The organism is Halofilum ochraceum (assembly GCF_001614315.2).
Classification (GTDB): Bacteria; Pseudomonadota; Gammaproteobacteria; order XJ16; family Halofilaceae; genus Halofilum; species Halofilum ochraceum.
In genome coordinates, this window is record NZ_LVEG02000017.1 from 115,344 (window position 1) to 160,368 (window position 45,025).

General features: G+C 67.4%; 44 protein-coding genes (1 of these 44 running past the window's edge). 17 read left to right on the top strand and 27 right to left on the bottom strand.

What is annotated here, in order from left to right; translation table 11 throughout:
• From A0W70_RS13845 to A0W70_RS13860, 4 genes are all read right to left on the bottom strand, one after another.
• Window positions 1-291: the 5' portion of a DUF4124 domain-containing protein gene (locus A0W70_RS13845; protein WP_083331026.1), read on the bottom strand. It extends 258 nt beyond the left edge of the window; 291 of the gene's 549 nt are visible here — the first part of the coding sequence; the start codon lies at window positions 289-291; the stop codon falls past the left edge of the window.
• A 481-nt stretch (window positions 292-772) separates the two neighbouring features.
• The gene (gene glnA / locus A0W70_RS13850; protein WP_070989717.1) at window positions 773-2,182 is read right to left on the bottom strand and encodes a glutamate--ammonia ligase; all 1,410 of its coding nucleotides are present in this window, start codon (window positions 2,180-2,182) and stop codon (window positions 773-775) included.
• Window positions 2,183-2,324: 142 nt separating this feature from the next.
• Window positions 2,325-3,566 (bottom strand): cation diffusion facilitator family transporter, encoded by a 1,242-nt coding sequence (locus A0W70_RS13855; protein WP_175443129.1) that lies wholly within the window; start codon window positions 3,564-3,566, stop codon window positions 2,325-2,327.
• 335 nt (window positions 3,567-3,901) lie between these two features.
• Window positions 3,902-4,465 carry a hypothetical protein gene (locus A0W70_RS13860; protein ID WP_070989644.1) on the bottom strand — a complete coding sequence of 188 codons (564 nt, stop codon included), beginning with the start codon at window positions 4,463-4,465 and terminating at the stop codon, window positions 3,902-3,904.
• A gap of 405 nt (window positions 4,466-4,870) precedes the next feature.
• Here A0W70_RS13860 and A0W70_RS13865 point away from each other — a divergent pair, with 405 nt between their 5' ends.
• From A0W70_RS13865 to A0W70_RS13875, 3 genes are all read left to right on the top strand, one after another.
• Window positions 4,871-6,235, top strand: a complete 1,365-nt coding sequence (locus A0W70_RS13865) for a glutamate--cysteine ligase (RefSeq protein WP_070989646.1) — start codon at window positions 4,871-4,873, stop codon at window positions 6,233-6,235.
• A gap of 50 nt (window positions 6,236-6,285) precedes the next feature.
• Window positions 6,286-6,840 carry a CAP domain-containing protein gene (locus A0W70_RS13870; RefSeq protein WP_070989648.1) on the top strand — a complete coding sequence of 185 codons (555 nt, stop codon included), beginning with the start codon at window positions 6,286-6,288 and terminating at the stop codon, window positions 6,838-6,840.
• A 345-nt stretch (window positions 6,841-7,185) separates the two neighbouring features.
• On the top strand, window positions 7,186-8,868 hold the full coding sequence (locus tag A0W70_RS13875; RefSeq protein WP_070989650.1) for a putative bifunctional diguanylate cyclase/phosphodiesterase: 1,683 nt from the start codon (window positions 7,186-7,188) through the stop codon (window positions 8,866-8,868).
• Window positions 8,869-8,897: 29 nt separating this feature from the next.
• On the opposite strand, the gene A0W70_RS13880 is transcribed toward A0W70_RS13875, so the two are convergent.
• The 5 genes from A0W70_RS13880 to rplU form a co-directional block, all read right to left on the bottom strand.
• Complete coding sequence (locus A0W70_RS13880; protein ID WP_217495449.1) at window positions 8,898-9,329, bottom strand: VOC family protein; 432 nt, start codon at window positions 9,327-9,329, stop codon at window positions 8,898-8,900.
• Window positions 9,330-9,391: 62 nt separating this feature from the next.
• Window positions 9,392-10,516 carry a glutamate 5-kinase gene (gene proB, locus A0W70_RS13885; protein ID WP_070989651.1) on the bottom strand — a complete coding sequence of 375 codons (1,125 nt, stop codon included), beginning with the start codon at window positions 10,514-10,516 and terminating at the stop codon, window positions 9,392-9,394.
• Window positions 10,506-11,603: an Obg family GTPase CgtA gene (cgtA, locus tag A0W70_RS13890; protein ID WP_070989653.1), complete on the bottom strand. Its 1,098-nt coding sequence runs from the start codon at window positions 11,601-11,603 to the stop codon at window positions 10,506-10,508. Before cgtA ends, proB begins: the two co-directional genes overlap by 11 nt.
• Before the next feature lie 272 nt (window positions 11,604-11,875).
• Window positions 11,876-12,142, bottom strand: coding sequence for a 50S ribosomal protein L27 (gene rpmA / locus A0W70_RS13895; RefSeq protein WP_070989655.1), 267 nt, complete (start codon window positions 12,140-12,142; stop codon window positions 11,876-11,878).
• An 18-nt stretch (window positions 12,143-12,160) separates the two neighbouring features.
• Window positions 12,161-12,472 (bottom strand): 50S ribosomal protein L21, encoded by a 312-nt coding sequence (rplU, locus tag A0W70_RS13900; protein WP_070989657.1) that lies wholly within the window; start codon window positions 12,470-12,472, stop codon window positions 12,161-12,163.
• A gap of 701 nt (window positions 12,473-13,173) precedes the next feature.
• Between rplU and ispB the strand changes: the two genes are divergently transcribed.
• On the top strand, window positions 13,174-14,142 hold the full coding sequence (gene ispB / locus A0W70_RS13905) for an octaprenyl diphosphate synthase (RefSeq protein WP_070989659.1): 969 nt from the start codon (window positions 13,174-13,176) through the stop codon (window positions 14,140-14,142).
• A gap of 147 nt (window positions 14,143-14,289) precedes the next feature.
• On the opposite strand, the gene A0W70_RS13910 is transcribed toward ispB, so the two are convergent.
• A complete protein-coding gene (locus A0W70_RS13910) occupies window positions 14,290-15,189 on the bottom strand; it encodes a fructosamine kinase family protein (protein ID WP_070989721.1) in 900 nt (299 codons plus the stop codon).
• A 112-nt stretch (window positions 15,190-15,301) separates the two neighbouring features.
• Here A0W70_RS13910 and cfa point away from each other — a divergent pair, with 112 nt between their 5' ends.
• Together cfa and A0W70_RS13920 are read left to right on the top strand one after the other, a co-directional pair.
• Complete coding sequence (gene cfa, locus A0W70_RS13915) at window positions 15,302-16,420, top strand: cyclopropane fatty acyl phospholipid synthase (RefSeq protein WP_070989660.1); 1,119 nt, start codon at window positions 15,302-15,304, stop codon at window positions 16,418-16,420.
• A 58-nt stretch (window positions 16,421-16,478) separates the two neighbouring features.
• A complete protein-coding gene (locus tag A0W70_RS13920) occupies window positions 16,479-17,801 on the top strand; it encodes a FecR domain-containing protein (protein ID WP_070989662.1) in 1,323 nt (440 codons plus the stop codon).
• Between the two features lie 301 nt (window positions 17,802-18,102).
• On the opposite strand, the gene A0W70_RS13925 is transcribed toward A0W70_RS13920, so the two are convergent.
• Window positions 18,103-18,435 (bottom strand): hypothetical protein, encoded by a 333-nt coding sequence (locus tag A0W70_RS13925; protein WP_139150887.1) that lies wholly within the window; start codon window positions 18,433-18,435, stop codon window positions 18,103-18,105.
• A gap of 56 nt (window positions 18,436-18,491) precedes the next feature.
• Between A0W70_RS13925 and A0W70_RS13930 the strand changes: the two genes are divergently transcribed.
• The 4 genes from A0W70_RS13930 to A0W70_RS13945 all read left to right on the top strand — a co-directional run bounded on the left by A0W70_RS13930 (window position 18,492) and on the right by A0W70_RS13945 (window position 23,680).
• Window positions 18,492-19,172 (top strand): SDR family oxidoreductase, encoded by a 681-nt coding sequence (locus A0W70_RS13930; protein WP_070989666.1) that lies wholly within the window; start codon window positions 18,492-18,494, stop codon window positions 19,170-19,172.
• 53 nt (window positions 19,173-19,225) lie between these two features.
• A complete protein-coding gene (locus tag A0W70_RS13935) occupies window positions 19,226-19,690 on the top strand; it encodes an LEA/WHy family protein (RefSeq protein WP_070989668.1) in 465 nt (154 codons plus the stop codon).
• 212 nt (window positions 19,691-19,902) lie between these two features.
• A complete protein-coding gene (locus A0W70_RS13940) occupies window positions 19,903-21,378 on the top strand; it encodes an ATPase domain-containing protein (RefSeq protein ID WP_070989670.1) in 1,476 nt (491 codons plus the stop codon).
• Window positions 21,365-23,680: a putative bifunctional diguanylate cyclase/phosphodiesterase gene (locus tag A0W70_RS13945; RefSeq protein ID WP_070989672.1), complete on the top strand. Its 2,316-nt coding sequence runs from the start codon at window positions 21,365-21,367 to the stop codon at window positions 23,678-23,680. The genes A0W70_RS13940 and A0W70_RS13945 overlap by 14 nt, the downstream gene beginning before the upstream one ends.
• 164 nt (window positions 23,681-23,844) lie before the next feature.
• Here the strand turns inward: A0W70_RS13945 and A0W70_RS13950 are convergent, their stop codons facing one another.
• The 12 genes from A0W70_RS13950 to hemW all read right to left on the bottom strand — a co-directional run bounded on the left by A0W70_RS13950 (window position 23,845) and on the right by hemW (window position 32,504).
• Window positions 23,845-24,279 carry a gamma-glutamylcyclotransferase family protein gene (locus tag A0W70_RS13950; protein ID WP_070989673.1) on the bottom strand — a complete coding sequence of 145 codons (435 nt, stop codon included), beginning with the start codon at window positions 24,277-24,279 and terminating at the stop codon, window positions 23,845-23,847.
• On the bottom strand, window positions 24,269-24,472 hold the full coding sequence (locus A0W70_RS13955) for a hypothetical protein (protein ID WP_070989723.1): 204 nt from the start codon (window positions 24,470-24,472) through the stop codon (window positions 24,269-24,271). The genes A0W70_RS13950 and A0W70_RS13955 overlap by 11 nt, the downstream gene beginning before the upstream one ends.
• Window positions 24,473-24,559: 87 nt before the next feature.
• Window positions 24,560-25,312 (bottom strand): competence/damage-inducible protein A, encoded by a 753-nt coding sequence (locus tag A0W70_RS13960; RefSeq protein WP_070989675.1) that lies wholly within the window; start codon window positions 25,310-25,312, stop codon window positions 24,560-24,562.
• 25 nt (window positions 25,313-25,337) lie between these two features.
• Window positions 25,338-25,913 (bottom strand): acyloxyacyl hydrolase, encoded by a 576-nt coding sequence (locus A0W70_RS13965; protein WP_070989677.1) that lies wholly within the window; start codon window positions 25,911-25,913, stop codon window positions 25,338-25,340.
• Window positions 25,914-25,931: 18 nt separating this feature from the next.
• Window positions 25,932-26,516, bottom strand: coding sequence for a pseudouridine synthase (locus A0W70_RS13970; RefSeq protein WP_070989679.1), 585 nt, complete (start codon window positions 26,514-26,516; stop codon window positions 25,932-25,934).
• Window positions 26,513-27,418, bottom strand: a complete 906-nt coding sequence (locus A0W70_RS13975; RefSeq protein WP_245675890.1) for a 5'-3' exonuclease — start codon at window positions 27,416-27,418, stop codon at window positions 26,513-26,515. Before A0W70_RS13975 ends, A0W70_RS13970 begins: the two co-directional genes overlap by 4 nt.
• A gap of 329 nt (window positions 27,419-27,747) precedes the next feature.
• Window positions 27,748-29,226: a M48 family metalloprotease gene (locus A0W70_RS13980; protein ID WP_083331030.1), complete on the bottom strand. Its 1,479-nt coding sequence runs from the start codon at window positions 29,224-29,226 to the stop codon at window positions 27,748-27,750.
• The gene (locus A0W70_RS13985; RefSeq protein ID WP_075109880.1) at window positions 29,223-29,996 is read right to left on the bottom strand and encodes a thermonuclease family protein; all 774 of its coding nucleotides are present in this window, start codon (window positions 29,994-29,996) and stop codon (window positions 29,223-29,225) included. Before A0W70_RS13985 ends, A0W70_RS13980 begins: the two co-directional genes overlap by 4 nt.
• A gap of 41 nt (window positions 29,997-30,037) precedes the next feature.
• Window positions 30,038-30,238: a 50S ribosomal protein L31 gene (gene rpmE / locus A0W70_RS13990; protein WP_070989681.1), complete on the bottom strand. Its 201-nt coding sequence runs from the start codon at window positions 30,236-30,238 to the stop codon at window positions 30,038-30,040.
• 262 nt (window positions 30,239-30,500) lie between these two features.
• Complete coding sequence (locus A0W70_RS13995; RefSeq protein ID WP_070989683.1) at window positions 30,501-30,773, bottom strand: hypothetical protein; 273 nt, start codon at window positions 30,771-30,773, stop codon at window positions 30,501-30,503.
• Window positions 30,760-30,948 carry a CPXCG motif-containing cysteine-rich protein gene (locus A0W70_RS14000; RefSeq protein WP_070989684.1) on the bottom strand — a complete coding sequence of 63 codons (189 nt, stop codon included), beginning with the start codon at window positions 30,946-30,948 and terminating at the stop codon, window positions 30,760-30,762. Before A0W70_RS14000 ends, A0W70_RS13995 begins: the two co-directional genes overlap by 14 nt.
• Window positions 30,949-31,286: 338 nt before the next feature.
• Entirely contained in the window at window positions 31,287-32,504 is a 1,218-nt protein-coding gene (hemW, locus tag A0W70_RS14005; protein WP_070989686.1) for a radical SAM family heme chaperone HemW, read from the bottom strand.
• A gap of 220 nt (window positions 32,505-32,724) precedes the next feature.
• Here hemW and A0W70_RS14010 point away from each other — a divergent pair, with 220 nt between their 5' ends.
• Together A0W70_RS14010 and A0W70_RS14015 are read left to right on the top strand one after the other, a co-directional pair.
• Complete coding sequence (locus tag A0W70_RS14010; RefSeq protein WP_070989687.1) at window positions 32,725-33,798, top strand: diguanylate cyclase; 1,074 nt, start codon at window positions 32,725-32,727, stop codon at window positions 33,796-33,798.
• A gap of 51 nt (window positions 33,799-33,849) precedes the next feature.
• Window positions 33,850-34,206 carry a hypothetical protein gene (locus A0W70_RS14015; protein WP_070989690.1) on the top strand — a complete coding sequence of 119 codons (357 nt, stop codon included), beginning with the start codon at window positions 33,850-33,852 and terminating at the stop codon, window positions 34,204-34,206.
• 163 nt (window positions 34,207-34,369) lie between these two features.
• On the opposite strand, the gene A0W70_RS14020 is transcribed toward A0W70_RS14015, so the two are convergent.
• Complete coding sequence (locus A0W70_RS14020; RefSeq protein ID WP_070989692.1) at window positions 34,370-35,368, bottom strand: acrylyl-CoA reductase family protein; 999 nt, start codon at window positions 35,366-35,368, stop codon at window positions 34,370-34,372.
• Window positions 35,369-35,727: 359 nt separating this feature from the next.
• Between A0W70_RS14020 and mdh the strand changes: the two genes are divergently transcribed.
• The 4 genes from mdh to sucD all read left to right on the top strand — a co-directional run bounded on the left by mdh (window position 35,728) and on the right by sucD (window position 40,134).
• A complete protein-coding gene (gene mdh / locus A0W70_RS14025) occupies window positions 35,728-36,654 on the top strand; it encodes a malate dehydrogenase (RefSeq protein ID WP_070989731.1) in 927 nt (308 codons plus the stop codon).
• 420 nt (window positions 36,655-37,074) lie between these two features.
• On the top strand, window positions 37,075-38,013 hold the full coding sequence (locus A0W70_RS14030; RefSeq protein ID WP_070989694.1) for an HpcH/HpaI aldolase/citrate lyase family protein: 939 nt from the start codon (window positions 37,075-37,077) through the stop codon (window positions 38,011-38,013).
• A 37-nt stretch (window positions 38,014-38,050) separates the two neighbouring features.
• Window positions 38,051-39,220, top strand: a complete 1,170-nt coding sequence (locus A0W70_RS14035) for a malate--CoA ligase subunit beta (protein ID WP_070989696.1) — start codon at window positions 38,051-38,053, stop codon at window positions 39,218-39,220.
• A gap of 29 nt (window positions 39,221-39,249) precedes the next feature.
• Entirely contained in the window at window positions 39,250-40,134 is an 885-nt protein-coding gene (sucD, locus tag A0W70_RS14040; protein ID WP_070989698.1) for a succinate--CoA ligase subunit alpha, read from the top strand.
• A gap of 343 nt (window positions 40,135-40,477) precedes the next feature.
• Here sucD and pckA read toward each other — a convergent pair whose 3' ends face one another.
• The 3 genes from pckA to rph all read right to left on the bottom strand — a co-directional run bounded on the left by pckA (window position 40,478) and on the right by rph (window position 43,641).
• On the bottom strand, window positions 40,478-42,064 hold the full coding sequence (gene pckA / locus A0W70_RS14045) for a phosphoenolpyruvate carboxykinase (ATP) (protein WP_070989700.1): 1,587 nt from the start codon (window positions 42,062-42,064) through the stop codon (window positions 40,478-40,480).
• Between the two features lie 252 nt (window positions 42,065-42,316).
• Complete coding sequence (gene rdgB / locus A0W70_RS14050; RefSeq protein WP_070989703.1) at window positions 42,317-42,928, bottom strand: RdgB/HAM1 family non-canonical purine NTP pyrophosphatase; 612 nt, start codon at window positions 42,926-42,928, stop codon at window positions 42,317-42,319.
• Window positions 42,925-43,641: a ribonuclease PH gene (rph, locus tag A0W70_RS14055; protein WP_070989733.1), complete on the bottom strand. Its 717-nt coding sequence runs from the start codon at window positions 43,639-43,641 to the stop codon at window positions 42,925-42,927. The genes rdgB and rph overlap by 4 nt, the downstream gene beginning before the upstream one ends.
• A 443-nt stretch (window positions 43,642-44,084) precedes the next feature.
• Between rph and A0W70_RS14065 the strand changes: the two genes are divergently transcribed.
• Window positions 44,085-44,948 carry a YicC/YloC family endoribonuclease gene (locus tag A0W70_RS14065; RefSeq protein ID WP_070989707.1) on the top strand — a complete coding sequence of 288 codons (864 nt, stop codon included), beginning with the start codon at window positions 44,085-44,087 and terminating at the stop codon, window positions 44,946-44,948.
• The last annotated feature ends 77 nt before the right edge of the window (window positions 44,949-45,025 follow it).

Consider the following 45,025-nt stretch of genomic DNA (forward strand, 5'->3'; position numbering starts at 1 on the left):
GTTGTGGCGGATGCCCTTTTCGTTTTCCGGGTAGGCGATGGCAATCCCGGAGATGCCGTTCGACGGTGTATCCGGTTCGCCGGAAGAGGAGTTCACGGCGCCGTCGGGATCTCCCTCGACGGGCTCCACCGTGGTCAGCGGATCGAGTTCGACCGGTTCGGCGTCCTCGTCCGGCGGATCGTCGGTGAACACGACGTTGCCGTCCTCGTCGGTCGTGCGGTAAATCTCCGACGCCACGACCGGCCCCGCGGCCAGCGCCGCCGGCAACACCATCATGAGCAGACGTTTCATAATCAAAGTCTATCGCTCCCCGGCCCACCGGGCCACATCCGGTTGGCCCCCGGACCGCGCAACCCGATCGAGTGTTCTGTGATCGTGGTGGCGGATCGGGGGCGTTGCAATGGCCGCCTCCCGGTTCATGGGCAGGCGTGGTTGCCCGAAATCGGGGGGAAAATCGATTTCTCGCCAAGACGCCAAGCGCGCCAAGGAAACCAAAAATAGTGAAAATAGTTGATCGATTTGCGCCCCATCATCCCGATTTCAATTTGTCCGTTATCGGGCGCAAACCTGAGTGGCGAGCCCGCCCCGCACACCCGGCACGTGTGCGGTGCGCTCGCCATAGTCGGTCCTTTATCAATTGTGTTTCCTTGGTGCGCTTGGCGTCTTGGCGAGAGAACGATTTTCCAGACTTCCTGCACCCACCCAGCCATCATGAAAAAGCCCGGCATGCCAAGGACATGCCGGGCTTTTGTGGCTACGCGGGACGAATCCCTCAGCAGCTGTAGTACATATCGAACTCGACCGGATGCGTGGTCATGCGCAGGCGCGTGACGTCTTCCATCTTGAGTTCGATATAGCCGTCGATCGCATCGTCGGTGAACACGCCGCCGCGGGTCAGGAACTCGCGGTCGTTGTCGAGCGCATCCAGCGCCTCTTCCAGCGAGGCGGCGACGTGCGGGATCGCCTTTTCCTCTTCCGGCGGCAGGTCGTAGAGGTCCTTGTCCATCGCGTCGCCGGGATGGATGCGGTTCTCGATGCCGTCGAGGCCGGCCATCATCAGGGCCGAGAAGCACAGGTACGGGTTGGCCGTCGGGTCCGGGAAGCGGACCTCCACGCGCATCGACTTCTTCGAGGCCTCGTAGGGCACGCGGATCGCCGCCGAGCGGTTGCGGGCCGAGTAGGCCAGCAGGACCGGCGCCTCGAAGCCCGGGACCAGCCGCTTGTAGCTGTTGGTCGAGGCGTTGGTAAAGGCGTTCAGGGCCTTGGCGTGCTTGATGATGCCGCCGATGTAGTACAGCGCCGTTTCCGACAGGCCGCCGTAGCCGTCGCCCGAGAACACGTTATCGCCGTCCTTCGACAGCGACATGTGCACGTGCATGCCCGAGCCGTTGTCGCCGACCAGCGGCTTCGGCATGAAGGTGGCCGTCTTGCCGAAGGCGTGGGCGACGTTCAGCACGGTGTACTTCAGCACCTGCAGCTCGTCGGCCTTCTTGACCAGCGTGTTGAACTTCGTGCCGATCTCGCACTGGCCGGCCGTGGCGACCTCATGGTGGTGCACCTCGGGAATGAGGCCCATCTCTTCCATGGTCAGGCACATTTGTGCGCGCAGGTCGTGCAGCGAGTCGACCGGCGGCACCGGGAAGTAACCGCCCTTCACGGACGGGCGATGGCCGATGTTGCCGTCTTCGTAGATGCGCTCGGCGTTCCAGGAGGCCTCGTCGGAGGAAATCTTGTAGAACGCGCCGCCGATGTCGGCGCCCCAGCGCACGTCATCCAGCACGAAGAACTCGGGCTCCGGGCCGAAGGCGGCGGAATCGGCGATGCCGGTGGACTGCAGATAGGCCTCGGCGCGCTGGGCGATGGAACGCGGGTCGCGCTCGTAACCCTGCAGCGTCGTCGGCTCGACGATGTTGCAGCGCAGGATCAGGGTCGGCTCGTCCGTGAACGGGTCCATCACGGCCGTCGACGTGTCCGGGCGCAGGATCATGTCGGATTCGTTGATGCCCTTCCAGCCGTTGATCGACGAGCCGTCAAACATCTTGCCGGCCTCGATGCCCTCCTCGTCGAGGGCGGAGGCGGGCAGCGTCACGTGCTGTTCCTTGCCGCGGGAGTCGGTGAAGCGGAGGTCGACGAAGCGTACGCCCTCCTGCTTGATGGTGTTCATTACGTCGCTTGCGGACATCGTGTGCTCCTGTCGATCAGGTTGAATAAAGGGCCGGTCCGGGTTCTGGCCGCGATCCGGAATCAGGATCCGTTCGCGGTTGAGCAGAAACCGTGCCACTCCCTGCTTGGTCAGTTATGCCGTTTATTTTCAGATAGTTACGTTATTCCCTGCCGTCTTTGCCCTGCACCTCCCCTGTGCAGTGTGCATCGTGGCTGCACTCAATTGGTGCAACGCGTTCCAGTACGCTGATGTTGCCGACCTCGGGATCCGCTGCGGCGGCCCGTCGCAGGGTCTCGGCGGCCGCGGCCGCGTCGATGCCCGGTCCGGCCGGGCGCAGCGCGATCTCGAGATGGATGCGCCCCGCCAGATAGTGCAGTGTCAGGCCCTCGATCCGCTCCGCCGCCTCCAGTCCGTCCATGCGCGCGCGCAGCCGTTCACAGAGTTCCGTGCGCAGCGCCAGCGCGTTCGATGGCCCGCCTTCGGTGTCGTCCTCCGGGTCGACGTGCACCATCACGTCCGCCAGCTGGCTGAGCCGGTCGAGCAGACGCAGACGGACCGCCTCCGCGATCCGGTGTCCCTCGGACACGCTCATGCGCGAGCCCACGCGGATATGCAGGTCGACCAGCGCCCGGTGGCCCATCCAGCGCGAGCGGAAGGTATGGGCGTGCTTGACGCCATCGACCGCCAGCGCCGCATCGCGCAGTTCGGCGACCGTCTCGGGATCGAAACCGGTATCGACGAGCTCGCGCAGGCTGTCCCGGATCACGTCCCAGCCGACCTTCGCGATCATCACCGCGACGATCAGGGCGGCCACCGCGTCCAGCGTGACCACGCCGGCGAGCGCGCCGGCGATGCCGAAGCCGACCACGACCGAGGACAGCGCGTCGGAGCGATGATGCCACGCGTTGGCCTCGAGCAGGCGGGAACCGATCGATCGGCCGGCGTGGCGCGTGTAATGGAACAGCGCCTCTTTGCCCGCGACCGACGCCAGCGCGATCAACAGCGTGATCATCGAAGGCGGCCCCGGACGAGCGGCGGCGGTCAGCGACTCCACCGCGTTGTAGCCGATCAGGAGCGCCGTCAGGAGCAGCAACAGGCCGACCAGCACGGTCGCGGCCGTCTCGATTCGGCCATGACCGTAGGGATGGTCGTGGTCCGCGCCCTGCGCGGCATGCCGCGCGGCGAGCAGCACGACGGCGTCGGTGACCAGGTCCGAGAGCGAGTGGATGCCGTCCGCGACGAGCGCCTGCGACTGACCGGCCACCCCGGTCACGGTTTTGACCGCGGCCAGCACGAGATTGACCGCGATGCCCACCCAGGTCACCCGCCGGGTGACCTGGTAGCGTGCCTTGCGGCTCGGACGGTGGGGCGTGTCGGTAGACAGGGTTGTGGCTGTGTTCAAGTCCGGACCGGGTGCGCTGGCTGGTGGTGGATGGCCGTACGGGAACGGCCATTGCGCGACCGGGCAGTGTACGCGGTCCGCCCGTATTTCTCACCAGTGCATCAAGAACCTGAGCCAGGCAAGGGAGGGCGGTCGTTTTATCGTACGGTTCGACCCGCGTAGCCCGGATGAAGGCGAAGCCGCAGGGATGCGCCGGGAGCGCATCACCGCGTAAGCCGTCGCCAGACGGTCAGGACCACGGACGGGCCTGACCATCCGGGGCGTCTATCCCCCGGATTCCGCTGGCGCTGCATCCGGGCTACGCAGAGCCGTCACCGACGAGCGGCCCGTTATTTTTACCGCCTACGGTTCGGATCCAGCAGGGTCACATTCTCGGGGGCCGCGCGATCCCACGCCCGATGGCTGCCGGTCTGCCGCGCCAGCGCGGCGGCATCCCCGGGCTGCAGCGCGGCCTCCGGATCGTGGTCCCGCATCGCCTGCAGCAGCTCCATGAGGGAGATGAATCCCCGGGCAAGCTCGTCATACGGCCCGCTGTCGTCGGCCACGCCGCTGCGGGCCAGCGTGTGGTAGGCGCCGCGGCCCAGTCCGACGTAATAGGAGAACGGCAGCGCACGGCGGCGAACGCGCTGCGGAAACAGGCCACAGATCAGCAGGCACTCGTCGCCGGTCGCGCGCAGGCGTTCACCGCCGCTGCGTTCCCCCGATGCCTGCATCCCTTCCAGCCAGCGGATCGCAAGCGCCTCGCGTCCGAGCGTTGTGCACTTCGAGAAGCGCATCAGCATGAAGACGACGTAGGCCTCGACGGGTTCGTCGAGGCGGGTATTGCAGGCCTCGCCCGCCGTGCGGACAAGACGCTGCCACTGGGCGACACTGGTCGGTTCAACGGCGAGATCCGGCATGGCTTTCCCCCTGTGCGGAAGGCGCTCGCGCGGTACGCGGGCCTCGCTGCAGCCCGCGCGGGAGCCGGTCAACCTGCACTGGAACCCGCGACCCCCGCAGCGGTCGAACCGCCGGTGGATCGCCGGCCGATCGGGTTGCCGGCCTGCGGCACTTCCTGGAATCGGCACCTTTATTGAAGCATGAAGCGGGCCCGAATGCCGCCTGCCTGGCCGGAGAATGCGCCCGTTCGTCGGCTACGAACGGCGTCCCGCCGTATTCCCCAGGGCGGCGCTCAGCGGCACGGGATGCAGGCGCGCGCCGAATCGGCCACAATCCGCGCGACGTTCCCGCGCGAACTCGACCCGCGTGCCGCTGCTATCCAGGCGGCGCGCATTCCGCCCACAGATACAGCTGGACCGCGTCCCATGGCCGAAGCCTCGCCACTTGCCGATCAGGTCGTCACCGAACGGCGCCAACTCGTCGAGTATCTGGAAAGCGGCTGCAAACCGCCTGATCAGTGGCGCATCGGCACCGAGCACGAGAAATTCGTGTTCCGCCTCGCGGACCACCGCCCGGTCCCGTATGAAGGCCCCGACGGCATCGGCGCGTTCCTCTGCGGCCTCACGGAATACGGCTGGGAGCCCGTGCGGGAGCACGGCAATACGATCGCCCTGAAACGCGACGGGGCCGCGATTACGCTCGAGCCCGCCGGCCAGCTGGAACTCTCCGGAGCGCCACTGCACGACCTCCACCAGAGCTGCCGCGAGGTGAACGAGCATCTGCGCGAGGTGCGCGAAGTGGCCGGCGAACTCGGTGTCGGCCTGATCGGGCTCGGGTTCCAGCCGACCGCCACGCGCGAGGAAATGCCGTGGATGCCCAAGGCCCGCTACGACATCATGCATCGCTACATGCCGCAGGTGGGTACGCTTGGCCTGGACATGATGACGCGCTCCTGTGGCGTGCAGGTGAACCTCGACTTCTCCAGCGAAGCGGACATGATCCGCAAGTTCCGCGTCTCGCTCGCGCTGCAGCCGATCGCCACCGCCCTGTTCGCGAATTCCCCCTTCACGGACGGCAAGCCGAACGGCTTTCTGAGCTACCGGGCGCATGTCTGGACGGACACCGACAACGACCGGTCCGGGATCCCGGCGTTTGTCTTCGATGACGATATGGGCTTCGAGCGTTACACCGAGTACGCGCTCGATGTGCCCATGTATTTCATCGTCCGCGATGGCGAACTCATCGACTGCTCCGGCCAGTCCTTCCGCGATTTCCTCGATGGCCGGCTGCCGGCGATGCCGGGGGCCCAGCCGACGCTCGCGGACTGGGAGGACCATCTGACCACCCTGTTCCCGGAGGTCCGGATCAAGCGTTTCATGGAGCAGCGCGGCACGGACTCCGGCCCCTGGGGGCGGCTGTGCGCGCTGCCGGCGCTCTGGGTCGGGCTGCTCTACGATGAACGCGCGCTGGATGCTGCCGCCCAGTTGACGCGGGACTGGACCGCGGCCGAGATCGATCAGCTACGCCGCGATGTGGCGCGGGAGGGCCTCCGCGCCACCTTCCGCGGCCGCACGGTCCAGGCGATCGCGCAGGAGGTGCTGGCGTTCGCACGCGGCGGGCTCGAGCGCCGCGATTGCCGCGACGGCAACGGCCGCGACGAGAGCCATTTTCTCGAAGAGCCGGAGGCGATCGCCGCCAGCGGCGTGACCCCGGCCGAGCAGCTGTTGCGGGACTACGAGGGCCGCTGGGGCCGGAATATCGCACCGCTGTTCGACGAATACTGTTACTGACGGCCACCGGCATCCGTTGCGGGCGGCGACGGCGGTGGACGGGAGATGCCATGCAGATTCGCCATACCGTCGTCACGCTCGCATTGCTCCTGGCCGCCTGTGCCGGCCCGGATGGTGAGCGCCCGGTCTCCGGGGGCACCGCGGGACCGAGCACCGCGGTAGCCTGTCAGGACGACGACGACGCCTTCCGGCAGGCCATGGTCGCCGCGCTCAATGCCGCACGCAGCCGGGCCCCGGCCTGCGGTGGCGAGTCCATGGAGCCCGTTCGCGGTCTCGAGTGGTCGCCCGCGTTGGGCAAGGCCGCCCGCGCCCATGCACGCGACATGGCCGGGAATGATTTCCTCGGTCATGCCGGTTCCGACGGGCGCCGCGTTGACCGGCGCGCGAGCGATGCGGGTTACGAGTGGCGCGCCATCGGCGAGAATGTCGGGGCCGGCGCACGCAATGTCGCCCAGGCCGTCGATCACTGGCTGGGAAGCCCCGCACACTGCCGTAATATGCTGAACGGTGACTACGGGGAATTCGGGGCGGCCTGCGTCCGCGCTCCGGACTCCCGCTACGGGACGTACTGGGCGCTGATCCTGGGCGAACCGCAGCCCGAATGACCCGATCTAGTGGGCCATGCAGGTATTTCGGTAACGCTCTGCGTCGCAGTGCGTGCTCGCCGCAAGGCGCGAGGAGCGCGTGTAGCGTCACTACACAAGTGACGAGCAACGCAGCGGCGGGTGCGCACAGCGTCGCCCTTCGGGAGCGGACATGGCGCTCCATCACGGCGTTGCGCCTCACTCACGTAAGAGGCGCTACGCTCGATCGGCGCGCCTTGTGCTGAAGCGCCATGTCCGCTCAGAGCGTTACCGAAATACCCGCATGGCCCACGAGGGCCGACGATCCGGACAGGCCCGCGCGGCGGCCGGCCAGGCCCATTCGGTCATGACAGGGACGGGTGAATAATGGCGCAAGGCAGCGATTCACACGGCGGTGGCAGCGGCGTCGGCCTGGAAGCACTGGACCGCCAGATCTTCGAACGCCATGCCCTGGTCATGCTGCTGATCGACCCGGCCAGCGGCCAGCTGCTCGACGCCAACGATGCCGCCGCCGCGTTCTATGGCTACCCGCGTTCGGTCCTGCGGTCGATGAACATCGACCGGATCAACACCCTGACGAGTCATGAAATCCGGGCCGAGATGGCCCGGGCCCGTCGGCGCGACGTCGCCACCTTCCAGTTCCGCCACCGCCTCGCCAACGGCGAGGAGCGGAGCGTCGAGGTGTGCAGTGCACCGGTCGAACTCGATGGCCGCGAGGTGCTGCACTCCGTCATCCGGGATACCAGCGAGCGTGAGCGACTCGTCGCCGAGGTAACCCAGCACGCCTGGTACGATGGCCTCACCGGACTACCGAACCGGGCCCTGTTTCGTTCGCGGATCGATGAGGTGCTCGAACGCGCGCAGCGCCACGGTGGCCGGGCCGTGGTGATGCATCTCGACCTCGACCGGTTCCGCGACCTCAACGAGGTCTGGGGGCACGAGCACGGTGACGCGATTCTCTGTCAGGCGGCCGCCGCGATTGAAGTGGCGCTCCCCGGCGCCGAGGTCATCGCCCGCCTGGCCGCGGATGAGTTCGGGATCGCCGCGGTGGAATCGGCCCTCGGCCCCGATGCGTCCGATCTCGCCGAACGCGTGCGCACCGCGTTTCACACGGTCCGTTTCCGCGTCGGCGATCGAAGCGTGCGTCTATACACCAGCATCGGTGTGGCCGTGTGCCCGGATGACGACCGGGATCCGGCCACGCTCATGCGCCACGCCGAGGCGGCGCTGATCCAGGCGAAACGTGACGGGGGCGATCAGTGGGCCCTGTACAACCCGGCGCTGTCCGGGCGCGCAAGCGAACGCGTGCTGCTCGGCGGTGACCTCCGCGAGGCGATCGAATCAGGCGGCCTGAGGCTCGCCCTGCAGCCGGTTGTCGACATGCGTGATGGCTCGCGCATCGGCGCGGAGGCCCTGGTGCGCTGGCACCACCCCGAGCATGGGTGGATCGCCCCGGACCGATTTATCCCGGTGGCCGAGGCGACGGGGCAGATTGCCACGCTGGGGGACTGGGTGCTGTGCAACGCCGCCCGTTATGCCGCCGCCCACGCCGATATGCCCGGGTCGCGCATCGCGGTCAACGTATCGGCGCTGCAGCTGCGCGGCCAGGATATCGCCGGGACAGTGGCGCGCGTGCTCCGCGAAACCGGTCTGCCGGCCGCGTCACTGGAACTCGAACTGACCGAGAGCGCGATCGTCGACGAGGGCGAGCGCCTGATCGGGGACCTCGCCGCGTTGCGGGCGCTCGGAATCAGCGTGGCCATCGACGACTTCGGCACCGGCTACTCGTCGTTGCAGTATCTTAAGCGCCTGCCCGTCGATCGGCTCAAGATTGACCGCGCCTTCGTCCAGGGCCTGGATCACGACCCGGACAATCACGCGATTGTCGCCACGATCGCGGCGCTCGCGAACCAGTTCGGCCTGGCGTTGACGGCCGAGGGCGTCGAGACTGAAGACGAGGTCGCGGCGCTGCTGTCGCTAGGCTGCTACTCCGCCCAGGGGTATTACTACGCCGCGCCGGAACTCATCGACCCGCCTGCAGGCGACTGATCCCGCCGCGGATCGGACGGGGAATCCCTTCAGCCCGTAACGTCACGGTCCGGCAGGTGCGTGACCGCCTCGATGTTGTAGCCGTCCGGGTCGTAGACGAAGGCCGCGAAGTAATCCGGATGGTGGGCCGGGCGGAGTGCGGGTGCGCCGTGGTTGCGACCGCCGGCGGCCAGAGCGGCGCGGTGGAATGCACGCACCTCGGCCTGGCTGGCGGCCTGGAACGCGACATGGGCGTGGCCGCGCGACACGCCGACCGAAGAGACCCAGAACCGGGGCGGATGGCCCTCGCGGCCGTAGCCGCAGGCCTCGTGCCCGTGGTCGAGTTCGACGTCGACGACCCGGCGGATCCCGAGCGGTGCGAGGGCCGCGTCATAGAACTCGCGACTGATCGCGCAGTCGGTTACGGATACACCCAGGTGGTCGAGGATCGCGGATGGGTCCGCACCGCTATGCGTCGTCATGGTCTTTCTCCAGAGAGGGCCGCTGCCCCCTACTGAAGAATATAGACCGCATGGCTCACCAGTCAGCCGGTGATGACCATATTATCCCGGTCGATGAGTTCGGGCTCGACGACATAGCCGAGGATGGACTCGATGTCGCGGCTGCTGCGCCCCTTGAGCCGATCGATCTCCTCCGCCGCGTAGTTCACCAGCCCCCGGGCCACCTCACGACCCTCGGGATCGATACAGGCCACGACCTCGCCACGACGGAAAGCGCCCCGCACCGCCGTGACCCCCACGGCCAGCAGGGAAACGCCGGAAGCACGGAGCGCCCGGGCCGCCCCGGCGTCGACGTCGAGCGCACCGGCAAGGCGCAGATGGTTCGCCAGCCAGCGTTTACGCGCCATCAGCGGCTCCTGACTGGGTTCCAGCAGCGTGCCCAGTTCGTCGCCCGCGCGCAGGCGCGTGAGGACGTGGCGGTCGCTACCGGGCGCGATCACGGTGGCCGTACCGGAGCGGGCCGCGCGCCCCGCGGCATCGACCTTGGTCGCCATGCCGCCGCGGCCCCAGGCGGAACCGGTACCCCCGGCCATATCCGCGAAGCGGGGATCGCCGGCAGTCCCTTCACGGATGATGCGCGCCGCCGGGTCCTGGCGCGGGTCACGATCGTAGAGCCCGTCGGTATCCGTGAGGATGACCAGCGTGTCGGCCTCGACCAGGTTGGCGACGAGTGCGGCCAGGGTGTCGTTCTCGCCGAAGCGGAACTCGTCGTTGGCGACCGTGTCGTTCTCGTTGACGATGGGGATCACCCCGAGGCCGCCGAGCGTGCGCAGGGTCGAACGCGCGTTCAGGTAGCGCTGGCGATCGGCCACGTCGTCGTGAGTAAGGAGAATCTGTGCGGTACCGATGCCGTGCCCGCGGAACGCGCTCTCGAAGGCCTGCACGAGGCCCATCTGGCCGACGGCGGCGGCCGCCTGGAGTTCATGCAGGGCGTGCGGCCGCTGCCGCCAGCCAAGGCGGCTCATGCCCTCGGCGACCGCCCCCGAGGAGACCAGCACGACCTCGACGCCATCGGCGTGCAGCGCAGCGAGCTCGGCGCTCCAGCTCTTGATCGCGTCCCGATCGAGACCGCGGCCGTTGGCCGTGACCAGCGAACTGCCGATCTTGACCACCCAGCGCCGCGCTTGTTGCAGGCGTTCACGCCCCATCGCCGCGTTCCGGCCAGGCGATGGTGTCGCCGGCATCGTGGCTCTCGGTGTCCACCGGGCGTTCGCGGGCCTCCGCGCGGAGCGCCTCGAGCCGGGCCATGATGGCGCGGCACAGTTCGTCCGTGCCCTCGCCGGCGATCGCCGAGATCGTGTAGACCGGGCCCTGCCAATCGAGCGCGTCGACGACCCGCCGCACGGCCGCCTCGCGGTCGTCGCCGGCCAGCAGATCGATCTTGTTCAGCACCAGCCAGCGCTCGCGTTCGCCCAGTGCCTGCGAGTACTGCTCCAGCTCGGCGACCAGCGCCTTCGCGGCCTCCGCGGGATCGCCGCCGTCATGGGTGGTGTAGATATCGACCACATGCAGCAGCAGACCGGTCCGGTCGAGATGACGCAGGAACCGCAATCCCAGCCCGCTGCCTTCCGACGCACCCTCGATCAGTCCCGGGATGTCCGCCATGACAAAGCTGCGGTCGGGGCCGACCGAGACCACGCCGAGCTGCGGGGTGATGGTGGTGAACGGATAATCGGCGATCCGCGGGCGCGCGCCCGAAACCGCCTCGATCAGGGTCGACTTGCCGGCGTTCGGGTAGCCGAGCAGCCCGACATCGGCCAGCAGTTTCAGCTCCAGCCGCAGCTGGCGGACATCGCCCGGCGTACCGTCGGTGGTCTGCCGCGGGGCCCGGTTAGTCGAACTCTTGAAGCGGGTGTTGCCCTTGCCGTGGATGCCGCCCTTGGCCACCAGCAGGCGCTGACCGTGGGCTGTCACGTCCCCGATCAGCTCGCCGGTGTCCTCGCTGTAGACGAGCGTGCCGACCGGGACAACGATGTCGCAGTCGGTGCCGCGGGCGCCGGTGCGGTTCGTGCCGGCCCCGTTGCCGCCGCGGGTGGCGCGATGCACGCGCTGGTGGCGGAAATCGGCGAGCGTGGTGAGGCCCTCGTCGCCGATCACGTAGACGTCGCCGCCGTCGCCGCCATCACCACCGTCGGGCCCGCCTTTCGGCAGGTACTTCTCGCGCCGGAAACTCAGGCAACCGTTGCCGCCGTCGCCCGCATGGACCCGGATTGTCGCTTCATCGACGAAATGCATGGTGGTGCCGTCCCGTTCGCATGCGCGAACCGTAGTCCAGGCGATCCCCGATTTTACGGGTTCTACGGGAAATCCGTAGCTCGGGCCTCAGCCCGACAGATCAGTGGCCTGCAAGCGTCGGACTGAAGCCCGACCAGCAGAAATCCAGTGGCGTCCGCACCGCCGTTGACCAGACGTCCCACGAGGGATACTCATCCGGGACCAGTCAGGGTCGCGCACACAAAAAACCCCGCCGGCGGCGGGGTTTTCACGGCGTCGCCGGCGGCTGGACGTCAGGCGTCCGCCGGCGGCACGATCTCGACGAACTTGCGCTGCTTCGGACCCCGACGGACGAAGCGCACATGGCCGTCCGCCTTGGCGAACAGCGTGTAATCGTTGCCGGTGCCGACGTGCGCGCCCGCGTGGAACTTCGTGCCGCGCTGGCGCACGATGATGTTGCCCGCGCGCACGGCCTCACCGCCGAAGCGCTTCACGCCGAGACGCTTTGACTGGGAATCGCGTCCGTTCTTGGTACTGCCGCCTGCCTTCTTATGTGCCATGCCTGCTTCTCCGCGCGATCAGGCGCTGATGCCGGTGATCTCGAGTTCGGTGTAGTTCTGCCGATGGCCCGTACGCTTCTGGTGGTGCTTACGGCGGCGGAACTTCATGATTTCGATCTTTTTCCCGCGACCGTGCGTGACCACGCGGGCCTGCACGCTGGCGCCGTCGACCCGGGGCGTGCCGACCTTGACGTCGTCGCCGTCGGAGACCAGCAGCACTTCGCTGAGATCGACCTGCTCGCCTTCGGCCGCATCAAGACGCTCGACGCGGAGCTTGTCGCCCTGCGCCACCCGGTACTGCTTGCCGCCCGTCTGGATGACCGCGTGCATCGTGGTTACTCCTGAAAAATCGTCGAATCGCGGCGGGCGGAACGCCCACCGGCAAAGGCGCGGGATTGTATGCCCTCAGGCCCCGCCGGTCAACGGCCGGCAGGGCCAAGGGCCAAGGGCCAAGGGCCAAGGGCCAAGGGCCAAGGGCCAAGGGCCAAGGGCCAAGGGCCAAGGGCCAAGGGCCAAGGGCCAAGGGCGAAGGGCGAAGGGCGAAGGGCCAAGGGCGAAGGGCTGAGGCAACAGTGTGTAGGCCGGCCTTCCCCGGCGCCCGTAGCATTTCCGGCATGCACTGGCATCCGCCGCCGGGGAATGCCGGCATTGCGCAGTGACAGCTCCCGGGCCGATATCCACCGCCGCGGACCGCGCAAAGCCGGCCTACGTCCGGTCGCGGACCGTTGGCTCCCTCCATCCGGCCACCCCATACCCGTAGGCGCGTTTTCGCCGAAGGCGAACGCGCGCGCGATCCTCGGCACGACGACGGATCCCACGTGCTCGACACCATGGCTCCGTGGCGCACCGCGCGCATCCGAACGGCGCTCAACCGCGCCGCTCGAAGACGCGCCTACGAATTCGGGATCACGCCACCTTCGCCCTTCGCCCTTCGCCCTTCGCCCTTCGCCCTTCGCCCTTCGCCCTCTTCCAGTTGACACCCCGGGGACCCCTTCGCACAATCCGCCCACCTTCCCTGTCGGGCAGCCCCGATGCAATTCGACGCCATTCAGGCGCTCGTCGATGCGGATATGGACGCCGTCGACGGCACGATCAGTGACCGACTGCGTTCCGACGTCGTCCTGATCAACCAGCTCGGCCAGTATATCGTCAGCAATGGCGGTAAACGGCTGCGTCCGCGCCTCGTCCTGCTCGCGGCGGGCGCGGCCGGTTACGGGGGGCGTGCACACATCCCGCTGGCGGCCGTCATCGAGTTCATCCATACGGCGACGCTGCTGCACGATGATGTCGTCGATGCCTCGGATATGCGCCGCGGGCAGCGTACGGCGAACGCGCTCTGGGGCAACGAGGCCGCCGTGCTGGTCGGCGATTTCCTCTACTCGCGCTCGTTCGAGATGATGGTCGAGATCGGCAGCATGCGCGTGATGGAGATCCTCTCCCACACGACCAACACCATCGCCGAGGGCGAGGTGATGCAGCTGCTCAACATCCACGATGCCGACACCACCGAGGAACGGTATCTGGACATCATCCGTTCGAAGACCGCCAAGCTGTTCGAGGCCGCCGTGCGCCTCGGGGGCGTTCTGGCCGGGGTCGACGAGGCGACCGAGCGCGCGCTGGCCCGTTATGGCATGCACCTGGGTACGGCCTTCCAGGTCATCGACGATGTCCTGGATTACAGTGCCGAGGCCGGGGAGATGGGCAAGAACGTCGGTGACGACCTGGCCGAAGGGAAGCCCACGCTGCCGTTGATCCACGTGATTCAGCAGGGCGAGGCCGCCGACGCGGCGATCATGCGCGAGGCGATCGAGCAGGGCGGCGTCGAGCGCGTCGACGCCGTCACCGAGATCCTCGAGCGCACCGGTGCGATCGAGTATGCCCGCACCCAGGCGCGCGCCGAGGCGGACCTGGCCCTGGCCGAACTGGACGTCCTGCCGGGCGGCCCCTATCGCGACGCGCTCGCCGGGCTCGCCGACGTGGCGGTCAATCGTACCGCCTGAGCGTTCGCGGGCCATCGCAAGCAAGCTCGCTCCTGCAGGTCAATTTACGCCGCGATGGCAGGGTTCATGTAGGAGCGAGCTTGCTCGCGATCGTCAGGCCGCGGCGACATCTACCACGACGACGCCCGCGCGAGCCCCGGGGCCACGTCATGAACCATTGCCCACCTCCGCCAGCAGTCGGTCGATCATCCGCGCGCTCTGCGGGACATAGCCGCCGCCGAACAGGTGCGCATGATTGAGCACATGGTAGAGGTTGTAGAGTTCCCGTCGCACCGGGTACCCGGGCTCAAGCGGCCACGCCTCGCAATAGGCCGACCAGAACGCATCCGGTAATCCCCCGAACAGCTCCGTCATCGCGAGATCGGCCTCCCGGTCGCCGAAATACACCGCCGGATCGAACACGACCCCGCGCCCGTCCCGATCGTAGGCCTGATTCCCGCTCCAGAGATCGCCGTGCAGCAGCGACGGCGGCGGCTGGTGCCCACCGAATAATTCGTCGAGCCGCCCGGCCAGCCGCCGCCCGCGGTCCACAAGCGCCGCATGGCCGTCGGCGGCCGCCAGTTCGAGTTGATGGCCGAGGCGCCGCTCGCGCCAGAATGTCACCCAGTCCTCGTGCGGGCCATTCGGCTGCTCGGTCGTGCCGATCCAGTTGTCGTGATCGAGCCCGAACGCCTCCCCTTGGTACGCGTGCATCCGGGCGAGTTCGTGGCCGTATCCGGCGGCGTCCCCGCTGGGCTGCAGGTCGAGATATTCCGTCATCAGCCAGGCACGCCCGTGCGCGACGCCGTGGCCGAGCACCCGTGGCACCCTCGGTCCATCGGCGGCGGCCAGCTGTTTCAGACCGTACGCCTCCGCCGCGAGCATCGGGCCGTGGTCTCCGGAATTGGCTTTGAGGAACAGCGCGCGGCCATCGCCCGCCGTCACGCGGGCCGTCTCATGGATGCAGCCGCCGGCGACCGGACGCGCCTGCCGCAGCGGTCCGGCGATGCCGGCGGGCTCCAGTGCCTGCGCGATCGCGTCGAGGAATCGTTTATCCGCTTGCGTCATGGGTGCATGATCAGTGACGCACGGCTCTTTGTCAGCCGCTTGCAGGCGCGTGGGGCGATGCGAATAATTTTCGCCCTGATTGACGTATATCACCGGACCACGGGAGAGATTCATGGACTCCGGGCAACTGCGCGAACGTGCGCGCGAACTGCTGGCGAATGCGGATGTGCGCATCAACGGCGACCGCGCCAGCGATATCCGCGTACACGACGAACGGCTGTACGCGCGCGTCTTCGCCCAGGGATCGCTCGGCTTCGGTGAGGCCTACATGGACGGCTGGTGGGATAGCGACGATATCGCCGGGCTGACCTACCGGCTGTTGCGCGCGCAAGTGTACGAGGCGGTTCAGCCCTGGCGGGACCTGCCACGGGTGTTGGCGGCGCATCTGCTGAACTGGCAGACACCGCGGCGCATTCGCCGGGTCGCCGAACAGCACTACGACATCGGCAATGAACTCTACGACCGGATGCTGGGCCTTTATCCGGTCTACTCCTGCGGCTACTGGCGCGAGGCCGATCGTCTCGACGATGCCCAGTACGCGAAGATCGATCTGATCTGCCGCAAATTGGGTATCGAACCCGGGATGCGGGTGCTCGATATCGGTTGCGGCTGGGGCGCTGCCGCGCGTCATATTGCCGAACGATACGGCGCCGAGGTGGTCGGCGTGACCATTTCGAGCGAGCAGGTCGACTATGGGCGGCAGCTCTGTGACGGTCTGCCGGTGGATATCCGTCTGCAGGACTATCGGTCCGTGGACGAGCGCTTCGACCGGATTCTCTCGGTCGGCATGTTCGAGCACGTCGGTTACAAAAACTACCGGAATTTCATGCAGGTAGCCTCACGCTGCCTGGACCCGGACGGCCTCTTCCTGCTCCACACGATCGGCAACAACCAGTCCTCGGCGACCACGGATCCGTGGATCGAGAAATACATCTTCCCGAACTCGATGGTCCCTTCTGCGAAACAGATCACACAATCGGCTGAAGGGCACTTCATAATCGAGGACTGGCACAATTTCGGCACCGATTATGATCTGACGTTGCAGGCGTGGTTCGCGAATTTCGACGCGCACTGGCCCGAACTGGCCACGGATTACGGCGATCGCTTCTACCGGATGTGGAAGTTCTATCTGCTGTCCTGCGCCGGTTCGTTCCGGGCGCGTCAGAACCACCTCTGGCAGATCGTCCTGTCGCCGCGGGGCCAGGTCGGTGGCTATCTTTCGCTGCGCTGACTGAGTGCAGTGGTCGGGGGAACGCGGGGTGGTGTCGCGCCTCGCGGGGGAGAAAAAAATGGATAAATCCCAGCGCGCGGTCATCGCACCGCTTGTACTCATCCTGCTGTGTCTGTGGATGCCGGCGGCGTCCGCTGAAGAGCCCGCTTACGATCAGCTGCCGGACGACCGCGTGCTCTACATCGCGCCGGGTCAGTCGCTCTCGGCACTGGTGCAGCGTCTGTATCCACAGCGGCCCGGCCGCTGGGCCGAGATCCGTTCCTGGATCGTAAGCAACAACCCGCACGCGTTCGTCGATGGCGACCCGGCCCGCCTGCGCGCCGACGTGCGGGTGAAACTGCCTGGCGCCGCCGAACTGGCCGAGCGGGACCCGTACAGTCTGGCGCCGGCACAGGATGCCGATGCCGATGCGGACCCGGCGCTCGAGTTTCGCGATCGTTATGTATTCGTCGATCCCGCCCAGTCACTGAGAGAGCTGGTGCCCCATCTGTATCCCGGCCAGCGCGAGCGCTGGGGCGAGATCATTGACGCCATCCTGGCGCGTAACGACGACCGCCTCGCGGATATGGATGGTGACAACCGCATCGACCGCGGCACGCGCCTGCGCATACCCGAGGCCCCGGCCGCTCGGCGTGCGACCGACTCCGGTGCCGAAGCCGAGCCCGAGTCCGAAGCGGCGCCGGTGGAGCCGGCGGTCGCGAAGGTCGTCCGCCGGAGCGGGGAACTGTACGCCGTCGACGGCGCCGATCGCCGGCGCGAACTGAAAGCCGACGATCCGGTCCGTCGCGGCGATACGCTGCACACCGGTGAGGCCGGCCGCGCGGAAATCGAGTTCCGCGATGGGGAGCGCGTATTCCTGCGCCCCGGAAGCCGCATGCGGGTCCGGGACTGGCAGCTGCCCGAGACCGGGCCGGGCACGCGCGTGGTCGAACTGCTCGAAGGTGGCCTGCGCGCGATCACCGGGGCGATCGGCAATCGTGATGCGGACACCTACCGCACCGTCTCCCAACAGACGACGCTCGGGATCCGCGGTACCGAATACACCCTTCGGATCTGTGCGAGGGATGAGTGCCGGGTCGACGGCGCCGATTCGGATGCCCTGCGCGCGGGGCTCTATGTCGGCGTCGACGCGGGCCGCGTGAGTCTCCTGAACGAGTCCGGCGAGACCACGGTGGAGGCAGGCCAGCTGCGATATGTCGCCGGCCCGGCCAGCGCCCCGGTGGAGGCGGGCCCCGAAGCGACCGACATCCTCTACACCGAGGCCGAACAGGCGGAGCGTGCAGAAGAGGCGACGGCCGAGGCCGCCGCGGAAGCCGAGGACGAAGGCACCCACTGGGGGTGGGTCATCCTCGGCATCGTCCTCCTCGGTGCAGCGCTCTGATCCTGTCGTAGCCTGGATACGCTGACTTTGGTTCTCGCCAAGCCGCGGAGGGCGCCAAGGGACGCAAAGGAATCGGCGTAAAGAGAGTCGGCCGGCTCGGATCGAGTGGGATCGCCGGTCCCTGCAAGACCGTCGGGGTTTTTACACAGGCTCTTCCAGCCCGACAAATCGAGGGCTCCGAGTGTCGGGCTGGAAGCCCGACCTACAGGACTCCCGCTCGCCGCGCCTTGGCGAGAACCCTCAGGAACACGGCCAATGCAGCCCCGAACCGCAAGCCCCGCCGACGCGGGTCCGGATGCCCTCACCGGCGCCCTTTCATGCGCCGCCCCATGGGTGGCCGGAAATCCGGTGGCTTGTCGGCGATCCAGTCTACGAACCGGGCGATCGCCGGGTCTTCCCGCAGACTTTCGAGCGTGTTGTACTCGCGCTCGAGCGTTTTCTCCGTGAACACCGCGTGCACATGGTCATGGCAGGGGCGGCACAGCCAGGCGATGCGGTGGGTCACGTCGCTGCGGTCGAAATCGCGCTTGTTGCGACGGTTGGAATGCCGCGTGCGCGGCACCAGATGGTGGCGCGTCAGGCGGTCGACATGACGCCCGCAGAGTTCGCATCGGCCCGGTTCCGCTGCACCCATCACTGCACTCGGCTCCATTGCACGACGACAGTCCCGGAAGATCCACAGGAGGCGGCATGAGCGGTCACACCATCGCCATCACCGGTGCCAACCGCGGTATCGGCCTTGAACTCACACGCCTGTTCATCGCTCGCGGCGATCACGTCATCGCGCTGTGCCGGCGTGCCGGCGATGCCCTTCCCGCCTCCGGCGCCGAGATCATCGATGGCGTCGACGTGACCTCGGCCGACGATCTGAGGGCCGCCGCCGAGCGGATCGGTGATCGGCATATCGATACCCTGGTCAATGTCGCCGGCGTCCTCACGTCCGAGGATTTCGATAGCCTCGGCGATCCGGAGGCGGTCAAGCGCATCCTGCGCCAGTACGAGGTCAATGCCCTCGGTCCGCTGCTGGCGACCCATGCCTTCGCCGGGCATCTGCCGGCCGGCTCGAAGGTGGCATTGATCACCAGCCGCATGGGTTCCATCGGTGACAACGACTCGGGCGGTCAATACGGATACCGTATGTCCAAGGCCGCGCTCAACGCCGCGGGCAAATCGCTCTCGATCGACCTCGGCGCCCGGCGCATCGCGGTCGGTATCTTCCACCCCGGCTTCGTGCGCACGGAGATGACCGGCCACAACGGCCAGCTCGAACCCAGTGAATCGGCCGCGCTGCTGGCCGAGCGGATCGACGAGCTCCAGCTGGAAAATGCGGGGCGTTTCCTGCATGCGAACGGGGAGATCCTGCCGTGGTAACCGGTTCTCGTCGCGCGAGGGTGTACCGGAGTCCGGCGTAGTATACTGAAGGCATGCGAACCGCCCGTATCCTGTTGCTCGTGTTGTCGGCCACCCTGCTGGCCGGATGTGCCACGTTCCGCCCCGAGGCGCCCGAGGTACGGCTCGCCGATCTTTCGATCGAAAGCATCGGTCTGTTCGAGCAGAGCTACCGGCTCGGTCTGCGCATGCGCAATCCGAACGACCGCGCCCTCGACGTGGAGTCGCTGCGCTTCGATCTCACACTTTCCGGGCGTTCCTTCGCCGACGGCGTGGCCACCGAGGGCTTCACCTTGCCGGCCGGGGGCGAGGAGCGTGTCGAGGTGGTCGTGCGATCCGATCTCGGTTCCGTCCTCGATCTTCTGAGCGATTGGGTCGACGGCAACCGCGCGCTGCCGTATAGACTGAGCGGCGAGGCGCGCCTCGCCGATTGGGGCGGGATCACTGTTCCTTTCTCGCGCGACGGTCGGCTGGATATACCAGCCGAATCCGGCGAATAGCGAAGCGCGAACGGGGGCGTGCGGCTGGCGCTCCCGTGCGGCTTTCAGGGTTTGCCCTGAAGCCGTATCCGGCGTTAGGTTATTGTCTCAAATGCGGCGCGATGCATGGCTATCGTCGCCGAGTCGGTGAGTGCGCTGCCCGATGTCCGGGAAAGGATTGCCCCTGAAGGATGTCCGCGCGTATCCCAACCAGCCCGAACCGGGGAACCACAGTGAACGATGGCCACCGCGACGGTGCGCGTATCAGCACCGGAGTGTCGGGGCTCGACGAGATCCTCCACGGCGGTCTGATCGCCGGTCGCAATTACCTCGTGCGGGGTGGGCCGGGCACCGGCAAGACCACACTCGGATCCCATTTCCTCCGCGGCGGTGATCCCGCGCGCAACCTGTTCGTCACGCTGGGCGAGACCGAGACCCAGCTCCGCGAAAATGGCCGCCGCGCGTCACTCCCCCTCGACGCGGTTTCGGTACTCGATCTGTCGCCCACCAACGATGAGGCGGGCTCGGGCCAGCCGTACAATCTGCTGGAAAGCTGGGAGGTCGAGGGCGGGGCGATCCACGATCGGGTCATCGACTACACGCGACAGTACGCCCCCGAGCGCGTCTTCATCGATTCCCTGAGCCAGTTGCGCTACCTCACGCCGGACGCGTTTCAGTTCCGCAAGCAGGCCCTGTCACTGCTGCGCCACCTGACTGCGGCCGGCGCGACGGTGCTCTTCACCGCGGAAGTCGATGCCGGGGCCGGCGACGATGACCTGCAGTTCCTCAGTGACGGCGTGCTCGAACTGAGTCGCCTGGCCAGTGGGCGTGTGTGTGCGGTCACCAAGATGCGCGGCTCCGGGTTTGCCGAAGGCACGCATTACTACGGCCTCGGCGATGGCGGCATGAGCGTCTATCCGCGGCTCGTGCCCGGGAACCATTCGCGGGACTTCGTGCGCGAGTCGTTCGGTACCGGGATTCCGCGGATCGACAGCCTCATGCAGGGCGGGATCGAGCGCGGAACGGTGACCGTCCTCTCCGGGCCCAGCGGTGTGGGCAAGACATCGCTCGGCGCCCATTTCATGCGCCAGGCGGCGCGGTCCGGTGAGCGCTCGGTCATTTACAGCTTTGACGAGGGGCGGTCCACGTTCGAGCACCGGCTTGAACAGATCGGCATGCCGATCGCGGACATGCTGGATTCCGGTGAGCTCGTGTTCGAATACATCGAGCCGCTCAATTACAACCCGGATCGTTTCGCGCTGCGGGTACGCGATGCCGTCGAACGACTGGGCGTACAGGTCGTCATGCTGGACAGCCTGTCGGGCTACCGCCAGGCCGTGCGCGGCGACGATATCGCCGAGCGCATCCATGCGTTGTGCCGGTATCTGGCGAACATGGGTGTCACCGTCATCCTGATCAACGAGACCCAGTCCGTCGCCGGCAGCGAATTCCGCGCGACCCACGACGGGATCAGTTACCTGGCGGATTCGATCGTCCTGCTGCGTTATGTGGAACTCGAGGGCGAGCTGCGCAAGACGATCGGCGTCCTGAAAAAGCGCACCGGTGATTTCGAGAAGTCCCTTCGGGCCTTCGAGATCACGCCCGAGGGGCTGCAGGTCGGCGAGCCGATGCGCGGTCTGCAGGGCGTTCTGCGCGGCGTCGCGGAGAAAAACGGCCACAGGGAAGACGGCGGCCATGGCGGCGACTGACCGTGGCGGCGCCGCGCGCCCGAGGGTAGTCGCCAATCTGCAGTCCAGTGGCAATACCGCGCTCATCCGGGAGATTCTGAAAGAGCGGGACGCGATCGCCGGTGAACTGCGCATGGATGAGGACGGCGAGCCGGCCTTCGACCTCGCGATCCTCGATGCACCCACGCTCGCCCGCTCACGCGATGCACTGCAGCGGTGCCGCGCCGAGGCGGAACCACGCATTCTGCCCGCGCTGCTGGTTGTGGAGGGGAGCGCGGGTTCATCCCGCCGCGCGGTCCGGGAACTCGGCGCCACCGTAGACGACGTGCTGCGCATCCCGGCTACGCGCGAAGAACTCCGTGCAAGAATCGACAATCTCCTGCGCCTGAACACCCTGTCGCGCGAGTTGCACGCCGACTATACGCGCGCCGATCGCGCCCTGCAGGGTGCGAACCGGGCATTGCGCGCTCTGCACGCGGGCAACCAGGTACTGGTCCGTGCGATTGACGAACAGGAACTGCTCGACCAGATCTGCCGCGTGATCATCGACGAAGAGCGGTACCAGCTCGCCTGGGCCGGCTTCGTCCGTGACGGCGACGATCCCGAAATCACCATAGATGCGGCTGCCGGCGATTCCCGGGGTTACGTCGAGCAAATCCGCCTCACGCGAAGCGAGATTGGCGACGGACCGGCCTGGCGTGCGGTCGACACCGGAGAAGTGATGGTGGTCAAGGATCTCCTCGCGGAGCCCACCGTCCAGCCCGTTCGGGACAAACTCGTGGCGTACGGCCTGGCGAGTGCCATTACGCTTCCGATCCGGCCGCGCAGTGGCGCACCGGGCGTGCTCGTGATTTATTCTTCGGTGTGCGGAGACTTTGACGACAACGAGTGCGATGTCCTTAAGCGGCTGGCCGGAAATATCGAATTCGGTCTCAACGCGCTGCGGACCGGTCTTGAACGGGATCGGCAGAAGGAGGCCGTCCGGGAACTCGCGTACTCGGATCCGCTGACCGGGCTGCCGAACCGCAATTATCTCGTCGAGCGCCTGGACGGCCTGCTGAGCGAGACCGGATCCGACCGGCACGTCGCCGTGCTGTTCATCGATCTCGACCGGTTCAAGATCATCAACGATGCGCTCGGCCACGTGGCCGGGGACACGGTCCTCGGCCAGATCGCGCAGCGGCTGCGGCAGGTCATCCGTCCGGAGGACCTTGTGGCCCGTCAGGGTGGGGATGAATTCATCATCGTCATGGCCGAACCGCCGCGCTCCACCGAATGGCGTGCGGTTGCGGAAGAGCCCGGCGGGTTCAGTGCGGCGGCCCAGGCGCTGGCGGCCCGCCTCGCCGCCCGCCTGAGCGAGCCGCTGATCGTGGAAGGCGCGGAGCACCGCCTGGGTGCGAGTATCGGTATCAGCCTGTATCCGGATCACGCCAGCGGCGCCAATGAACTGATCGATTGCGCCGACACGGCCATGTACGCGGCCAAGAACACCGATGATCACGTCTGCATGTACTCGCAGACGATCTCCGCACGCCGCCACCGCCGCCTGTCGATGGAGGCGCGACTGTATCGCGCGCTGGGAGCGGAGGAATTCCGGCTCCATTACCAGCCGGTGTTCGATCTCGCCTCGGGGGTCATCGAGGGCGTCGAGGCGCTGATCCGCTGGCCGCAGCGCGACGGGACCTGGGTGTCGCCGGGCGAGTTCATGCCGGTCGCCGAGGAGACCGGGCTGATCGTGCCGCTCGGTGAGTGGGTCCTGCGCACCGCGGTCGCGCAGCGCGCGGCATGGCTGGCCGAGGGCAACGACCTGATGATGGCGGTGAACGTCTCCGTGCGCCATCTCAAACAGGAGGACGCCATCGAGGGCATGCTCACGGCGATCGGCGATGCCGTCGATCCGACGCGCATCGAACTGGAGGTCACCGAGAGCAGCCTCATGGACGCGGGCGATCGGGTCGGCGCCACCGTCGAGGCGCTGCATACCCGCGGCTTCCGGGTGGCCGTCGATGACTTCGGCACCGGTTATTCATCGCTGAGCCGGCTGCAGGAGATGCCGATCAATACGCTCAAGATCGACAAGAGTTTCGTTGCCGAGCTAGGGGGTGATGGGCGCGGCGCGGTGATATCACGCGCCATCCAGCAGCTGGCGGACAATCTCGGTTTCCGCGCGCTGGCCGAGGGGATCGAAACGGACCATCAGCGTCGGTTGCTGGTCGATCAGGGCTGCCGCGTGGGGCAGGGCTTTCTGGTGAGCGGGGCGGTCCCGCCGGAGGAACTTATCGGTATGCTCGGGCATCGCTTTGAGAGCCGTCAGGGCGCGTGATGCCTGACCTTCGTGCGGCATGCCGGCTGGCTCCCTACGGTCGCAAGCCGGCCTACGGTGTGTGTTTGTCCGGGGCGTAGGCCGGCTTTTGCCGACAGGCAACAGCCGGCAGCTCGCTGAACGAGGTCGGACGGATATCCCCGGTCCAGCCGTCCGCGGCCTTTTTACCCGAGATGACCCGCACGCCGGGCCCGTGCCACCCGCTCGACATAGGTGTCGTGCCAGTGGCGCGCGAATTCGTCCGGATCCCAGCCGGACGGACTCAGAAGGGTACGCCAGCGCGGCCGGATCACGTAGGTGATCGCCTCGATCCGGGTCCCGTCTTCCGGCATGCGCACCGTGACCGTTTCGCGCTGGTACGGCTCGCCCTCGAAGATATCGACCCGGCGCCGCTCCGCCCGCGTGACGTCGGTGTACACAACGCCCTCGACCCGGTGGGGTTCGCTTGGAACGATGCCGGGGAACGGTTCGTTGTGGATGCCGAACCGCGCGTAACCGTCGAGGACCGCCGGCGTGCCGTTCAGTGGGCGCCCGATTACGGCCGCGATGATGTCGGGGAACTGGAGCGTCCCGTATGCGAACAGCGGCTCACGCGTCATGGTCGATGGATCGATCCGGTCGATGGGCCCACGGGCCGAACTCGCGCCGCAGAAAATCGGCTTCGAGCGGGTTCAGGTCGAAACGTCGGCAGGCCTCCTCCAGCGTACCCGTGTCGTGCACCGGCTGGTCGCCGAGCCAGCGCACCGCGCGGCGCAACGCTTCGCCGTGCGGGGTCACTCCGGATGCCGACATGGCGTCCACTCCACGAAAACCCTCACTGCGGCTATTGAAGCGCCAATCCCGGGCGCCCGCAAGGCGTCCGCGCCGGGAAGCCCCCGCTCAGGCGTTGCTGCGACGGACGCCGTCGGTATCGAGGCGTTGTTCCAGCGCGGAGAAAGCCGTTTCGACCTCGTCGGCGGGACCGAACACGCCCAGTTCGACCACGTACCCGCCGCCGTCGCGCATCTCCGGGAGGCTGGAAAAACGCACGGCCGGATAGGCCTCGCCCAGTGTTTCCAGCAGGGGAATGAGATCGCTTTCCTTCGCATCGACCCGGACCGCACGGCTGACAGCCGGGTCACGCGCGTGTTCGGCGAAGTGCGTGTCCAGCGCCCACTCGATCATGGGCCAGGCCATTTTCGGAAAGCCGGGCACGAAGCAGTGGCGGTGCAGGCGGAATCCGGGGACGCGGTTGACGGGGTTGGGGATCAGTTCCGAGCCGGCCGGGAAGTCGATCATGCGCAGCCGCGAATCGGTGGCATCCTCGCCGAAGCGCTCGCGCAGGATGGCCTCGCCCTCGGCGTGGCGTTCCAGCGGCGTGGCCGCCGCATCCGCGGCCGCCTGCCGGGTCACGTCGTCCGGCGTCGCGCCGATGCCGCCGCAGCAGAACACGATCGCGTCGTCGGCCATCGTTTGGCGCAGCAGCGCCGCGAGCCGGGCGCGATCGTCGCCGATATAGCGCGCCCACGAGAGCTCCATGCCCCGTACGTTCAGCCGCTCGATGATCGCGGACAGATGACGGTCCGCGCGGCGCCCCGAGAGGATCTCGTCGCCGACGATGATGAGTCCGACTTCCGGGAAATCACTGGTCATGCCCGCATGGTAGCAGCGGCGCCGGTCAATCCGCGCCGAAACGGAAACCGATCTCGAGCTGGATCAGATCGAATCCCGGATTGGTGCTGATCAGGTCCGCGTTCGAGGTGTGGCGGATGCGCAGGCCGGCATGCCATGGGCTCGAGGCCGCGGGCCGGAATGCGAGCAGCGCATGGGGGACGAAGTGCAGGCGGCTGCCCAGATCGCGCGCCCGGATATGCCGCCCGCTCAGCCAGGTCGCGCCGATGCCGAGTTCGATAAAGGCATACGGCGCGAGCACCCGCGGCGCGAATTGCCACGCCGGCGCGAAGTGCAGGCCATAGAGGTCGTCGCCACGGTCCACGCGCGGCAGACGCAGGACGCCGACCTCATAGTGCATGTCGCCCCCTCGGCGGAAAATCGCGGGCCAGTCATCCGGTTCCAGCGTGATGGCGATCGAGCGCGCATCGATCCCGTCGAAGTCGTATAGCGTGCCAACGCGCCCGCGCACGCTGCTGATTTCGGTCGCCGCGGCCGGGATCGCGGCGAGAGTCAGGGCACCGGCCAGTACGCCGGCAAGGGTGCGCCGTTTGGTTGTCGTCTGTCGTCGGTGCGGGATCACGTCGGGTATGCGCTCGCCTCAGGTCTGTCGTCGGCGGGTGCCGCGTGGGCTGAGCGTGGGCGGGACCGTGGCTTCGCGCCACTCGCCCGGCTGCAGGCTGTCGAGGGCCCATGGGCCGACCGCGACCCGTATCAGGCGCAGCGTCGGGTGGCCCACCGTCGCGGTCATGCGCCGAACCTGGCGATTGCGCCCCTCGCGCAGTTCGAGTTCCAGCCAGGTCGTGGGGATGCGGGCGCGGTAGCGTATGGGTGGATCGCGTTCCCAGAGGCTTTCAGGGGCGGTCATCGAGCGCGCGCGTGCCGGCCGCGTGGTCGCCTCGCGCAGCGCCACGCCCGCGCGCAGCGCCGCCAGCGCCTGTGCATCGGGCGCGCCTTCGACCTGGACCCAGTAGGTCTTGGTCAGCTTGCGCTTGGGGTGCGTGATGCGGTGCGCGAGACCGCCGTCATCCGTCAGTACCACCAGGCCTTCACTGTCGCGGTCGAGACGCCCGGCAGGATACACGCGCGGGATGTCCAGCCAGTCACCGAGAGTATACCGGCCGGTTTCCGCGCCAAAGCGGCAGACCGTCCCGAACGGTTTGTTGAACAGGATCACCCGGCTCATGGCGCGACCGGGGCCGCGACCGCGTCGTACCAGCGGCGGCGGCGGTCCGGCCCGAAGCCGAGCCGGTCGAAGCAGGCGTCCAGCGCCGCGAGGTCGGGTTGCGCGAGGGTGTAGGCGTCCGTGTGCGTGGGCACGCCGTCGGTATCGAGCGTACCGGTCAGTTGGCGTGCCAGACGCACCGCGGGCTCATGTTCCGTGAGCAGGCCGGCGATGCGTCTGGCGCCCCGGATCTGCATCGTCGGCACCTGATCGATCGCGCCGTAGATGCCGTCGATATCGCCCCAGCGCCGCAGTAGGCGCACGGCCGTCGCCTGGCCGATGCCCGGCACGCCCGGGATGTTGTCGATCTTGTCGCCAGCCAGGGCGAGCATGTCGGCGATCTGGTCCGGGCGCACGCCGAAGTGCTTTTCGATCCCCTGGCGATCGAGCCGACGCTCACGCTGGAAGTCCCACCACTCGTCGCCGTCGTGGATGAGCTGGGCGAGATCCTTGTCGCCGGTGACCACGGTGTGGCGGAAGCCGTGTGCGCGCATGCGCGCGGCGATCGTGGCGATCACGTCATCGGCCTCGAAGTGCGGGCTGGAGAAACCGGCGAAGCCCGCCGCAGCGGCGAGTTCGCGGCACAGCGCGAACTGGCGCCGCAGTTCGTCGGGCGCCGGGTCGCGGTTGGCCTTGTAGGCCGGAAACAGGTCATTGCGCACCGACGAGGCCAGCGACTCGTCGAACGCCAGTGCGAGATGCGTCGGTCGGCTCCGGGCCAGGAACTGCAGCAGGAAGTCCGCGAAGCCGTAGACCGCATTGGCCGGTTCGCCATCGGCGTCGACGATGGTATCGGGCAGCACGTGCCACGACCGGAACACGTAGATGCTGGCATCGATCAGAAAGATGCGCGGTTCGGTCACTATCGATCTCCAGCCGGGCGGGCCGCTGCAATACGCCGAAAAAGCGGGCTACCGCCAGGGCGCGAAGGAAGCCGAAGCCTCCCTGCAGGTTCTTCGCAACCAATCCGGTGCACGTCGGCCGGATCGTGATGGCGTCCGCCGTAGGCGCGTCTTCGACCGGAGCCACCGCACCGGTCGAATGCGCGCAGCCGGCCAGAAGCGCTTGATCCCGCCGAACCGCTTGATCCCGCCGAACCGCGAATGCGCGCGTTCGCCTTCGGCGAAAACGCGCCTACGATCCTGCCGCCTGCCGCCTGCCGCCTGCCGCCTGCCGCCTGCCGCCTGCCGCCTCAGCGAGTCAGCGTCTTCACCAACTGCCCCGCTTCCGGTTCCCCGTCCGGCCAGTCGCCGTTGAGCAGGCGCAGCCGGTTGGCGGCGTCTTCCACGCCCTTCACGTCGCGCGCCAGGCCTCTATAGGTGGTGTTCGCGTCCGCCCGCACGACCTTGATCTTCAGCGGCTGCGCGGCCCGCTCCTGGGCCGCCGTGAGGGACGTCAGGCTGCCGGCGATATCGAGGAAGCGGTCATCGAAGCGATCGAACTCCGCGGTGTCGCGGGAGGTGGCGACAAAGTACCAGGGACGGCCGTCCTTGATCAGGACGACATGGCGCAGAATCCTCGGCCCCTGTTCGGTACGGCCGCGAATGATGCCCGTATAGCCCGACAGGCCGTTCGCCTCGAAACGGCGGCCGCGTTCCAGCTCCGCCTGGCCGATGCGTTCCTCGAGCAGACGGCGCGGCTGCGCGCCGGTGTCGGCCTTGCCGAGCGTGACCTGCAGGGCGGCCGCGTCGTCGGGGGCCACGAACAGTACGCGCTGGGGCTGGTTGTCGATCGTCCACTGTGCGGGCGCCTTGAGCGCCGCGTCGAGCTCCAGGTGGAGGAACTCGCCGTCGACGACCGCGCCCTGGCTGGCGCTCGGGCCAAACGTCATGCCATCGATGCGCTCGAGATACGCCTCGCGACCGGCGGGCTGTGGATCCTCGGGGGCGTACTTCTTCGCTGCGCGGATGACTTCCTGGAGGCGTTTGTCGTTTTCCGGGTGCGTGGAGAACAGGCCATGGTATCCACCCGGCTCCCGTCCCTCGGCCTTGGCCCGTTGGCGTTCGTAAGCCTCCTGGTCCGCGAGGATCCCGACCACGCCCAGCATCTCTTCCGGGTCGTAACCGGTACGGGCCAGGTATTCGGCGCCCAGCCGATCGGCCTGCAGTTCCTGCTCGCGGCCATAGCCGCGGATCGCGGCGAGCTGGACCGTCTGGAACAGATTGGCGGCCCCGGCGCCGGCGTCCGTCGTCGCCAGCAGGATGTTGCCGAGGAAGCTGCTGGCGGTCGCGGCGCTCTGCTGGCGCACCGAGTGGCGTGCGGTCACGTGGCCGAGTTCGTGTCCGAGCACCCCCGCGAACTCCGCCTCGGAATTGAAGTACGCCATGATGCCACGCGTCATGTAGATGTAGCCGCCGGGCAGCGCGAAGGCGTTGACCTCGGGGCTGTCCACCACCGTGAAGGTGTAGTCGATGTCGGGGCGATGGCTCTTGCGCGCGAGTCGCTGCCCGAGGCGCGACGTGTATTCCTGCAGCTCGGGATCGTCGTAGGCGTCGTAGCGCTGCTCCATCAGCTGTTCGTGATACTGGGCGCCGAGCGCGAGTTCCTGCTGCTCGGACATGAGCACGAAATCGCGCTCGCCGGTCACCGGGTTGGTGGCGCATCCGGCGAGCAGCAGGATGGCCGCCAGGGCCGGAATCCAGTGGTATCGATTCGGGATATGCATGGTCATTTTCCGTTATCCATCCATTCGACCGCGGCCGGATGGCGCAGGTTCATCCGGGCCTGACCATCGACCTGGTAGATCCAGCCGCGCGCCCGCAGGCTGCGCCCGTGCCAGCGGCGCGGATCGGCGTTTTCAAAGTATGGCAGATCGGCGCGCGCCAGCCGCAGGGTGAGTTCGCCGAGGTCGAGCCAGTAGGCGCGCCGGCTGGTGCCCACCCGCTGGATAGTACCGGTAACCAGAGCGAACCCGCCGGCATTCGCGCCCAGGTCAGCGGCGGCGACGGGCGCCAGCGCCGCCTCGCCGTGGACGCCTCGGTCCGCTTCCCGGGCCGCGCGTTCCACGCGGCGATAGCAGTCGAGGTGTCCGAGGTTGGGCGGCACGGCGATATGCCAGCCAAGGCCGCGGCGCAGGAGCGCGGCGGCGACATTCTGGCCATCGGCGGTATATACGTGAGCGAGCAGCCGATCGTAGCGGTCGGTGCCCTCTGGGGCCATCTCGAGCCCGACGGTACGGTTGCCGGCAAGCAGATCGATCAGCGCCTCGCGGGCCCTGCGGGCGAGCGGTTCGTCGGGGGCGCCGTCGCGCCCCATTTCGGGGGTATTGATCCCCACGAGGCGCACGTTGCGGCCATCGCTCAGGCGGATGGAATCGCCGTCATGGACGCGAACGACCTCGGCGCGCGCGTCGATGCGCTCGGCCGGGCACTGGGTGGCGACTGCGGTGGTGGACCAGACAAACAAAAGGGCGCCCGCAAGGAGCGCCCCGATGTCGTGCACTGCAGCCCTGGCAACTGCGGCCAGTGGCCGCGGCTGTTGACTCAGCGCTGGTAGCGGCGGCGGAACTTGTCCACCTGACCGGCCGTGTCCATCAGCTTCTGCTTGCCCGTAAAGAACGGGTGACAGCTCGAGCAGACCTCGACCTGCAGGTCGTGACCGAGCGTCGAGCGCGTCTCGAAGCTGTTGCCACAGCTGCACGTGACCTTGACTGCTTCGTAATTGGGGTGGATATCCTGCTTCATCGCGCCCGTCCTCGCTCAGGTAGGTGGCTCGGCGAAAGGGAGCGGATTGTAAGGCCTCAGCGCCTCGCGGGCAACACCCCTGACCTGTGGATAACTTTGTGGATGGAATCGGCCGGTCCAGCATCCCGACAGGGCTCAGGGGCGATTCGGAGGGGCCATCCCTATGCCGTGGGCGCAAGGTATTTCCAACGAGGTCAGTATCTTATGAAGGCGCTGCCGGATCGCAACGGGTGCGAGATCGGCTTCGATCCGGGCCCTGCTCTCAATGCAGGCCGATTCCCGGCCTGTGCATGAAAAACGCGTTTGCACCGACGACCCGGTCGAGCCGCAGGAACCGGCGTCGTCCGCGCAGGTCCTCGACGACGAGGTATTCGGCCCGCTGACGGGTCCGCAGGTCGATCGGCAGGACCGCTTCCACGCGGCACTCTCCGCGCGGCGCGTGCCAGCCGAGCCGCAGCCACTGGTGGCGCAGGATCGCCAGTTCGTAGGTGTCGTAGAGCTCGCCGGGTATCGGTTGGTACTCAGGAATCGTCATCGCGCGCGACCTCGACCGCGAGACCGCCACCGCCATCGTCCCGGACGTGGAAGTGGATCGGGTTGCAGCACACCTCACAGTCCTGAATATAGTCCGAATCGGCGTCGTCGGGTTCGACCAGCGCAGTGAATGTCGCCCCGCAGTAAGGGCATTCGATCTCGATTTCGTCCAGCATTTCGGGAGCCCGCTTTTCGTCACCTTTTTACAAGAGCCGGTTCGTGGTGCCTGTTTGGGTCTGGATTTCGGGTTCTCGCCAAGGCGCAAAGGGCGCCAAGGGACGCGAAGAAAACTGTAGGAGCGAGCTTGCTCGCGATGGTGCCCGCACGACGGAGAGCAATCGAAGCTGGTCCGAGCCGACCCATCCGGGATCGATCGGGCGGTGATGAAGGCACCCCTTGGGCCAAACCATTCGCGAGCAAGCTCGCTCCTACAGGTCGGGAGTTCTTCGCGTCCCTTGGCGAACTCCGCGCCTCTGCGAGAACCAAAAACCCACGTCTCCAACCCCCAAAACCATCACTCCGTCACAATCGGCAGATCCAGCGCCGCCTCACGGCCGGCCCCCCAGCCCTCGGTCTCGGCCGCGATCCGGGCCACCAGGTCATTGTGGAAGCTCAGGCCGCGCGCGGTCGGTCGAATCCGCCCGGCCGCGCGTTCGATCAGTCCGTCCTCCTCCGCGCGCGCGAGCGGGCGTCCCAGCCAGCGCAGCGGCACGCCGGTGCGCGCATCGAAATCGGCGGCTGCGAAACCGTCCGGCAGGCGCAATGCGTTGAGCATGAATTCCAGCGCCGCGTCGGCGGCCGTCAGACGGCGCGTCTGCGCCACCCGGTTCGGGCCGTGGGCGCGCTCCAGGTATGCCTGCGGCGCGCGGACCTTGTGGGTGCGCTCGATCGTGCCCCGAGCCGGTACGGTCCGCTTGCCATGCGCGCCGGCGCCGATCCCGAGGTAGTCGCCGAACTGCCAGTAATTCAGGTTGTGTTCGCAGCGCCGGTCGTGGCCGCGCGCCCAGGCGGAGATCTCGTAGCGCGAGAAGCCGGCCGCCGCGAAACGCGCATGGCCCGCGTCCTCGATGTCGGCGACAGCGTCCTCGTCCGGCAACTGTGGCGGCCGGCTCCAGAACACGGTGTTCGGCTCCAGCGTCAACTGGTACCAGGACACGTGACCGACCCCGAGCCCCAGTGCGGTATCCAGGTCCTGCATGGCGCCGGCGAGCGTCTGCCCCGGCAGCGCGTACATCAGATCCAGATTGATCCGCTCGAAGCCGGCCGCCAGCGCGGTCTCCGCGGCCGCGTGCGCGGCGGCGCCGTCGTGGATGCGCCCGAGTGCGGCGAGCGCGGCGTCATCGAAGCTCTGGATGCCCAGCGACAGCCGATTGACGCCCGCCTCGCGGAATCCCCGGAAACGGTCGGTCTCCATCGTGCCCGGGTTGGCCTCGAGCGTAATCTCGATGTCGGGTGCCGGGTTCAGGTACATGCGCACGCGCGCCAGCAGCCGGTCGATCGCCTCCGGCGGGAACAGGCTCGGCGTGCCGCCGCCGATGAAGATCGCCTCCAGCGGGCGCCCCCAGATCTCCGGCAGTTCCTGCTCGAGGTCCGCGGCGAGGGCGTCGACGTAGGCATCGACCGGAATCTGACCTGGTGCGGTATGCGAGTTGAAATCGCAGTACGGACACTTCTTTACGCACCACGGCAGGTGGAGGTAGAGGGTCAGCGGCGGGTTCGAATGGAATTCCATGGGGGGCAACACTGGTTACGGGTAACCCATGGTAGCAGGCACCGATTTGCGTGGTGGCTCGTGTCGACTACATTATGATCCTGATTGCGCGCAGTCTTTCGCACTCGGCGCCGGCACGGGGTGATCGATCTGGCCGCGCTTGCGGCGATGTCCGTTTCGCAACAGCCATGGGAGTGGCGGAGATGGATACTCCAACGCGTCTGCAACGGGTGCTCGGCTCATGACATGGCGTCCGCGCCGTGCGAGCGCCGGCAAGGTCCGACACATTTACCTGCTCCGCATCGTCGGTCTGGTGCTGGGTGGGATCTGTGTCGCCGCCGTTTTCCATGAACGCGGAGCCGCTCCCGTCGCCTGGGGGCTGCTGGGCCTCTACGTCATCGTCTGGCCACACCTCGCAATTCTCCATACGCTGCGCAGCCAGCCCCCCCGTCGCGCGGAAAATCGCAACCTCATGGTCGACTCGCTGATGGGCGGTGTGTGGATCGCCCTGATGCAGTTCAGCCTCTTGCCGAGCGTGGTACTGGCATCGATGCTTTCGACGGGCAACACCGGCTTCGGTGGCTGGCGGTTGTTGCTGTCCGGACTGGTGGCAATGCTCGTAGGCGGCGGCGTGACGGCGCTGCTGGTGGGGGCCCCGATCAACCCCGAGGTTTCCATGTTCGTGCTGAGCGCCACCCTGCCGGTGTTGATTGGCTTCCCGTTGATGTTCGGGCTGGTCATGCACGGTCTGGCACGAAACCTCGCCCGGCAACGGCGGGAGTTCGAGCGTCTCAGCCGCACGGACAGCCTGTCCGGGCTGTACAACCGGCTGCTCTGGGATGAGTGGGTCACGGCCGAGTTCGCGCAACTGCAGCGCCACGGTGGTGAAGCGGCGCTGCTGCTGCTCGATATCGACCGGTTCAAGGATTACAACGACACTTGGGGGCCCGACGCGGGCGATGACGCGATCCGTCACGTCGCGCGGGTGCTGCGCGGCGAGTGCCGGCGCGAAGACTGGATCGCGCGCTACGGCGGCGAGGAATTCGGCGTGCTCCTGCCGGAGATCGACCGGGAGAGGGCGCTGGCCGCCGCGGAGCGTCTGCGCGCCAGGGTCGGTCGTGCGGACAGCGACTTCGCCGGTCTCACCGTAAGCATCGGCGTGGCGCCGTTCGACCCGGTGCTCGTCGATGGCGAGGAGTGGATGCTGCGGGCAGAAAAGGCCCTCTATGCGGCCAAGCGTGCAGGCCGCAACTGTTGTGTGGTCACGGAACCGACCGCAGAATCGGCGCCCCGTTCGACACCCAGAACCGCCTGACCAGGCGGCCGCGCAGGCGCCTCCCGGTCCGGCCCGCCACGGAGCCTCCCCATGGAAACGCTGTACGTTATCGGTTTTGTGGTCCTGCTGATCGCGATCACCGTCGTGCCGGTGATGATCGCGGCCAAATGGGCTCGCGCGCGGCGCTCCGGATTCCTGCCTGCACTGGCGGCCGTGGTGCTGGCGACGGTCGTGGCGCAGCTCGCGCTTACCGTGACCGGCGATGCGCTCATCGGTCTGGTACTGGCGCTTGTGGGGGCCTGTGCCGTATACGCCCTGGTACTGGGGGCGTCGTTCGTGGCGGCCGTGGGCATCGCCGTCGTCGCGGTCATTCTGCAGGCGCTGATCGTTGCCGCCCTGGTGGCGCTCGGCCTGCAGATGCCGATCCCGGTCGCGGGCCCGATCTGATACGGAGGGAGTTGGCGTCGCCCTCACGGAGTTTCCGGCACGCGTCCGGTCGCCGGGGTTGTCCATCGCGAGCAAGCTGGCTCCTACATGAGTCCTGACATCGGGTTGCAGGTCCACCTGTAGGAGCGAGCTTGCTCGCGATGATCGAAATCGCCGCGCCGGCTCAGTCCGCGATCCGCACCACCGTACGCCCGCGGGTCTCGCCCGCCAGCATGCGCTCGAATACGTCCCCGAGGCCATCCAGGTCGACGGTGCCGGCCCGGATCGCGTCCAGATGCCGCGGCTTCCAGTCCGAACCCAGCCGGGCCCAGGCGCGCTCACGGCGGTCGCGCGGGCAGTTGGCTGAACTGATGCCGAGCAGGCTGACGCCGCGCAGGATGAACGGCATCACGGTCGTGTCCAGTTCATGCCCGCCCGCGAGACCGATGCTGGCGATGCTGCCCCAGGGGGCCGTCGTACGCAGGAGCTCACCGAGCATGGCGCCGCCGACGTTGTCGATCGCGCCGCCCCAGACGGCCTTTTCCATCGGCCGGCCCTTCGTCGTCAGCGCATCGCGATCGATCACGCGGGTCGCGCCCAGTTCCTTCAGCCACGCCTCGGCGTCCGGTTTGCCGCTCACCGCGACGACCTCGTAGCCCTGCGCGGACAGGAGGTCGATCGCGATGCTGCCGACACCGCCGGTTGCCCCGGTGACGACGATCGGTCCGGCGTCCGGCGTGAGGCCGTTCTCCTCCAGCCGCTGCAGCGCCAGTGCCGCGGTGAAGCCGGCGGTGCCGAGCGTCATCGCCGTGAAGGCGTCGAAGTCGTCGGGCAGCGGGATGACGAAATCGGCCGGTACGCGCACGTACTCCGCGTAACCGCCGTCATGGTCTTCGGAAAGGCCGCAGCCGGTCACCAGCACCGGGTCGCCCGCGCTGAACCCGCCGGCGCTCTCCACGACGGTGCCGGCCACGTCGATGCCGCCGACCAGCGGCAGCCGCCGCGCGATCTTCCCGCGGCCGGTGCCGGCCAGCGCGTCCTTGTAGTTCACGGAGGAATACTCGGCGCGGATGGTCACGTCCCCCGCGTTGAGATCGTCCAGCGACAGTCGGGTCAGTTCGCCGCCGTTGCCGTCCTCGCGGAGGCGGAACGCACGGAAGGGGTCGCTCGGCAGTTGCGTCATGTCGGTCTCCGATTTCGGGGCGCGCGATCGCGGAGCCACACATGCTAGCAGCCCGGCAGACCCGGGCTCACCTTATGCGGCAGGCGGGTGTCGAATCGGCCGGTATGTCGCGTAGGTTGGGTTGACGAAGGAAACCCAACGGGACGACCGCCCCGCCGGCACCGCGTTGAATCGTGTCGATGGATTGCGCCTCAACCCGTTGGGTATCGCTGCCGCTCAACCCAACCTGCGGTTTTCCTGCCGCCTGCGCGCCTTGGACCATCCGGGCGAAGGCGTACAATAGCCCCGGCCTTTTTCAGATGCGGGGCGTGGCACGACCGGATCGTGCCGCCAGCGCCCGCCAACCGGAGAATGAAAGCATGGACAAGATTGCGGTCGTAGGCGGTGCAGGGCGCGTCGGTGAGTCGGCGGCGCTGTACCTGATGCAGCAGAACCTGTGCCGCGAGGTGGCGGTCATTGATATCGCCGAGGGCCCGGCGAAGGGTGCGGCACTCGATATCGCCGAGTCGGCGCCGGTGTTCGGTTCCGATACGCGCGTGTGGGGTTCGTCCGACTACGCCGATCTCAAGGACAGCGATCTGATCATCGTGACCGCCGGCCTGCCGCGCAAGCCGGGCATGAGCCGCTCGGATCTGCTCGACAAGAATATCGCGATCATGGACCAGATCGCCGATGCGGCCGCCGAGCACGCCCCCAACGCGATGATGATCGTGGTCGCGAACCCCGTCGATGTCATGACCTATCGCGCCTGGCAGCGCACCGGCTGGCCGCGCAACCGCGTGTTCGGTCAGGCGGGCGTGCTCGACTCCTCGCGCATGGCCTGGTTCCTGGCCGAGGCGACCGGGCGTTCCATGGCCGACATCGATGCGATGGTCCTGGGCGGCCACGGCGACCAGATGGTGCCGATGATGCGCTACACCACGGTCAACGGCATCCCGGTCGAGAATTTCCTCGATCAGGCCAAGATCGACGAGATCATCGAGCGCACGCGCAAGGGCGGCGCCGAGGTCCTGGGGCTGCGCGAGAACTCCAGTGCCTACCTCGCGCCAGGTGCCTCGACGGTCGAGATGGTCGAGTCGGTGGTCAACGACCGCGGCCGGGTCCTGCCGTGCGTGGCGATCCTCGACGGCGAGTACGGGCATTCGAACTGCGCCATGGGCGTGCCGTCGATCCTGAATCGCAACGGCCTGGATAAAATCGTCGAACTGGACCTGAACGAGCGCGAACGTGGTGAGTTCGAGACTTCGCTGGCCGCCGTCGAAGAGGACCTCGCCCGCCTGAAGTAAGGTTCAGCGCGGTTTGCCGGGCAAAGCGGTTCGTGCAGAGGCGCGGAGCGTTCGGCCGGATGCGTCCGGCGTGATACGGGCGTAGGTCGGACTTCCAGTCCGACACCTCGAAGCCTTCGGCGTGTCGGACTGGAAGTCCGACCTACACCCGGCGGTGTTTGCCCGGCCGGCCACGGACTCGTCGCCGGTGTCGTTCTCGCGCCCGAATCTTCTCCGGGCGCGTCACCGGGAGGTTACGGCGTTTACGCGCCCATGACCCCGTGCTAGGTTGATAATCTTTCTCGTTCGGGCCGGTTCAGCCGGTTTTTTATCTGGTGCGCAATCGATTCCGTCGCCCGCCATGGCGGCGGCGTGACGTAGTCGTTTTGATCGGCCGCCCGTAATTACGCAGGTCCATAACCGGGAGGGACCCTTCCAGCCATGAGTCATACCCAGTACGCGCCGGCGCGTCCGCGCCTGCAGCGCAGTGAACTCGCCGTTCCGGGTTCCAACGTCAAGCTGTTCGAGAAGGCGCTGAACGGCGCCGCCGACTATGTCTTCCTCGATCTCGAGGACGCGGTCGCACCGGACGACAAGGTGCCGGCCCGCGCGAACATCATCCAGGCCCTGAACGATCTCGACTGGGCCGGCAACGGCAAGACGACCTCGATCCGGATCAACGGCATCGATACGCACTACATGTATCGCGATGTGGTCGAGGTGGTGGAACAGGCCGGTCACCGGCTCGACACGATCCTGATCCCGAAGGTCGGGACGCCTTCCGACGTCTATCTGATCGATGCGCTGGTGACCCAGATCGAGCAGGCCATGGGCATTGAGCATCGCATCGGCCTCGAGGTCCTGATCGAGACCGCGCTCGGCATGGCCAACGTCGAAGCGATCGCCCAGGCGAGCCCGCGGCTGGAGGCGATGCACTTCGGCGTGGCCGATTACGCCGCCAGCTGCCGTGCCCGCACGGTCTCCATCGGCGGCCTGACCCCGGACTACCCCGGCGATCAGTGGCACATGGCGCTCTCGCGCATGACCGTCGCCTGCCGCGCCTACGGGCTGCGCCCGATCGACGGACCGTTCGGCGACTTCAACGACACCGACGGTTTCGTCGCCTCGGCGAAGCGCGGCGCCGCGCTCGGCATCGAGGGCAAATGGGCCATCCATCCCTCGCAGATCGAGCTCGCGAACGACGTCTTCTCGCCGCCGGACAGCGAGGTCAACCGCGCCCGCGCCATCCTCGATGCCCTCGCCGAGGCGCAGCGCGAGGGCCGCGGCGCCGCCCAGCTCGACGGCAAGATGATCGACGCCGCGTCCGCGCGCATGGCCGAGAACGTCGTGCGCACCGCCGACGCGATCGCGAACAAGTAACCCCGAAATCCCCATCTGAAGACACGAGGCTGAAACTGTGGATATCCACGAGTACCAGGCGAAGCAGCTGCTGAAGAAGGCCGGTGTTCCCATTCCCAACGGAGGCGTGGCGCACTCGGCCGAGGAAGCCGCCTACCTGCAACACGAGATCAGTGGTGAGCGCTGGGTCGTGAAGGCGCAGATCCATTCCGGCGCCCGCGGCAAGGCCGGTGGCGTGAAGATCTGCACGAGTGACCAGGAGGTCCGCGACGCGGCCAACGAGCTGCTCGGCAAGCGTCTGATCACGAACCAGACCGGGCCCGAGGGCAAGATCTGCACCGCGGTCTACGTCGAGTCCGCGACCCAGATCGAGCGGGAACTCTACGTAGCGATGGTGCTCGATCGCGCCTCCGAGCAGATCGTCGTCGTCGCCTCCACCGAGGGCGGCATGGAGATCGAGGACGTCGCGCGCGACAACCCCGATGCCATCCTGCGCGAGCTGGTCGACCCGGCCATCGGCCTGCTCGACTTCCAGGCGCGCGAACTCGCCTTCAAGCTCGGGATTCCGGCCGCGCAGCTCGCCGACGCCGTGAAGACCTTCCGCGGCGCCTACCGCATCATGCGCGATCACGACGCGACACTGGTCGAGATCAATCCGCTGGTCATCACCCACACCGGCCGGCTGCGGGCACTCGATGCCAAGATCGGTTTCGACGACAACGCGCTGTTTCGCCAGCCGGCGATCTCCGAGCTGCGGGACCGCGGTCAGGAAGATTCGCGCGAGACCGAGGCGGCTGACCAGGGGCTGTCCTACGTCGGCCTGCAGGGCGATATCGGCTGCATGATCAACGGCGCCGGGCTCGCCATGGCGACCATGGACATGATCAAGCACTGCGGCGGCGAGCCCGCCAACTTCCTCGACATCGGCGGCGGCGCTTCGCCCGAGCGCGTGGCCAACGCCTTCCGCCTCGTCCTTTCGGACGACAACGTCAAGGCGATGCTGGTGAACATCTATGCCGGCATCAACCGCTGCGACTGGGTGGCCGAGGGCATCGTCCAGGCACTGGGCGAGATCGAACTCAATGTGCCGCTGGTGGTGCGCCTCTCCGGTACCAACGTCGAACAGGGCAAGCAGATCCTGAAGGACAGCGGCTACCCGATCGTCACCGCCGACACGCTGGCCGAGGCGGCCGAGCGCGTCGTGGCCGCCCGCAACGAAGCCGCCTGAACCGACTGACGAGGGAATTCGAGAAGACCATGGCGATCCTGATCGACGAAACCACGAAAGTCCTGGTGCAGGGCTACACTGGCCGCATCGGCAGCTTTCACGCGCAGGAAATGATGGAGTACGGCACCAACGTGGTGGGCGGCGTCACCCCCGGCAAGGGTGGGCAGACCCATCTCGACCGGCCGGTGTTCGACACCATGAAAGATGCCGTCCGCGAGACCGGCGCGACCGCGAGCATCGTGTTCGTGCCGCCCGGGTACGCCGCGGACTCCATCTGCGAGGCCGCCGATGCCGGCATCCACTACTGCGTGGCCATCACCGACGGCATCCCGGCGCAGGACATGATGCGCGTCAAGCGCTACCTCAAGCAGTTCCCCGAGGAGCGGCGCATGATCCTCACCGGCCCCAACTGCGCCGGTACCATCAGCCCCGGCAAATCGATGCTCGGCATCATGCCCGGCCACATCTATCTGCCCGGCCGGGTCGGCGTCGTCGCGCGCTCAGGCACGCTCGGCTACGAGGCCGCGAGCCAGCTCAAGGAGCGTGGCATCGGTATCTCGACCTCCGTGGGCATCGGTGGCGACCCGATCAACGGCTGCTCGTTCCAGCGGATTCTTGAACGCTTCGAGAACGATCCGGAAACCGATGCGGTCATGATGATCGGCGAGATCGGCGGGCCCCAGGAGGCCGAAGCGGGCGAGTTCGTGCGCGATCACATGAGCAAGCCGGTGCTCGCCTTCATCGCCGGCCTGACCGCGCCCAAGGGCCGCACCATGGGCCACGCCGGCGCGATCGTATCCGGTGTCGGCGAGAGCGCCGCGGAGAAGGCCGAGATCCTGCGCGGCTGCGGCGTAACCGTCTGCGAACGTCCGTCGGACCTGGGCGAGTCGATGGCGGGGGTGTTGGGGCGCTGACCCACCCGGCCGGCGGGAAACCGCCGCGGCGTGATGCGCGCGTTCGCCTTCGGCGAAAACGCGCCTACGCGTATCGGAGTCACGAGTTCGACGTAGGCGCGTCTTCGACCGGCGCTACCGCACCGGTCGAATGCGCGCAGCTCGCCCAAAGCGCATGCTCCCGTAACACCGCAAAATGTGCCCGCGCGCTGTCTACCATCCGCTGGGGGACCGTCGACGTCGCTAGACGTAGGCCGGCTTTTGCCGTCAGGCAACAGCCGGCAAGACCCCTGTACAGGTTTTCAGGGTTCGTACAGAGCTGCAGTCACGTCCGCCGGCTGGCTCCCTTCGGTCGCAAACCGGCCTACGCCACCCGCGGTCCCGCCGCGACGACTTCGGGTTCCACACCGCTGCGGTAGGCCTCGAAGTTCGCCTGGAACCGCGCCGCGAGATCGGCGGCGGCCTCGCGATATGCGGCCGGATCGTTCCAGGTCTGCTCCGGCATGAGCAGTTCATCGGGAACGCCCGGGCAACGCGTCGGCACGGCCAGGCCGAACACCGGCTCGGTGACGGTCTCCGCGTGCTCGAGGGAGCCGTCATGGATGGCGTCGATGATGGCGCGCGTGTGACTCAGCTTCATGCGCTGGCCGACGCCGTACGGCCCGCCGATCCAGCCGGTATTCACCAGCCACACCGTTGCACCGTGTCTGCGGATGCGCTCGGCGAGCAGATCGGCGTACACACCCGGGTGCCAGACGAGGAACGGGGCGCCGAAGCACGCGGAGAAGGTCGCCTCCGGCTCGGTGACGCCCATCTCCGTGCCCGCCACCTTGGCCGTGTACCCGCTGATGAAGTGATACATCGCCTGCTCGGGCGTCAGCCGGCTCACGGGTGGAAGCACGCTGAAGGCATCGCAGGTCAGGAAGATCACGTTGTCGGGGCTGCCGGCGGTGCCGGGCACGCGCGCGTTCGGGATGTGTTCGATCGGATAGGCGCAGCGCGTGTTCGCCGTGATCGACGCGTCATCGAAATCGACCGCGCCGGTCGCGGTGTCGTGGACCACGTTCTCCAGCACCGCGCCGCGGCGGATGGCGCCGAATATCTCGGGCTCGGCCTCGGCGGACAGGTTGATCGCCTTGGCGTAACAGCCGCCCTCGATGTTGAAGATGCCCTCATCGGTCCAGCAGTGCTCGTCGTCACCGATAAGTTCGCGTTTCGGATCCGCGGAGAGTGTTGTCTTGCCGGTGCCCGACAGGCCGAAGAACACGGACACGTCGCCCTGCGGGCCGGCGGTCGCCGAGCAGTGCATGGGGAGCACGCCCTCGCGCGGCATGCGGTGGTTCATGATCGTGAACACGCCCTTCTTCATCTCGCCGGCGTATTCCGTGCCCAGGATCACCATCTCGCCGCTCGTGAGGCACAGGCTCACACTCGTGGGCGGATTCACGCCGGGGACGCCGTCGGGTGCCGGGATGGCGCCGGCGTTGTAGATCACGTAGTCGGGTTCGCCGAAGTGACCGAGCTCTTCGGCCGTCGGCCGGATCAGCAGATTGCGCATGAACAGGGCGTGGTAGGCGCGCTCGCAGATCACGCGCACCCGAACCCGGTAACGCGGGTCCCAGCCGGCAAAGCCGTCAACTACGTGCAAGTGGTCGAGGCTGTCGAGGTGGGCCACGGCCTGTGCCCGCAGGCGGTCGAACGAATCCGGTTCGAGGCCGATGTTGACCTCCCCCCACCAGACCTCATCGTGCACCTCCGGGCGATCGACGATGCGCTTGTCGCGCGGGCTACGGCCGGTGCGTTCGCCGGAAAAGGCGATCAGCGCGCCGCTGTCCGCGACGGCCGTGCCCGTCTCGTGCGTAAGCGCGGACTCGTAGAGTTCCGTGGGGGTGGCGTTGCGTACAGCGGCGGCCGACCCGATGCCGTGCCGCGTGAGGTCGAGGCGATTCATTGCGTTCCCGGGGTGCGGAGGAGGGCACGGGTTGGGCCCCGCACACACGACGACCGACCCATGCCAAACCGCTACTTAAGCGCAAAAACCCCGATTCGGCAATATGCCGGGCAGATCCTTCGAAGACGAGACCAGAAAACGAAATAATCACTAATTCAGCGTACAGGAATGGGCGAAAATTCCGTTCAGAACGGCTGCTGAGGCGTCGGGGCGCAACCGTTGGCGCGGCTGCCGGGGGCTGGCCCTTGCCGCTCAGTCGTGGTCGGCGCGGTCGCGGTACGCGTCGAGCCGCCGTCGCAGTTCGGACAACGCCTTGCCGCGGTGGCTCAGGAGGTTCTTCTCCTCGGCGGGCAGCTGCGCGGCGGTGCGCCCATCCGGCATTTCGAACAGCGGGTCATAGCCGAAGCCCCCGTCACCGCGCGGCGCGGTGGCGATCCGTCCTTCCCAGGTGCCCTCGGCCACGATCGGGGCGGGATCGTCCGCTTCCCGGAGATACACCAGTACCGCCCGATACCGTGCCGTGCGCCGTTCGGGCGAGACCCCGTCGAGCTCACCGAGCAGGCGCGCGTTGTTCTCCTGGTCGTCGCCATGGGCGCCGGCGTAACGTGCCGAATGCACGCCGGGTGCGCCATCGAGCGCGTCCACCTCGAGCCCGGAGTCGTCCGCGATCGCCGCCAGCCCGGTCTCGCGCGCGGCGTGGCGGGCCTTGATGAGCGCGTTCTCGATGAAGGTCACCGCCGTCTCGGGCGGCGGTGTGACGGCGAAATCCGATTGCGGCACCAGTTCGATACCGGCATCCGCGAGCATGGCCGCGAATTCCCGCAGCTTGCCCGCGTTGCCGCTGGCGAGTACGACCCGGCTCATGACGCCAGCGCCTGCCGCTGCTGACTGATGAGTTCGCCGATGCCGGTGGTGGCCAGGTTCAGCATGGCGTCCAGTTCCTCGCGGCGGAAGGCATGGCCCTCGGCCGTGCCCTGGACCTCGATAAAGGCGCCCTGGTCGTTCATCACCACGTTCATGTCCGTCTCCGCGGTCGAGTCCTCGGCGTAATCGAGGTCGACCACCGCCTCACCATCGACGATGCCGACGGAGACCGAAGCGATCATGCCGTGCAGTGGATTGGCGCGGATCTTTTTCGCCTTCACCAGCGTTTCCATCGCATCGCTGAGCGCGACGAAGGCACCGGTGATCGAGGCCGTGCGCGTGCCGCCATCGGCCTGGATCACGTCGCAGTCGATCTGGACCGTGCGCTCGCCCAGGGCCTCCATGTCCACGGCAGCGCGCAGCGAGCGGCCGATCAGGCGCTGGATCTCGACCGTGCGGCCGCCCTGCTTGCCACTCGCCGCCTCGCGGTTCGAACGGCTGCCGGTGGCACGCGGCAGCATGCCGTACTCGGCGGTCACCCAGCCGCGGCCCTTGTTGCGCAGGAAACGGGGCACCGTCTCGTCGACACTGGCGGTGCAGATCACGCGCGTGTCGCCGAACTCGACCAGCACGGAACCCTCCGCGTGTTTCGTGAAATTGCGGGTGATGCCGACGGGACGGATCTGATCGGGGTTGCGGCCGCTGGGGCGCATGCACTTCTCCGGAAAGCGAAACGGGGCCGGCATTGTACGCGATGCGGGTGGGCTGCGGGGGTGGCCGGCGTGGGTTAAAGGCGGTTCTCGCCAAGCGGCGAAGGGCGCCAAGGGACGCAAAGGTCATTGTAGGAGCGAGCTTGCTCGCGATCTTTCCCGCACCATGGTCGGCTGAATCAACGGCGATTGGCTCGACTCCGCGGTTTCTTCTGGACCTTGGCGATGGCCGACGCGTTATACGCGCACAATCGCGAGCAAGCTCGCTCCTACAGGATTTTTCTTTTCTTTGCGTTCCTTGGCGTGCTTGGCGGCTTGGCGAGAACCGCCTTTTCAATCTATACCTTTCCGAACGACCACGGTTGCTCTCATGCAACACGCGCTGCGGTGGTCGACTTCCCCGCCGCGCGGGCATAATGCGTTCCATTGTTCCCGGAGATGTGCCGATGCCCGCCAGCATGACCGCTTACGCCGTGCGCGAGACCTCGACCGAGGCCGGTACGTTCACCTGGGAACTGCGCGCGGTGAATCACCGCTATCTCGACGTGCAGCCGCGTCTGCCCGACACCCTGCGGGCCCTGGAGCCGGAAGTGCGGGAGCGTGTCGGTGGCGCCGTCGGTCGCGGGCGGGTCGAATGCATGCTGCGCTTCACCCCGGCCGATCGCGCCGATTCGATCGAGGTCGACGAGGCGCTCGTCTCCGCACTGGTCGGTGCCTGTCACACCATCGATGCCCACATCACCAATCCGGATCGGCTCTATTCGCTCGACCTGTTGCGTTACCCCGGCGTCGTGCGTTCGCCCGAACCCGACCGTGAAGCGCTGCGCGAACCCGCGCTCGATCTGCTCGACAGCGCCCTGGACGAACTCGCCGCCACCCGCGCGGAGGAGGGGCGTCGCCTCAAGTCGCTGCTGCTCGACCGCTGCGAACGCGTGAGCGAACTGGTCGCCGAGGAACGCCGGCACGCCAACCGCGTGAGCGAGCGCCTGCGCGAGCGGCTGCTGGAGCGCCTGCGCTCATTGGAAGTCGACGTCGACGAAGGCCGTATGGAGCAGGAACTCGCGTATCAGTTGCAGAAGCTCGATGTCAGCGAAGAACTGGATCGTCTCGATACCCACATCGACGCGATCCGCGATGCGCTCGACAGCGAGGAACCGGTCGGCCGGCGACTGGATTTCCTGATGCAGGAACTCAACCGCGAGGCCAATACGCTGGGCTCCAAGTCCGCCGACGCCGAACGTTCGCAGGCGAGTGTTGAGTTGAAGGTGCTGATCGAGCAGATGCGGGAACAGGTGCAGAACCTGGAGTAATTCTGTCTCCGTTGTCATCGATGCGCGCGTTCGCCTTCGGCGAAAACGCGCCTACGTCTGACGTGCACACCGTGAAT

Coding starts and splice junctions, on each gene's coding strand:
- glnA (WP_070989717.1), bottom strand. CDS start 2,182: ATGTCCGCAAGCGACGTAATGAACACCATCAAGCAGGAGGGCGTACGC.
- A0W70_RS13860 (WP_070989644.1), bottom strand. CDS start 4,465: ATGCCGGATCTCGCCGTTGAACCGACCAGTGTCGCCCAGTGGCAGCGT.
- A0W70_RS13865 (WP_070989646.1), top strand. CDS start 4,871: ATGGCCGAAGCCTCGCCACTTGCCGATCAGGTCGTCACCGAACGGCGC.
- A0W70_RS13870 (WP_070989648.1), top strand. CDS start 6,286: ATGCAGATTCGCCATACCGTCGTCACGCTCGCATTGCTCCTGGCCGCC.
- A0W70_RS13875 (WP_070989650.1), top strand. CDS start 7,186: ATGGCGCAAGGCAGCGATTCACACGGCGGTGGCAGCGGCGTCGGCCTG.
- A0W70_RS13880 (WP_217495449.1), bottom strand. CDS start 9,329: ATGACGACGCATAGCGGTGCGGACCCATCCGCGATCCTCGACCACCTG.
- proB (WP_070989651.1), bottom strand. CDS start 10,516: ATGGGGCGTGAACGCCTGCAACAAGCGCGGCGCTGGGTGGTCAAGATC.
- cgtA (WP_070989653.1), bottom strand. CDS start 11,603: ATGCATTTCGTCGATGAAGCGACAATCCGGGTCCATGCGGGCGACGGC.
- rpmA (WP_070989655.1), bottom strand. CDS start 12,142: ATGGCACATAAGAAGGCAGGCGGCAGTACCAAGAACGGACGCGATTCC.
- rplU (WP_070989657.1), bottom strand. CDS start 12,472: ATGCACGCGGTCATCCAGACGGGCGGCAAGCAGTACCGGGTGGCGCAG.
- ispB (WP_070989659.1), top strand. CDS start 13,174: ATGCAATTCGACGCCATTCAGGCGCTCGTCGATGCGGATATGGACGCC.
- A0W70_RS13910 (WP_070989721.1), bottom strand. CDS start 15,189: ATGACGCAAGCGGATAAACGATTCCTCGACGCGATCGCGCAGGCACTG.
- cfa (WP_070989660.1), top strand. CDS start 15,302: ATGGACTCCGGGCAACTGCGCGAACGTGCGCGCGAACTGCTGGCGAAT.
- A0W70_RS13920 (WP_070989662.1), top strand. CDS start 16,479: ATGGATAAATCCCAGCGCGCGGTCATCGCACCGCTTGTACTCATCCTG.
- A0W70_RS13925 (WP_139150887.1), bottom strand. CDS start 18,435: ATGGGTGCAGCGGAACCGGGCCGATGCGAACTCTGCGGGCGTCATGTC.
- A0W70_RS13930 (WP_070989666.1), top strand. CDS start 18,492: ATGAGCGGTCACACCATCGCCATCACCGGTGCCAACCGCGGTATCGGC.
- A0W70_RS13935 (WP_070989668.1), top strand. CDS start 19,226: ATGCGAACCGCCCGTATCCTGTTGCTCGTGTTGTCGGCCACCCTGCTG.
- A0W70_RS13945 (WP_070989672.1), top strand. CDS start 21,365: ATGGCGGCGACTGACCGTGGCGGCGCCGCGCGCCCGAGGGTAGTCGCC.
- A0W70_RS13950 (WP_070989673.1), bottom strand. CDS start 24,279: ATGACGCGTGAGCCGCTGTTCGCATACGGGACGCTCCAGTTCCCCGAC.
- A0W70_RS13955 (WP_070989723.1), bottom strand. CDS start 24,472: ATGTCGGCATCCGGAGTGACCCCGCACGGCGAAGCGTTGCGCCGCGCG.
- A0W70_RS13960 (WP_070989675.1), bottom strand. CDS start 25,312: ATGACCAGTGATTTCCCGGAAGTCGGACTCATCATCGTCGGCGACGAG.
- A0W70_RS13970 (WP_070989679.1), bottom strand. CDS start 26,516: ATGAGCCGGGTGATCCTGTTCAACAAACCGTTCGGGACGGTCTGCCGC.
- A0W70_RS13980 (WP_083331030.1), bottom strand. CDS start 29,226: ATGACCATGCATATCCCGAATCGATACCACTGGATTCCGGCCCTGGCG.
- rpmE (WP_070989681.1), bottom strand. CDS start 30,238: ATGAAGCAGGATATCCACCCCAATTACGAAGCAGTCAAGGTCACGTGC.
- A0W70_RS13995 (WP_070989683.1), bottom strand. CDS start 30,773: ATGACGATTCCTGAGTACCAACCGATACCCGGCGAGCTCTACGACACC.
- A0W70_RS14000 (WP_070989684.1), bottom strand. CDS start 30,948: ATGCTGGACGAAATCGAGATCGAATGCCCTTACTGCGGGGCGACATTC.
- hemW (WP_070989686.1), bottom strand. CDS start 32,504: ATGGAATTCCATTCGAACCCGCCGCTGACCCTCTACCTCCACCTGCCG.
- A0W70_RS14010 (WP_070989687.1), top strand. CDS start 32,725: ATGACATGGCGTCCGCGCCGTGCGAGCGCCGGCAAGGTCCGACACATT.
- A0W70_RS14015 (WP_070989690.1), top strand. CDS start 33,850: ATGGAAACGCTGTACGTTATCGGTTTTGTGGTCCTGCTGATCGCGATC.
- A0W70_RS14020 (WP_070989692.1), bottom strand. CDS start 35,368: ATGACGCAACTGCCGAGCGACCCCTTCCGTGCGTTCCGCCTCCGCGAG.
- mdh (WP_070989731.1), top strand. CDS start 35,728: ATGGACAAGATTGCGGTCGTAGGCGGTGCAGGGCGCGTCGGTGAGTCG.
- A0W70_RS14030 (WP_070989694.1), top strand. CDS start 37,075: ATGAGTCATACCCAGTACGCGCCGGCGCGTCCGCGCCTGCAGCGCAGT.
- sucD (WP_070989698.1), top strand. CDS start 39,250: ATGGCGATCCTGATCGACGAAACCACGAAAGTCCTGGTGCAGGGCTAC.
- pckA (WP_070989700.1), bottom strand. CDS start 42,064: ATGAATCGCCTCGACCTCACGCGGCACGGCATCGGGTCGGCCGCCGCT.
- rdgB (WP_070989703.1), bottom strand. CDS start 42,928: ATGAGCCGGGTCGTACTCGCCAGCGGCAACGCGGGCAAGCTGCGGGAA.
- rph (WP_070989733.1), bottom strand. CDS start 43,641: ATGCGCCCCAGCGGCCGCAACCCCGATCAGATCCGTCCCGTCGGCATC.
- A0W70_RS14065 (WP_070989707.1), top strand. CDS start 44,085: ATGCCCGCCAGCATGACCGCTTACGCCGTGCGCGAGACCTCGACCGAG.